The 57671-nt window shown below is 62.2% G+C and carries 43 protein-coding genes, 1 tRNA gene and 1 riboswitch (2 of these 45 only partly in view); of the genes, 17 read left to right on the forward strand and 27 right to left on the reverse strand.

Annotation, left to right across the window (positions count from 1 at the left end; translation table 11 throughout):
- Window positions 1-572 carry the end of a sensor histidine kinase gene (locus tag WD012_RS00905; RefSeq protein ID WP_339561929.1) on the forward strand. It extends 652 nt beyond the left edge of the window, so 572 of the gene's 1224 nt are visible here — the last part of the coding sequence; its start codon lies off the left edge, out of view; it ends in the stop codon at window positions 570-572.
- 156 nt (window positions 573-728) lie between these two features.
- Here WD012_RS00905 and WD012_RS00910 read toward each other — a convergent pair whose 3' ends face one another.
- The 3 genes from WD012_RS00910 to WD012_RS00920 all read right to left on the reverse strand — a co-directional run bounded on the left by WD012_RS00910 (window position 729) and on the right by WD012_RS00920 (window position 3345).
- Window positions 729-1556 carry an EcsC family protein gene (locus WD012_RS00910; RefSeq protein ID WP_339561930.1) on the reverse strand — a complete coding sequence of 276 codons (828 nt, stop codon included), beginning with the start codon at window positions 1554-1556 and terminating at the stop codon, window positions 729-731.
- A 509-nt stretch (window positions 1557-2065) separates the two neighbouring features.
- On the reverse strand, window positions 2066-3109 hold the full coding sequence (locus tag WD012_RS00915; RefSeq protein WP_339561931.1) for a bile acid:sodium symporter family protein: 1044 nt from the start codon (window positions 3107-3109) through the stop codon (window positions 2066-2068).
- A 163-nt stretch (window positions 3110-3272) separates the two neighbouring features.
- Window positions 3273-3345, reverse strand: a tRNA-Arg gene (locus tag WD012_RS00920).
- A gap of 577 nt (window positions 3346-3922) precedes the next feature.
- Between WD012_RS00920 and WD012_RS00925 the strand changes: the two genes are divergently transcribed.
- From WD012_RS00925 to WD012_RS00935, 3 genes are all read left to right on the forward strand, one after another.
- Window positions 3923-4321 carry a VOC family protein gene (locus WD012_RS00925; RefSeq protein WP_339561932.1) on the forward strand — a complete coding sequence of 133 codons (399 nt, stop codon included), beginning with the start codon at window positions 3923-3925 and terminating at the stop codon, window positions 4319-4321.
- A gap of 170 nt (window positions 4322-4491) precedes the next feature.
- Window positions 4492-5028 (forward strand): NAD(P)H-dependent oxidoreductase, encoded by a 537-nt coding sequence (locus WD012_RS00930; RefSeq protein WP_339561933.1) that lies wholly within the window; start codon window positions 4492-4494, stop codon window positions 5026-5028.
- A 53-nt stretch (window positions 5029-5081) separates the two neighbouring features.
- Complete coding sequence (locus WD012_RS00935) at window positions 5082-5651, forward strand: GNAT family N-acetyltransferase (RefSeq protein ID WP_339561934.1); 570 nt, start codon at window positions 5082-5084, stop codon at window positions 5649-5651.
- Window positions 5652-5753: 102 nt separating this feature from the next.
- Here WD012_RS00935 and WD012_RS00940 read toward each other — a convergent pair whose 3' ends face one another.
- Window positions 5754-6980, reverse strand: a complete 1227-nt coding sequence (locus WD012_RS00940; protein ID WP_339561935.1) for an aminotransferase class I/II-fold pyridoxal phosphate-dependent enzyme — start codon at window positions 6978-6980, stop codon at window positions 5754-5756.
- Window positions 6981-7595: 615 nt separating this feature from the next.
- On the reverse strand, window positions 7596-8030 hold the full coding sequence (locus WD012_RS00945) for a very short patch repair endonuclease (protein WP_422614327.1): 435 nt from the start codon (window positions 8028-8030) through the stop codon (window positions 7596-7598).
- A gap of 785 nt (window positions 8031-8815) precedes the next feature.
- Here WD012_RS00945 and WD012_RS00950 point away from each other — a divergent pair.
- The 5 genes from WD012_RS00950 to WD012_RS00970 all read left to right on the forward strand — a co-directional run bounded on the left by WD012_RS00950 (window position 8816) and on the right by WD012_RS00970 (window position 15301).
- Window positions 8816-9634, forward strand: a complete 819-nt coding sequence (locus WD012_RS00950; protein WP_422614328.1) for an NUDIX hydrolase — start codon at window positions 8816-8818, stop codon at window positions 9632-9634.
- 108 nt (window positions 9635-9742) lie between these two features.
- Complete coding sequence (nadA, locus tag WD012_RS00955; RefSeq protein ID WP_339561937.1) at window positions 9743-11002, forward strand: quinolinate synthase NadA; 1260 nt, start codon at window positions 9743-9745, stop codon at window positions 11000-11002.
- A gap of 147 nt (window positions 11003-11149) precedes the next feature.
- Window positions 11150-13012: an L-aspartate oxidase gene (gene nadB, locus WD012_RS00960; RefSeq protein ID WP_339561938.1), complete on the forward strand. Its 1863-nt coding sequence runs from the start codon at window positions 11150-11152 to the stop codon at window positions 13010-13012.
- 142 nt (window positions 13013-13154) lie between these two features.
- The gene (gene nadC / locus WD012_RS00965; RefSeq protein WP_339561939.1) at window positions 13155-14009 is read left to right on the forward strand and encodes a carboxylating nicotinate-nucleotide diphosphorylase; all 855 of its coding nucleotides are present in this window, start codon (window positions 13155-13157) and stop codon (window positions 14007-14009) included.
- A gap of 32 nt (window positions 14010-14041) precedes the next feature.
- Window positions 14042-15301: a cysteine desulfurase family protein gene (locus WD012_RS00970; RefSeq protein WP_422614329.1), complete on the forward strand. Its 1260-nt coding sequence runs from the start codon at window positions 14042-14044 to the stop codon at window positions 15299-15301.
- Window positions 15302-15410: 109 nt separating this feature from the next.
- Here the strand turns inward: WD012_RS00970 and WD012_RS00975 are convergent, their stop codons facing one another.
- From WD012_RS00975 to WD012_RS01000, 6 genes are all read right to left on the reverse strand, one after another.
- Complete coding sequence (locus tag WD012_RS00975) at window positions 15411-16787, reverse strand: replication-associated recombination protein A (RefSeq protein ID WP_339561941.1); 1377 nt, start codon at window positions 16785-16787, stop codon at window positions 15411-15413.
- A 323-nt stretch (window positions 16788-17110) separates the two neighbouring features.
- Window positions 17111-17770 carry a methionine ABC transporter permease gene (locus tag WD012_RS00980; RefSeq protein WP_339561942.1) on the reverse strand — a complete coding sequence of 220 codons (660 nt, stop codon included), beginning with the start codon at window positions 17768-17770 and terminating at the stop codon, window positions 17111-17113.
- Between the two features lie 2 nt (window positions 17771-17772).
- A complete protein-coding gene (locus tag WD012_RS00985; RefSeq protein ID WP_339561943.1) occupies window positions 17773-18837 on the reverse strand; it encodes a methionine ABC transporter ATP-binding protein in 1065 nt (354 codons plus the stop codon).
- A gap of 6 nt (window positions 18838-18843) precedes the next feature.
- The gene (locus WD012_RS00990; RefSeq protein ID WP_339561944.1) at window positions 18844-19716 is read right to left on the reverse strand and encodes a MetQ/NlpA family ABC transporter substrate-binding protein; all 873 of its coding nucleotides are present in this window, start codon (window positions 19714-19716) and stop codon (window positions 18844-18846) included.
- 477 nt (window positions 19717-20193) lie between these two features.
- A complete protein-coding gene (locus WD012_RS00995) occupies window positions 20194-21192 on the reverse strand; it encodes a ketopantoate reductase family protein (protein WP_339561945.1) in 999 nt (332 codons plus the stop codon).
- Between the two features lie 100 nt (window positions 21193-21292).
- Complete coding sequence (locus WD012_RS01000; protein WP_339561946.1) at window positions 21293-22498, reverse strand: pyridoxal phosphate-dependent aminotransferase; 1206 nt, start codon at window positions 22496-22498, stop codon at window positions 21293-21295.
- A 734-nt stretch (window positions 22499-23232) separates the two neighbouring features.
- Between WD012_RS01000 and WD012_RS01005 the strand changes: the two genes are divergently transcribed.
- The 3 genes from WD012_RS01005 (at window position 23233) to WD012_RS01015 (ending at window position 28188) form a co-directional block, all read left to right on the forward strand.
- The gene (locus WD012_RS01005) at window positions 23233-24324 is read left to right on the forward strand and encodes a Gfo/Idh/MocA family protein (RefSeq protein WP_339561947.1); all 1092 of its coding nucleotides are present in this window, start codon (window positions 23233-23235) and stop codon (window positions 24322-24324) included.
- A 175-nt stretch (window positions 24325-24499) separates the two neighbouring features.
- Window positions 24500-24928: a (deoxy)nucleoside triphosphate pyrophosphohydrolase gene (locus WD012_RS01010; RefSeq protein WP_339562095.1), complete on the forward strand. Its 429-nt coding sequence runs from the start codon at window positions 24500-24502 to the stop codon at window positions 24926-24928.
- The gene (locus tag WD012_RS01015; RefSeq protein ID WP_339561948.1) at window positions 24925-28188 is read left to right on the forward strand and encodes a DEAD/DEAH box helicase; all 3264 of its coding nucleotides are present in this window, start codon (window positions 24925-24927) and stop codon (window positions 28186-28188) included. Before WD012_RS01010 ends, WD012_RS01015 begins: the two co-directional genes overlap by 4 nt.
- 44 nt (window positions 28189-28232) lie before the next feature.
- Here the strand turns inward: WD012_RS01015 and WD012_RS01020 are convergent, their stop codons facing one another.
- Both WD012_RS01020 and WD012_RS01025 read right to left on the reverse strand, forming a co-directional pair.
- Window positions 28233-29021 (reverse strand): TenA family protein, encoded by a 789-nt coding sequence (locus WD012_RS01020; protein ID WP_339561949.1) that lies wholly within the window; start codon window positions 29019-29021, stop codon window positions 28233-28235.
- 38 nt (window positions 29022-29059) lie between these two features.
- Window positions 29060-29170, reverse strand: a riboswitch (TPP riboswitch).
- Between the two features lie 86 nt (window positions 29171-29256).
- Entirely contained in the window at window positions 29257-30567 is a 1311-nt protein-coding gene (locus tag WD012_RS01025; RefSeq protein ID WP_339561950.1) for an ATP-binding protein, read from the reverse strand.
- Window positions 30568-30922: 355 nt separating this feature from the next.
- Here WD012_RS01025 and WD012_RS01030 point away from each other — a divergent pair, with 355 nt between their 5' ends.
- Window positions 30923-31501 (forward strand): pyridoxamine 5'-phosphate oxidase family protein, encoded by a 579-nt coding sequence (locus WD012_RS01030; protein ID WP_339561951.1) that lies wholly within the window; start codon window positions 30923-30925, stop codon window positions 31499-31501.
- A gap of 650 nt (window positions 31502-32151) precedes the next feature.
- Here WD012_RS01030 and WD012_RS01035 read toward each other — a convergent pair.
- The 4 genes from WD012_RS01035 to WD012_RS01050 form a co-directional block, all read right to left on the reverse strand.
- The gene (locus WD012_RS01035) at window positions 32152-32511 is read right to left on the reverse strand and encodes a VOC family protein (protein ID WP_339561952.1); all 360 of its coding nucleotides are present in this window, start codon (window positions 32509-32511) and stop codon (window positions 32152-32154) included.
- A gap of 390 nt (window positions 32512-32901) precedes the next feature.
- Window positions 32902-36525, reverse strand: coding sequence for an SNF2-related protein (locus WD012_RS01040; protein ID WP_339561953.1), 3624 nt, complete (start codon window positions 36523-36525; stop codon window positions 32902-32904).
- A gap of 85 nt (window positions 36526-36610) precedes the next feature.
- A complete protein-coding gene (locus WD012_RS01045; RefSeq protein ID WP_339562096.1) occupies window positions 36611-38548 on the reverse strand; it encodes a DEAD/DEAH box helicase in 1938 nt (645 codons plus the stop codon).
- A gap of 333 nt (window positions 38549-38881) precedes the next feature.
- Window positions 38882-39760 carry a sulfite exporter TauE/SafE family protein gene (locus WD012_RS01050; protein WP_339561954.1) on the reverse strand — a complete coding sequence of 293 codons (879 nt, stop codon included), beginning with the start codon at window positions 39758-39760 and terminating at the stop codon, window positions 38882-38884.
- A gap of 800 nt (window positions 39761-40560) precedes the next feature.
- Here WD012_RS01050 and ettA point away from each other — a divergent pair.
- A complete protein-coding gene (gene ettA / locus WD012_RS01055; RefSeq protein WP_339561955.1) occupies window positions 40561-42237 on the forward strand; it encodes an energy-dependent translational throttle protein EttA in 1677 nt (558 codons plus the stop codon).
- Window positions 42238-42608: 371 nt separating this feature from the next.
- A complete protein-coding gene (locus tag WD012_RS01060; protein WP_339561956.1) occupies window positions 42609-43559 on the forward strand; it encodes an acyl-CoA thioesterase in 951 nt (316 codons plus the stop codon).
- A gap of 159 nt (window positions 43560-43718) precedes the next feature.
- Here the strand turns inward: WD012_RS01060 and WD012_RS01065 are convergent, their stop codons facing one another.
- From WD012_RS01065 to WD012_RS01100, 8 genes are all read right to left on the reverse strand, one after another.
- Window positions 43719-44255: a DUF3180 domain-containing protein gene (locus WD012_RS01065; RefSeq protein WP_339562097.1), complete on the reverse strand. Its 537-nt coding sequence runs from the start codon at window positions 44253-44255 to the stop codon at window positions 43719-43721.
- 25 nt (window positions 44256-44280) lie between these two features.
- The gene (locus WD012_RS01070; protein WP_339561957.1) at window positions 44281-45267 is read right to left on the reverse strand and encodes a dihydroneopterin aldolase; all 987 of its coding nucleotides are present in this window, start codon (window positions 45265-45267) and stop codon (window positions 44281-44283) included.
- A gap of 4 nt (window positions 45268-45271) precedes the next feature.
- Window positions 45272-47326, reverse strand: coding sequence for an ATP-dependent zinc metalloprotease FtsH (gene ftsH, locus WD012_RS01075; RefSeq protein ID WP_339561958.1), 2055 nt, complete (start codon window positions 47324-47326; stop codon window positions 45272-45274).
- Window positions 47323-47886, reverse strand: a complete 564-nt coding sequence (gene hpt, locus WD012_RS01080; RefSeq protein ID WP_339561959.1) for a hypoxanthine phosphoribosyltransferase — start codon at window positions 47884-47886, stop codon at window positions 47323-47325. The genes ftsH and hpt overlap by 4 nt, the downstream gene beginning before the upstream one ends.
- Window positions 47873-48970, reverse strand: coding sequence for a tRNA lysidine(34) synthetase TilS (tilS, locus tag WD012_RS01085; protein WP_339561960.1), 1098 nt, complete (start codon window positions 48968-48970; stop codon window positions 47873-47875). The genes hpt and tilS overlap by 14 nt, the downstream gene beginning before the upstream one ends.
- A gap of 32 nt (window positions 48971-49002) precedes the next feature.
- Window positions 49003-50454 (reverse strand): D-alanyl-D-alanine carboxypeptidase/D-alanyl-D-alanine endopeptidase, encoded by a 1452-nt coding sequence (gene dacB / locus WD012_RS01090; protein WP_339561961.1) that lies wholly within the window; start codon window positions 50452-50454, stop codon window positions 49003-49005.
- Between the two features lie 127 nt (window positions 50455-50581).
- A complete protein-coding gene (locus WD012_RS01095; RefSeq protein WP_339561962.1) occupies window positions 50582-51808 on the reverse strand; it encodes a glycosyltransferase family 2 protein in 1227 nt (408 codons plus the stop codon).
- Window positions 51808-53292 carry an AI-2E family transporter gene (locus tag WD012_RS01100; RefSeq protein ID WP_339561963.1) on the reverse strand — a complete coding sequence of 495 codons (1485 nt, stop codon included), beginning with the start codon at window positions 53290-53292 and terminating at the stop codon, window positions 51808-51810. Before WD012_RS01100 ends, WD012_RS01095 begins: the two co-directional genes overlap by 1 nt.
- A gap of 104 nt (window positions 53293-53396) precedes the next feature.
- Here WD012_RS01100 and WD012_RS01105 point away from each other — a divergent pair, with 104 nt between their 5' ends.
- Window positions 53397-54383, forward strand: a complete 987-nt coding sequence (locus WD012_RS01105; RefSeq protein ID WP_339561964.1) for a glycosyltransferase family 2 protein — start codon at window positions 53397-53399, stop codon at window positions 54381-54383.
- Window positions 54384-54568: 185 nt separating this feature from the next.
- On the opposite strand, the gene fucO is transcribed toward WD012_RS01105, so the two are convergent.
- Window positions 54569-55720 (reverse strand): lactaldehyde reductase, encoded by a 1152-nt coding sequence (fucO, locus tag WD012_RS01110; protein ID WP_339561965.1) that lies wholly within the window; start codon window positions 55718-55720, stop codon window positions 54569-54571.
- Window positions 55721-56002: 282 nt separating this feature from the next.
- Between fucO and WD012_RS01115 the strand changes: the two genes are divergently transcribed.
- Window positions 56003-57220: a helix-turn-helix transcriptional regulator gene (locus WD012_RS01115; RefSeq protein ID WP_339561966.1), complete on the forward strand. Its 1218-nt coding sequence runs from the start codon at window positions 56003-56005 to the stop codon at window positions 57218-57220.
- Between the two features lie 118 nt (window positions 57221-57338).
- On the opposite strand, the gene WD012_RS01120 is transcribed toward WD012_RS01115, so the two are convergent.
- Window positions 57339-57671 carry the 3' portion of a hypothetical protein gene (locus tag WD012_RS01120; RefSeq protein ID WP_339561967.1) on the reverse strand. It continues 21 nt past the right edge of the window, so the window shows 333 of its 354 coding nt (coding positions 22-354); its start codon lies beyond the right edge, outside the window; it ends in the stop codon at window positions 57339-57341.

The following is a 57671-nucleotide window of genomic DNA, read 5'->3' on the forward strand; positions in this document are numbered from 1 at the left end:
TGCTCGAGGCAGTCAACGGCGAAAACGAGTGGACCGAAAGCATCTTCAACCAGTCGCGCAGGCTCAACGAGCTGATCTCCGCGCTCGTGCAGCTCACGAAAGCCAGCGAAGATGAGCGGTTTGCTTTACGCGACGTGGACTGCTCGTCGATCGCGAAAGAGGCAGCGGATTCCTACCGGCCGGTGATCGAACGCCGGGGCAAGCACCTGCTCGACGACATCGAGCCGGACATCCATGCGCAAGCCGAACCGAAAGCGCTGCTGGAAGTCGTGAACATCCTGCTGGACAACGCCTCGAAATACTGCGATGACGACGGGGTTGTCACCATCGGGCTGCACCGGCAGGGGCGGCGCGTCCAACTGGTTGTCGCCAATGATTACGCGGCCGGAGAGCACGTCGATTACACGAGGTTCTTCGAACGCTTCTACCGGGCGGACGAATCGCATAACTCCAGCAAGGAGGGATTCGGCATCGGCCTGGCCATGGCGCGCGAACTGACCCGGCGTATGCACGGCGATATCAGTGCATCCTGGGAGCAGGGGCGTATCGAGTTCATCGTCACCGTGCGGTAGGCGCGCTGTTGCTTGTCGTTGACCGGGTTGCCGCAATGGGTGCCTCAATCAGGCCGATGAACTCGCCTCAATCTGGCTTTCGGCGTTCTCTGCGAGCTTGTCGAAGGTCTCAATCAGGCGGTCTCGATGAGCTCGCCTCATTAATCCCGGTTACTGCTACTCGTTGATGAACATCTTCATCGCGTTATCCGCGATGACCTTGGTGGCGACCAGATCGAAACCGCCGCCGATCACCCCGCCGACGACCGGGATGAGTTCTCCTACGTTGATAACACCCTTTTGCCCGAATTTGGTGACCAGGCGGAAGCCAACTGCCTGATTGATTTTCGTCAACGCTTTGCCCGGAATTTTCTTCACGGCACTTGTAGCAAGCTTGCTGCCGAGCTGAATGCCAACATCTTTCAGCACGTCGCTCATGGCTTGTCCCGTCATGCAGACGTACGTCATGGTCTGTACTTGATCTGTTCGCGGATCAAAGCCACCAATCTGCGCGACAGCAGCAATCATGCGAAGTTGGCAGTACCAGACTGTACCCACGTTTGCCGGCACAGCCACAGGAAGGGTAATCAAACCACCCAGGCTCGTCAGAAACCCGGAGGTGGTGCACTTCACAATCTGCGTATTAATCAGGGCCTCCGCGGCCTTGCGCGGAGTTGAGTAACGGGATGTGTAATCCTTTACCATGTCTTCCACTGATTCGCTCACATGGGGAATACCATCCATCGCTTTTCCATAGCACGTGTCGAGAATCTCCACTACCTGGTCGGAGGACAACGCTTCTTGGGTCTTCCCGATTGCTTTCTTTCCAGTATCAACTACACTGGCTGCCCCATTGCCGACATTGCGCGCGACTTCCTGCCCCGCTCGGGCAACTGCGGCGGCACCGTCACCGATGCCACGCGACACTTGCTTCCCCGCCCCCGCGGCGGCAGACATACCGGATTCGAATGCCCGCTGCACACCAGAAAAATCAAAATCTACCATCGGAAGTCTCCCTCTCTCAGCGTCCCGCCCGTACCCTGCATGCGGAACGCGTGACGATGATTAGTCACACAATATCAGCCGCACAATCCAACTCTGGCCGAAACACGCCGAAAAACCGCCCCGCGACACCCCCGCGATACCCCGCGGGAAGCCCCGGAATTGGCGATTTATGCATAGGAATTTCGGTGTATGGGAATATCGCGGTGCTTATTATGCAGCTAGTTGCCACTCAGGCGTGAATGTCTCGTGGGGTGATCAATCGGTACGGTCATTGGTCTCAATCCGACGGGTCGGCAAACCGTGACACAACCATCAGTTTTGGTGCTTATGGTACCAAGCCAGACTATGTATTCTCGGGCGTACACAACCCGACAGATACCACCAGATATAACCGCCATCCGAAGTATTCTCTCTAGCCACGCATGCCCAAACATACGCAACCTGCCACATCAACAATGAAGCCCCGCCTGCTTTGTGCACAGGCGGGGCCAAAACGAAAAGGTAGCGGCTCAATCAGTCGCTGCAGTAACGGGAGCGGCGGTTGCGGCAGCAGGCTGCTTGACCGGCCTGCCGTCGATGGAATCGCGCGGAATACCGTACTTGTCATCATGACGACGCCACCAGGCGGACAGCACCGAACCGGAGATGTTGTGCCACACGCTGAAGAACGTGGACGGAATCGCAGTAATCGGCGTTGCGGCGAACGAAGTCAACGCAAGTGTGGCGCCAAGGCCGGAATCCTGCATGCCGACCTCGAAGGTGATGGCCTTCTGCTGCGCATAGCGGAAGCCCTTCGGATACACCTTGTACATGAGCTTCGAGAAGCCGAAACCAAGCGCATAGCCGCACAGGTTATGCAGAATCACCACTGGAATCGCCAGCAGCGTTTCGGAGCTGAACAGCTTGGCGGCGTTCGCGGACACGACGATACCGATGATCAGCAGGATCGCGACCTGCGAGATGATCGGCAGGACAGGCGTCACCTTCTCGATCTTCTCCTTGAAAATCATGTGGCAGGTGACACCGAGCGCAACCGGCACGAGCACGATAGTCAGTGCGCTCAAGAACAGCGACTGCCACGGGATCGCTACGTAGCGGGAGGCGAGCAGCTGCATGAGCAGCGGAATCATGAATGGGGCGAGCAACGTGGATAGCAGGCCGATCGACACGTCGAGCGCGACATCGCCACGCGACAGGAAGCTCATCACATTCGACGACGTACCGGACGGGCAGCAGCCCACCAGGATTACGCCGACAGCGATCGCACCATCAAGGTGGAAGATCCAGCACAGCAAGACGGCGACCAGCGGCATGATCACGTAGTGGGCGACAGTACCGACAATGACCATCAACGGCTGCTTGATAATCCGCGCAAAATCATCGACCGACAGCGTCAGGCCCATACCGAACAGGACAATACCGAGCAGATAGCCCGTATATCCTTTCGCCCATACGCTAATCGCAGGCACGAAATAGTTGATGGCAGCCCACACGATAACAATCAGTGTGAACCATTTGGTCAGCCAGGAGGCGGCTTGCTTTACTTTCTCCATGTGGATTTACCCCTTTTCCGCCGAATAACAGGCGTACTGGGCATCTTAAACGGGAACGAGGCAATTGGACGATGATGGTCAGGATGTGGAATTTCGTCTGGCGGGTACGTCGAATGACAACAACCGGCACCACAAGAGCAGCGCCGAACAAGGGAAACAAACGTGCCCGGAACGCGATTCGAACGCGCGACACCCGCTTTAGGAGAGCGGTGCTCTATCCACTGAGCTACCCGGGCAACAGATGATATTGTACACACATCCGTCCACCAGTCGCGCACAAGGCCGTCATCCGATGGTCACTGTTCCACACCATGGGACTCTGTGGGCTATTGCGCAGGCGTGGAGGGATTCCGGCGGAATCCGGCGCGGGCGGGATGCCGACGCGTACCATGAAGACATGAGACCTTGGAATTTCAAGGGTTTTCGGAACGCCTCCCCTGAGCCGACAATCGCGGATGCCGTGATGCCGGTCCGCACCATCACAGTCCCGGAGCAAAATCCATTGTGAGGAAAAGATACCGAAGGATATGGGGCCGGATGAGCCATCGGAACATAATCGGAACATTGAAATTCCGCCGTTTTCCGTCCAGGGCAGTCCCAGCGCGGCCCGATTCGTCCATGCCGCAGGTCCGCACCGGCGGAATCCGGCGCCGATGCCTATCGTATGGAAACGATACCGAAGACCTGTGGGAGGCATAAGCCGGAGCGCCGATTGCAGAACGCCGGCATCGCGCCAATCGGCACGTCGCACACCATCGGCGCGTCCAGCGCGAGCGTCGGCGCAACCCACCCTCCCCACCTATAGTGGGAATCATGATCGACCATATGACCCTGCATGTAAGCGACGCCAACCGTTCCATCGAGTTCTACACGAAAGCGCTCGCACCGCTCGGATACATTCCCAAAGCCCACCACGAGCCGACCATCGGCTTCGGGGTGGATGACGGCACGCCGCGCAGCGACTTCTACGTCTCCCCCGCCCAGCCCGGCACCACCCCCGCGCCCACGCATATCGCGTTCCGCGCCGACAGCGAGGAGAGTGTCAAGGCGTTCTACGACGCGGCACTTGCCGCCGGCGGACGCGACAACGGCGCCCCCGGTCCGCGGGCCTATCACCCCGGGTATTACGCCGCGTTTGTGCTGGATCCGGACGGCAACAACATCGAGGCGGTGGTCGACTGGTCGCATCCACAAACCGCCAGGCAGGCGTAACGGACCGCCAGCGCATCGGAGCGTGCAGATCGCGCCCGCTACACCGCGGCGTCTCGGCAGAGCACGGCGTAAGATACGCAACTACACGACCGGCTCGCAGCCATACGCGCGTATCGCGCTGACACAATCGCGAAGCCGGCCAACCTGTCCCATGTGGTAAGGAAGTTGGTATGAAAACCGCAGTATTGGTGTTCCACCCGAATCTTGAAGCTTCACGCGTCAACAAGGAGCTCGTGCAGGCAGTACTCAACGACCCTGCACACGATGTGACCGTGCGCGACGAATACGCCGCATACCCCGACGGACGCATCGACGTCGCCACCGAGCAGCGGCTGGTCGAGGACGCGGACCGCATCGTGCTGCAATTCCCGTTCTACTGGTACAGCTCCCCCGCGCTGCTCAAGCTGTGGGAGGACAAGGTGCTCGAATACGGCTGGGCGTATGGCTCGACCGGGCATGCGTTCGAAGGTAAGGAGATCATGCTCGCCGTTTCCGCCGGCAGCGGCGAAGCGGATTACCGGCATGACGGCTCGCACCACGCCACCATGGACGAGCTGCTCAAGCCGTTCGAGACGATGGCCGACTACGTGGGCGCTCGCTATCTGCCGCCGTTCGTGGTGTACGGCGTTGGCGCCGGCATTGACGACGACACCCTTGCCGCCACCGCACGGCGTTACGCGCAAATCATCAACGAGCCCGCCAAGTAGAACGCCTCCGAGCCCGCCGATGAATCCCGAATCCATTCCATGATGGACGAGCTATGAACATCCGCATCGACAGTCTTTCCGGCCCGAGCGAGTCCGAACGGCAACGCATCCGCCGCATCCTGCAACGGTACAATCTCGCGCATTTCGAGACGACAGACGAGCGCGACCTCACCATCGTCGCGCGGGATGATGCCCTGCCTGCCGGCGGACCGCTGCCGCTCGAGCCCGAGACCGCGGAGGATGGGCTTGCCGGCCATGCCGGCGATAGCGACCGTGACGGCGATAGCGACCGTGCCGATGACGACGGCGACGGTGAGACACCGGATGCGGACGACTCCGGGCTTGGCCGGATAATCGGCGGCATCTACGGCACGATGTTCGGGCAATGGCTGGAAATCGACGCGCTCGCCATCGACCCGGCACACCGCCGTCAGCATCTCGGCGAACAGCTGCTCAAGCAGGCCGAAGACACCGCCAGAGCCCACGGGTGCCGCCACTGCCTGCTGTACACCTTCGGATTCCAAGGCAAGGATTATTACCCGCGTTTCGGCTACCGCGAGGTCTTCCACATCGAGGGGTACCCGATTACGGGGACCGAACACTGGTTCGTCAAGGACCTGTGATCGGAACCATGCATGTTCCCGGGTTGCCGGGTTGCCGCCCGGCCGGGCAGCGTGGCGGCATCTCGGGAATGTCAATGTCACGCCAATGTCAGCCGTGATGGTTCACAGTGTCTTGAGGAACCGGCCGACGCGTGCGATGCCTTCGCTGATCGCCTCGCGGGAGGCCGCATACGACAGGCGCACGTGGGTGTGTGCCGTCGCCGGGCCGAAATCGGCGCCCGGAGTCAACGCGACATGCGCCTCACGCAACGCGCGCTCACAGAAGGTCCACGCATCCAGTCCCGTGGACGACACGTTGAAATACGCGTAGAACGCGCCATTCGGCTCAACCTCGACCGGCAGGCCGATACCGGCGAGTCCGTCAAGCGCCAGGCCGCGGCGCACCAGCAATTCCTGACGACGGCGCTCGCATTCCTCAAGCGTCTGCGGTGTAAAACAGGCGAGCGCGGCGTGCTGGGTCGGGGTGTGTGCGCACAGGAAATAATTCGTGGCGAGATTGTCCGCCTCATGCAGGATTGCTTCCGGCAGCACGGCCCAGCCGAGACGCCAGCCGGTCATACCCCAGTATTTCGAGAAACTGCTGACCACGATGGCGTCCGGATCGGCGGACAGGACGCTGCGCACATCGCTGCCGTCGGGTTCCACATCAGCCAGATCGAGGTAGGTTTCGTCCACGATCCGCCAGGCGTTGCGTTCCCGTGCGGTGTCGCACACCCCTTTGAGCGCGTCGAAGGCGATACTCGTGCCGGCCGGGTTCGACGGCGAGGTGACCATGACCGCGCGGGTGCGTGGCGTCCAATGCGCGTTGAGCAGGTCGGCGTTGAGGTGGAATCGGGTGGCGGCGCTCGTCGGCACGTCGATGATGGTGCCGCCGAACGTGCGCACCAGCTCGCGGTTGCACGGGTAGGACGGGTCGGCGCAGATCACGTCGTCGCCCTCGTTGACGGTCATGGCCAGGGCGAGCAGGAGGGCCGCGGAGCCGCCTTCGGTGATGACCACGCGCTTGGGGTCGAGCTGGACGTGGTGGCGCTGCTCGTAGAACCGAGCGATAGCCTCGCGCAGCTCGGGGATGCCGAGTGCCGCCGTGTACGGGAGCGGACGGCCGTCGCACTGCTCGCGCATGGCATCGCGGACGGCTTGTGGAGCGCCGAAATCCGGTTCGCCGAGGCTGAGTTTGACGACATCGACGCCTTGGGCGATCATCCGGTCGGCTTCCTCGCCAATGGCCATCGCCCTGAACGGGTTGGATTCCCGGGCGCGCTTGGACAACGGCGGTAGGGCGTGTGCCGGTCGGGTCGCGGCGGCGTGCTGTGCTGAGTTTTCCTGCATGATTCGGTTCTATCGGCGCATTGCGACAAATGCGGGGCGCGCGGCGGCTGGTGGGTGACGACGATTCTGTGGGCGGGAAGGCAGTTCGCAATCCGGGAGCCCGTCGGGAACCGCCCGCCGGGTGATTATGCGAGCCAATCCTCGCACAATGGGCGCTCCGGCCAGCCAACCGTCCAAGTCCAGTCACCCCAACCGGCGGTGTGTGAGCCAATCCTCGCACCACGGCCACTCCCGTCTGCCAACCAGACAATTCCAGCCACCCAACCAGCCGGTATGTGAGCCAATCCTCACACAGCGACCAACCCAGCCTGCCCATCAGACGAATCCAGCCACCCAACCAGCCGGTATGTGAGCCATCCCTCACACAACCACGGGCTACCCGGCCAAATCACCGACTCAGAGCGACCAAAACCGTCCCCGTGTGAGCCAATCCTCACACCACGGCCACTCCCGCCAGTCAGATAGACGAATCCAGCCACCCAACCAGCCAGTATGTGAGCCGCCCCTCACACCACCACGGGCTACCCAGTCAAATCACCGCCCGAAGCCATCCAGACCGCCGCCGTGCGAGCCAATCCTCACACGGGGACGTCCTATCGCCTGCAGCTGGCCAGGTCACCCCTGCTCCTCGGCGGGAACCGTGTCGTCAATGATGTCGGGCTCCCCGGCCGGTGTCGCCGTGATCTGGTCGACCAGCTTGGCTAGGCGCGCCGCGCGCACCGGTTTGGCCAGTTCGCACTCCCACACCACGATCACCCGCCAGCCGGCGGCGACCAGTTGGGCGTGTTGGCGTTCGTCGCGCTCACGGTTGCGTAGCAGCTTCGCCGACCAAAATTCGACGTTGGATTTGGGTCGGGAGAAGACTTTGCAGCCTTGGTGGGCGTGCCAGAAGCAGCCGTTGACGAACACGATGGTGTGCCATTTGGGCAGGACCACATCCGGGTGCCCCGGGTAGCGTCTGTCGTTCTTGCGGAAGCGCAGCCCACGCCCGAACAGGTAACTGCGGACGAGCACCTCGATTGTGGTGTCTTTGCCGCGGATATGGGACATCGTATAGCTTCTGGTGCCGCGTTCGTACCGTTCCGGTCGGGCGGAGCGGCGTGTAGCGGTGTGCTTGGTGCCGCCGGTGGTGTCTGCCTGATGATTCATGGTGTATCGCCCGCCTCCGTGATATCGCGTCGCACCGCACCATTATGCCCTGGCCCGTGTTCGATCCGCTCGACGGGATGCGTCCGACCGGTTCCATAGCAGCGATTCCAGCCACCGATCCCGATTGTGCGGAAAAGATACCAAGGGATATGGGACGGGCCGAAACGCCCGACCGCCAATGGAGTGTTGACATTCCGCGGTTTTCCGAGACAACCATGGTTGAGAGGGCCCGATCGGACTACCCGGACAGCCCACACCAGCGCAATCAGCGCCCGAAACCCATCGTATGGAAAGGGTACCAAGGACAACGGGATGAGCCAGTCCAATGGAACACAATCGAAACGTTGATATTCCGCCAATCTCGTCGATGCGCACCATCGAAGTCGCCCACGCAGCGGCAGGAGACGCTCCACGCCGGCGATATCAACACTTGAAATCCGCGGTATGGAGCATCAGCACGGATGATGCACCGCGGGAACAGCGCCCAGAGACCACCGCATCGCGAACACCGCACATCCCCCACAGGTCACTTATGGTCAAGATGACTTATTGTCATGGCGTTTCCCCTGAAACGGCGGCATCACGCAAACGCCACACCCCCTTATAGTCATGTTGACCATAAGTCGTATGGTGATGGCAGCCAACGGAAACGGCATGAAATCAAGGGAAAGGAGCCGATGATGCGCATGTCAGCGAATGTCAGCGAGCGCGCCAAGGAGCCGCCGAATATCGGCGTGTCCGTCGTCATTCTCGCACTCGGCCCCTCCGATCTGGATGGTCGCACAGACGGTGATACAGACGAGTCGGCGGCGACCGACACCGTCCCGACGCTGCGTATCCCGCTGGTCCGACGCATCCGCCAGCCGTTCCTCGGCGACTGGGCGCTTCCCGGCGGCGATCTGCAAGGCGGGCGGTCCCTAGAATTCGCCGCCGAACAGGCCTTGCGTTCCACCACCAGCCTGCACCCGCAGTACCTTGAGCAGCTGTATACCTTCGGCGACCCGAGCCGTTCGCACGGGGGCCTGCCGATGGTGTCCATCGTGTACTGGGCGCTGATCGGCGAAACCGAGGCGAAAGATTTCCACGAAGCCCAGAACGTGCGCTGGTTCCCGGTCAACCAACTGCCGCCACTCGCATTCGACCACAAGGACATCATCGAATACGCCCTGACCCGGGTACGCAACAAAATCGAGTATTCGGATATCGCGACCCGCCTGGTCGGCAGTGAGTTCACGCTCAGTCAGCTGCGCAAGGTGTACGAGGCGATTTATGGCAGGAAGCTCGACGCACCGAATTTCCGCCGCCGGATGCTCTCGACCGGCATGGTCGAGCCGACCGGGGAGAAACTCGCCCGCGGCGCACACCGCCCAGCCTGCCTGTACCGGTACGCCGCGCACGCGGGAACCGGAAAGCCCGGAAAAACCGGAAAACCCGCGAAACACGGCGGTCCAGGACACAGCAGCGATACCGGCACGGCCCAAGGCACGGCGGCAGATTCCCGGTAACCCGCCGGTCAAGCAAGTTTCGCGAGCATCTCAATTACATTTCAACCAACCTGTTTCGTCGCGCGCGACAGCACAACCACCGCCCGCGACACCATCGAAAGGAACACCATGACATCCGTAGACGCGATCATCGAACGGCTCGGCGCAACCCGCACCTGCGACGCAGGCCTGACCAAGGACCCGTGGGCCTTCGACGCCACCAAGCCGTCGTACGGCCCGGGCGCCAGCGCGCTCGACATGATCCCGCGCAACGCCCCGCGCCAGCAGCCGCTCGGCAAGGAGTACACGGAGGCGAGCGACGAAGAGCTCCAGGAGCGCATCATCGACGCGAAACACAAGCTGGGCGGCAAGCTGCTGATCCTCGGCCACTTCTACCAGCGCGACGAGATCATCGTGCACGCCGACTATGTGGGCGATTCGTTCCAGCTGTCCAAGAACGCCGCCACCCGCCCGGAGGCCGACAACATCGTCTTCTGCGGCGTGCATTTCATGGCCGAGACCGCGGATATCCTCTCAACCCCGCGCCAGAACGTGATTCTGCCGAATATGTCCGCAGGCTGCTCGATGGCCGACATGGCCAACATCGACCAGGTGACCGACTGCTGGGAACAGCTGACCGACATCTGCGGAAGCGCCCCGGACACTAATGGCAAACAGCAGATCATCCCGGTCACCTATATGAACTCCTCGGCAGCGCTCAAGGCGTTCTGCGGGCGCAACGGCGGCATCGTGTGCACGAGCTCGAATGCGCGCGCGGTGCTTGAATGGGCGTTCGAACGCGGCAAGCGCGTGCTGTTCTTCCCAGACCAGCATCTGGGCCGCAACACGGCGCTGGCCATGGGCATGAGCCTCGACCAGATGCCGCTGTGGGACCCGTTCAAGGCGAACGGCGGAGCCACACCCGAGCAGTACGCGAACGCGAAGATGATCCTGTGGAAGGGCTTCTGCTCCGTGCACCAGCGCTTCACCGTCGAGCAGATCGAACGCGCCCGCAAGGCCTACCCCGGCGTCAAGGTGATCGTGCACCCCGAATGCTCGATGGACGTGGTCAACGCCGCCGACGGCACCGGTTCGACCGCCTACATTGTCAAGGAGATCGAGAATGCGCCCGCCGGCAGCGCCATCGCCGTGGGCACCGAAATCAACCTCGTCAACCGGCTCGCCGCCCAGCATCCGGACAAAACCGTGTTCTGCCTCGATCCGGTCGTCTGCCCGTGCTCCACCATGTACCGCATCCACCCCGCATACCTCGCGTGGGCGCTGGAGAACCTGGTGGACGGCAAGGTCGTCAACAAGATCGTCGTGGACCCGCAGACCGCGAGCGAAGCGAAAATCGCGCTCGACCGCATGCTGCGCGTCCACCCGTGACCCTGCGGCGGCACAGCTGATTTCATGTTCCGGTCTCGGCCGTCGGGCGGCGGGATCGCACGTATTGCACGCATGCGGTCCCATACCCTTGCCGGCTGGGCCGATGACGCCCGAAATCGAACGGGAATACACGAATCGTAGGCAATCATGACCTCATTGACCCAAGACAACACCAAAACCACGCCTTTCGGGGAGACGCCCGACACGTCCATCACACCGGACACCCCGACCATCGCCGTCATCGGCGCGGGTATCGCCGGACTGAGCGCCGCGCTCGCCGTCGCGAACGGCGACCCGGATTCCGGCCTGCCCGGTCAGGACGTGACACTCATCACGAAAACCGATCTGGTCGAATCGAACACATACCACGCGCAAGGCGGTATCGCCGCAGCCATCTTCCCTGACGACGACCCGAAACTGCACGCGAAGGACACGCTCGCCGCAGGTGCGGGCCTGTGCGAACCGAAAGCGGTGGATATTCTCACCCGCGAAGGCGCCGAACAGGTGCGCAGGCTCATCGCCGCCGGCGTGCGCTTCGACAAGCACCCGGACGGCACGTTGCTGCGCGGATTGGAAGCCGCGCACAGCCGCAGCCGCGTCGTACACGCGGGCGGGGATGCGACCGGCAAGATCGTCGAGCTTGATGTCAGTGCCATCGCACGCAACACGCCGCATATCCACATCATTGAGCACGCTTTCGTCGTGGATTTAGTCACTGAACCGGTTGATACGCACTCCCCGGCTGTGTCTGAGGTACAGGCGGCAGGCGTCGCCCGCGTGATCCGCGGTATTCGGCTTCTTGACACCACCACGGGCGAGCAGCGCACCCTGACCGCCGACCGGGTGATTCTGGCAACTGGCGGGGCCGGACGACTCTACCCGTACACCACGAATCCGCAGGTCGCCACCGGTGACGGGCTGGCTGCGGCCTGGCGCGCCGGCGCCCAAGTCGCCGACCTCGAGTTCTACCAGTTCCACCCCACCGCGCTCGGCGTGGGCGAGCACTTCCTGATTTCCGAAGCGGTCCGCGGCGAAGGGGCGATCCTGCTCAACGAACGCGGCGAACGGTACATGACCGCGATCGACCCGCGTGCCGAACTCGCGCCGCGTGACGTGGTCGCTCGCGAGAACTTCCGCCAGATGATGGCCCAAGGCGGGCGACCGGTGCTGCTGGATGCCACGGCCATCGGGCGCAAGAGGGGCCTGGACCAGGCCGGACTCGCCGCATTCCTCGCCCGCCGCTTCCCCACCATCGACGCCTACACCCGTTCGATGGGCTTTGATTGGAGCCGCGAACCGATTCCCGTCACCCCGGCGGCCCACTACTGGATGGGCGGCATCCGCACCGATCTGTGGGCGCGTACCAGCATCCGCGGTCTGTACGCGGCCGGCGAATGCGCGAGAACGGGCGTGCAAGGCGCGAACCGTCTGGCCTCGAACTCGCTGCTCGAAGGGTTGGCGTATGGCCGTCGTGCAGGTCTAGCCGCGTTGCGCGACAGTAAAGACACCGTCTGGAACCCCCAGCCGTTGCTAGGCAGCGCGGCGAACGCGCAAACCCGCGAGATCACCGAACCGCAGACGCTTGCCATGCCAAACCCCGGCACCCGAGCCGAACCCGACGTCAAAGCCGCCGATGTGCGCGACACCATCGAGCAGACCATGTGGCGCGGTGTCGGCGTGCTTCGCGATGCCGACGGCCTGCGCCACGCCCAAAACCGTCTGACCGGCCTTGTCGAGCAGACGCAGGCACAGGCGCAAGCGGCACTGTCGAAGACATCCATGACGGTCAAGAAGCCCGAGACCGATGCGACCGCCACCGCGACCGCACTCGCAACCGACGATATTGCGCACACCGTGACCACATTGGAAAACCGCAATCTCGCCACCATCGGCCTGGTCGCCGCCACTGCGGCCCTGGCCCGCACCGAATCGCGCGGCGCCCATGCCCGCACCGATTTTCCGGATACCGACAGCGTCCAGGCGTGCTCGCGGCCGTTCATCCGCGGCTGACGCCTGATACCGGTACCGCCGCGCCGGGACGCCATGGGTGAAGGTGATTGCCGCGCCTGCAACCGCTTTCACTCATGGTGTCCCGGGCGGCAACCACCCTCGACACACAGTTGCACACGTTTGCAAGAATGGAGCACGATCTATGCTTACCCGTCTGGTCATTGAAGAGGCGGTCCGCCGCGCGCTGATGGAGGACGCGCCGACCGGGGACATCACCGCCGCGACGACCATCCCCGCCGACGAAACGGCCACCGCCGTGCTCGACGCCCGTGAAAACGGCGTATTCAGCGGTGCGGACGTATTCACCGCCGCCTTCCACGAGGTAGACCCCGGCATCCAAGTCACCATGCGCATCAAGGACGGCGAGCGCTTCACCGCCGGCGACACGCTCGCCACCATCCACGGCAACGCACGCGGCATGCTGACCGCCGAACGCGTCGCCTTGAACTTCACCCAGCGCATGAGCGGCATCGCCACGATGACCCGTGCATTCGTCGACGCCGTGGATGCGGCACCCGGCTCACACGCCCGGATCGCGGACACGCGCAAAACCGTGCCCGGCCTGAGGCCCTTCGACAAGTACGCGGTCGTCTGCGGCGGCGGGCGCAACCACCGCTACGGCCTGTCTGACGCGGTGATGGTCAAGGACAATCACATTGCAGCCATGCAGGCCGCCGGCCTTGATCTTGCCGCCGGAATCAGGCATATCCGCGAACAAGTCGGCCACACCACGCATATCGAGGTGGAAGTCGACCGGCTTGACCAGATTCCGGCAGCGCTCGAAGGCGGCGCGGACACCATCATGCTGGACAATTTCTCGCTCGAGGACACGCGCAAAGGCGTCGCCATGATTGCAGGTCGGGCAATCGTGGAGGCCTCCGGCACCATGACTTTGGAGCGCGTCCCGCAAGTCGCCTCGACTGGCGTGGATGTGATTTCCGTCGGTGCGCTCACCCATTCCGTGCGCGCGATTGATCTTGGATTGGATTGGGCATGACCGGGCAGAAGGCACACATGCAGGACACTGACATGCAGGGTGCAGGCAAACAGAGTGCAGACGGCCGGAACGCGCAAACCGTCCAGCCGGACAGCCCGGAACGCGAGCTGTATCTTGACGCCGCCGCCTCCGACGCGGTGCCCGCCAGCGTGATCGAGGCGATGACCCCTTTCCTGACCGAGGGGTACGGCAATCCGTCAAGCGTCCATGCGAGCGGTAAAACGGCGGCCCGCGCGCTTGAGGCCGCGCGAGCATCCTTCGCCGCCGATCTGGGCGCGTACGCCGGCGATGTGATCTTCACCTCAGGCGGCACCGAGGCGGATAATCTCGCGGTCAAAGGCATCGCGCTCGCCCAGATCAGGCGCGAACGGGAGGCGGGCCAGGCGCCGGCCCACGTCCACCGCATCCTCATCTCGACCGTGGAACACCCGGCCGTCGCGCAATCCGCCCAATGGCTGCATGATTTCTTCGATTTCGATGTGGTGCGCATTCCCGTCGACGCTCAGGCCCATATCGATCTCGATGTGCTCTCCCGCGAGGCCGGGCGGGGCGCCACCCTCGCATGCATCATGATGGCGAACAACGAGGTGGGCACGATCGAGCCGGTGAGCCGCGCGGTGCGCATCTGCCATGCCGCCGGCGTGCCCGCCCACGTGGACGCCGTACAGGCGGCGGGCATGATTCCCGTGGATTTCCGCGGCCTTGACGCCGATACACTCGCGGTTTCCGGGCACAAGTTCGGCGCGCCGAAAGGCCTGGGCGCCCTGCTCGCCCGCAGCCGCACGGCCATCGAACCGATTGTCAGCGGCGGCGGCCAGGAACGTGGCCTGCGCTCCGGCACACCGAATGTCGCCGGAGCGGTCGCCCTGGCGGTCGCGCTTCATGAGGCCTGCGCGGACATGGAGGAGCGTAACGCCCGTCTGGCCGCGTCGCGTGACGATCTGATCAAGGCTATCCACGAGGCGATTCCGGGCGCGACCCTCACCGGCGACCCGGTCAATCGCCTGCCCGGCCATGCGTCGTTCACCTTCCCGAACGTCAACGGCGAGGCGCTGCTCGTCGATCTGGACGCGCGCGGCATCGAAGTATCCTCAGGCTCGGCGTGCGCCATCGGCCGGCATGAGGCCCCCGGCACGCTGCTGGCCATGGGATTGAGCGAAACGGCAGCGAAATCAGCGCTGCGGTTTTCCTTCCGGGAACCTTTGCATGATGCGGATATCCGGCGCATCGCACAGGCCTTGCGCGCATCCATGGCCGCCCTGCACGTGCCGGGGTTCGCGTCGTTGGACTGAGCGATACCGGGCGATACCGCGGCTCGCACGGCAAGCAGCCAGACGGTAAGCCGGCCATCGGGGGCAGCAGACAAGCGCCCTGCCGACTGCCTCGTTCAACCTGCCGCGTTCAGTCCGCCGTGGTCTGTCCGCTTTGACTCGCCTCGCGGTACTGTTCCAGCCACGGTACGATCTTCGCTTCCATGCCGGAACGCTTGGGATGGTAGTACTGCGCGTCCTCGATGCCGTACGGCAGGTACTGCTGGCGCACGAACCCGCCGAAATCATGCGGGTTACGATACCCGGTATCCGCGCTGGCGCTGCTGTCGCCGAATCCCTTGGTGCTGCGCAAGTGCATGGGCACGATGCCGAGTTTGCCGCCGGCGACATCGGCTTTGGCGGCACGCGCAGCTTGAAGCACCGCGTCGGATTTCGGAGCGATGGCGACGGCGATCACCGCCTCGAGCAGCGGGATGCGGGCATCCGGCATGCCGACCAGCGCGACCGCTTGCGCCGCCGACACCGCGGTCTGCAAGGCCTGCGGCTGTGCCATGCCGATGTCTTCGGCCGCACACACAATGACACGCCGGGCGATGAACTGCGGGTCCTCCCCCGCCTCAAGCATGCGGGTCGCCCAATAGATCGCGGCATCCACATCGGAGCCGCGCATCGACTTGACCAGGGCGCTGGCCATGTCGTAATGGTCCTCGACACTGCATGACGGCAGGTTGTCGACCACGGTCCGCACGTCATCGGAGGTCAGCAGCGCTTCTGTCCCCTCATCCTGCGCGCGGTGCGAAGCCCGGGAGGCGGCGGCTTCCAGCGTGGTCAAGGCGTGTCGGGCATCGCCGCCGCTGCTCAGGATGATCAGCTTGCGCGCATCCGGTTCAAGGCTGATTCTGCCGTCAAGCCCGTCCGGCGAGGCGACGGCACGGTCGATGATCTGCTCCAGCCCGCTGATGCCCAGCTGATGCAGATGCACGATGATGCAACGGCTGAGCAGTGCCGGCGCCAGCGTGCTTGACGGGGCCTCGGTGGTCGCGGCGATGAACGTGACCAGGCGTTTTTCCACCGCCGGCAGCAGCATGTCCTGTTCCTCGCGTGAATACCGGTGGATCTCATCGATGAACAGGACGGTTTCCTCGCCGCGGCGCTTGAGGCGTTCCGCCGCGGACAAGGCGCTGCGCAGCTCATCGACCTGGGAATCGACGGCGGACAGCTCGATCATGCGCCGGTGTGACTGCGAGGCCACCAGATGCGCGATCGTGGTCTTGCCGGTTCCCGGAGGGCCATACAGCAGGGCGGCGCCGGGGACGACCACTTGCGAGGTCCCCGGCATCTGCGCCATGATCCGCAGCGGCGAACTTGGCTCCAACACTTCATCCTGGCCGATGACATCGTCAAGGTTCTTCGGCCGCATGCGGTCCGCCAACGGCTTGAGTATGACGTTCTGTCCTGTTTCTGACACGTTCGCCGCGTCATCCGCATACCGCGCTTCTATGCTCATGGTCTCTCCCGACTCGTCTTCCCGCGGTCCGGCTGCTGTGCCGCCATGAGTGGATGACACCGGTATCGTCCGCCGCATGGTATGACCGCCCGGTTCGCTTTTCCGAACCTTACGTCATTGTAATGCGTGCGCGGGGTCGGGACATGCGATATCGACACGGTTCAGCACGTAAAACGTTCTACTTTATTCCGACGGACACGATTACGATATGCGTATGCCCGTCGTGCGAGCGGATGCCCACACGACGGGCATGGCCGATGCGACGCATGGACCGCGGACGCCTCAGCGCCCCGCGTTCAGTGCGCTCAGCATCTTCAGTGCGTTCAGTGCGTCAGATGGCGGGCACGCCGGTCACCGATCCACTGGATGATCTGCACCAGCACGATCAGGATGACCACGATGACCAGCAGCACGCCGGTCTCATACCGGTTGTAGCCATACTGGATGGCCATGTCGCCGATGCCGCCCGCGCCGATGGTGCCGACCATCGCCGAAGCACCGATCAGCGAGATGATCATGAGCACCACGCCGCGCACGAAACTCGGTCGCGCCTGCGGCAGCACCGCACCCGTGAGCACTTGCCTTGTGGTAGCCCCGGTGGACAGGCACGCCTCGATGATGCCGTCGTCGACTTCCGAGAACGCGCTCTCACTGATGCGTGCAAAATACGGGACCGCGGACACAGACAGCGCGATCGCGCCGCCCGTCGGCGTATACGGGTCGCCGATCAGGGCCTGGACGACCGGAATCAGCACGACCAGCAGGATCAGGAATGGCAGGGAACGGATTGCGTTCACGATGAAGCCGACCACGCTGTTGAGCACATGATTGGGGTGGAACAGGCGGTTCTCCGTCAGGTACAGCAGCAGGCCGACCAACGAGCCGAGCACCACGCCGACCACGCCGGAAACCACCACCATGTACGCCGTGTCGATGAGCGCCTGCGGCAGGTGCTCCTGCAGAATCTGCCATGTGGAATCCATGCTCACTCCTTCCCTTGCTGCCCGTCGCCACGCACCGGCCGGGCGAGCTGCCTGCGATCGAGCTCACGATAGCTGTACACGTGCGTTTTCAGCGTGCCCAGCGCGGCGGCGAGCGCTTCAGCCGGCCCGTCGACCAGCACGATGAGCGTGCCGATCGGCTTGGACCCGAAGTATTCGACGTCGCCGTGCAGCACGTTGATGCTTACCCCATACTGGCGGGTGACGTCCGAGATCAGCGGCTCCAATGCGCCGTCGCCCCGGTAGCGCAGTTCCACTATCGTGCCAGCCGGCAGCGAAGGCACCAGTTGCGGCGGAATCGCGATGCCGAGATAGCGGTCGACCAAAGACTTGGTGGTCGGGTGTTTCGGCGCGCTGAACACGTCGAAGGTCTCGCCCTGCTCGACAATCACGCCGTTTTCCATGACTGCCACATGGTCGAAGATCTGCTTGGCGACATCAAGCTGGTGGGTGATGAACACGATGGTGATGCCGAGCTGCGTGTTGATGCGTTTGAGCAGCGCGAGGATCTCCTCGGTGGTTTCAAGGTCGAGCGCGCTGGTCGCCTCGTCGCACAGCAGGATCTCCGGGTTGTTGGCGAGCGCCCGGGCGATGGCGACGCGCTGTTTCTGCCCGCCGGACAGGCTTGAGGGGTAGCTGTCAATCTTGCTGTCAAGGCCGACGAGTCTGAGCAGTTCGATTGTCCGGTCGTGCCATGCGGCCTTGTCGACGCCGCCGGCTTTCAATGCGAAGGTGATGTTCGCGCCGACGGTGATGTTGTCGATCAGGTTGAAGCTCTGGAAGACGAAGCCGATCTTGCGTCGCAGTTCCCGCAGCTGCTCGCCGGTGGCGCCGGTGATGTCCGAGCCGTCGATGAGCACGTGGCCCTGCGTGGGGCGTTCGAGCAGGTTGATGGTGCGTACGAGGGTGCTTTTGCCTGCTCCGGAGAATCCGACGATGCCGAAGATCTCGCCTTGTTCGATCTTGAGACTGACTCCACGCACCGCTTCCACGGTTTTCTTCCGTTCATGGAAAGTGACGTGGACGTCTTGCAGTTCGATGATGCTCACGGGGTCTCACGCCTTCCAGCTTGCCGGCTTGCCGAAGTCCTTGAACTCGCTCTTGGCGATGGCGTCCTTGTACTCCTGGCTGGTGAGCAGCGCCTTGACCTTCTTCGCGAAGTCGCTGTTCTTGTCCTTGGTGCGCACGACGAAGACCTCCATCACGCCGCTGGTCTGCTTTTCGAGGGCGAGCGCGCTGGACGGCTTGAGATTCGCAGCCCACGAGTAGTTGCCGGGCACGAGCGCGAAGTCGACATTGTCGAGGGAGCGCACGAGCTGGGCGGCGTCGAGGGTCTTGAACTTGAGGTTCTTCGGGTTGCTCTTCACATCGTCGACGGTCGCCTTGGTCGCGTCGACGTCACCGTCCAGGGTGACGAGCTTGTTCTGTTCGAGTACGCCGAGCGAGCGGGCGAGGTTGCTGGCGTCGTTCGCGATGGCGACCGTGGCGCCGTCCGGAATGTCGCTGAGCTTCTTGTACTTGTTCGAGTAGATGCCCAGGCCGAGGGTCGGGGTCTGGCCGAGCGAGGTGAGGTCGAGGTGGTTGTCGGCGGTGAACTTCTTCAGGTAGTTGCCGTGCTGGAACAGGTTCGCCTGGATGCTGCCGGAGGCGAGCGCCTTGTTGGGCTGTACGTAGTCGGTGAATTCCTTGGTGGTCAGTTCGTAGCCATCATCCTTGAGCAGCGGCGCGAACACGTTCTTGACCATGTCGCCGTACGGGCCGGGGCAGACGCCGACGACGATCTTCGTGGTCTTGCCCTTGGTGGAGTCGAGGCTGGCGGACGAGGCGTTGCTCGAGCCGCATGCGCCGAGGCCTGCGGCCAGCATGATGCCGGCGGCCGCCGCCGCGATGATTTTCCTGCTGGTGTTCCATACGGTGCGTACTGACATTGCTCTCTCTCCTTGAATCACCCGAGCTGCGCCCGGACGGTTTGCTGTCGGTTCGTCGCGCTTCTCTGCCGGCGGTGTTCCGGCTGGTTGAACGGCGTTGGTTGTAATGTACGACCGCATTGGACGGGATGTGCCGGCGTGGCTATCAGCTGTGATTATGGCGCACGCCCCAAGCGCGTTCGAGGAGTTGAAATCCTTGATATTTCGCGGTTTTCCAAGATTGTCTGCCGGATATTGATTCTCTTTTGACATCGTTATCGACATCGGCGATCCTCATGGCGCCTTGCACTGGTATTGCGCGAAAATCTGCCGGAAATACCACGGCGCGGCCGGGTTGTCCGGTCGCACCGTGGTTGGGTTTGTCGGTTTTCTGTCGGTTTCGCCAGGTTCGCTAGGTTTGCCAGGTTCGTCGGATTGTTTTGTGACGAACATACCGGCGATATCGGGACGCGCGGCGATATCGGGACGTGACGCCTGTTACTTGAGGCTCGCCTCCTCGGCGGCGATGACATCGGGATGGTGGATGGCAAACGCGCGTTCCGCCAGATGCAGCTCGTCGGTGACGAACTCGTGCAGCTTGCACACATACCCGTGCTCGCGTCCGATACGCGCGATATAGCCGTTGATGTAGTCGACCTCGGTCGGTCGGCCTTGGGTCAGGTCCTGGTACATGGACGGGAAGTGCAGCGGATGGGCCACGCCGGCGGTGTGCAGAATCGTCCTGACTTCCGATTCGCGGGTCCCCAGCAGTGCGATGCCCGCGTGTTCGGCCGCGCTGTAGGCCTCGTCCACGAGCTCTTCGGTCATGCGTTTGGCCACGTCAGAGCCTTCGAATTCACCGAAGCGGATGAGGAACATGGTGCACAGGGTGTTGAGCACCGAGTTGAACACGATTTTCGCCATGCACATGCCCAGGAAGTTGTCCACGATCGTCGGGTTGAGGGTCGCGGCCTTGAAATCGTCGAATATCTGCTGTTCCTCAGGGCTGATGGTCGTCTGGCTTTCGTCGTAGCAGCACATGTTCATCGCTTTCGCGTGGGCGCCGCCCGTGAAGTTCACATCGCCCGGACCGTAGACGACCGCTCCGATCAACGCGGTTCCTCCGATGATATGGTCCTTGGGGAAGTATTCGGCGAGCTTTTCGAAATGCCCGTACCCGTTCATCGCGGAGAACACATACTGCCGGTCGTTGAACAGGTGGGCGCAACGCTTGAGCACGCCGTCGAGCTGCATCTGCTTGACGAACACGATCCACACGTCCGGATCGCCGTGGTACTCCTCCGGGTAGTAGACGCTGATCGGCACGAGATGGCGGTCCTGCTCGTCCTGCGAGCAGTAGACGCCGCCCTGTTCACGGATTTTCTCGACATTCGGACGCCACGTGTCAATGAAGTCGACATCCTTGCCTGCGAACTCCTGGAGCAGCACGCCGTACTGCGTGCCCATGCCGCCGGTGCCGATCACTGCGTATTTCATTGGGTTCCCTCCCTCACTGCTGGTTGTTGTTCATAGGATTATTGTTCATTGGATTGCCTGATGCAGGCGCAGGCCACAGCGTGCCCGCGAATGCCGGAAATCACCAGGCGTCCCCGCGCGCGTCACGGATACGGCGTGCGGCAGCCGCAAGCGTCTCCTGCGGCATCAGCAGGCTGAACCGCACGTATCCGGCGCCGGTCGGGCCGAAATCGGAGCCGGCGATCACCGCCACGCCGGCCTTGTCGATCAGCCATCGGGCGAAAGCCTGGTCGTCGCCGCCGGGAACCGGCAGCCATGCGAACAGGCCGCCGTGTGAATCAGCCAAATGCAGGCCCGCTTCGGCAAGACCATCACGCAAGGCGAGATACCGGTAGTGGTACCGGTCGGCGAGTACGCGCACCGTCGACTGGTCGCTGTTCAGGCCCGCCGCACCGGCGTCCTGCACGATCGAGGACACCAGCAAGCTGGTCTGCGCGTGCACGGATTTGACGGCCGCCATGAGCCGCGCATTGCCGGCCACAAAACCGCCACGCCACCCGGCGATCATGTACATCTTCGACAGCGAGCACAGTTCCAGCGACACGTCGAGCGCGCCCGGCGTGCCCAGCAGGCTGATCGGCGGCTGCTCGTCATAGCCGATGCCGGCATAGGCGAAATCGTTGACGATCACCACATGGTGTTCCCTGCCGATGCGCACCGCCGTCTCGAAGAGTTCCGGGGTTGCCACGGCACCGGTCGGATTGTTCGGATAGTTGAGGATCAGCAGTTTCGCCTCGTCCCAGATTTCGTCCGGCACGGCGTCGAGATCCGGCAGAAAACCGCGTTCCGGGCTTGTGGGAACCGTATAGACGCGCCCCTGCACCACGGCGGTCGAGCCTTCATATTGCGGGTAATACGGGCCGACCAGCACAACCAGATCACCAGCGTTGACCAGGGTCTGGATGACGGCGCTGATGCCGACGGACGCGCCCGCGGTCGCCAGCAGCTGGGTGGCCGGGTCGAGGGTGACGCCGAATTCCCGCTGGTACCAGCCGGCGGCCGCTTGGAGGAAGGCCGGCTTGCCGTTGAACGACGGGTATTTGAAGTCCGCGGGATCGCGGGCGGCCTGGGCGACCGCATCGATCATGAACTGCGGCGGCCGCCCGTCGGGGTTGCCTTGGCTCAGGTCGATGATGTCATGGCCTGCCGCCTGATACTTGGCGACCCGTGCATTGGCCGCAGCGAACGGGTTTGCGGGGATGGACAGCACCCGGTCGGCGATATTCGCGGTGATACCCGATGCCGTCACGGCTGTTGCCTGTGTCATGGTTCCCACTCCTCTCATGCGGCTGTCCCGGGTGACGCCCGGCCTGTGCCGCTTGCCGTCCTACTGTCTGGTATGCAATCACGATTGCCGCGCGGAAACGCCACGCGGGCTATCGCCGTTATCTATGCCGCACTATCAGATGCCGCGACCGAGGCGGGCGGCGGAGACTCGCGGGACGCACGATCGGCTGCCGATGCGGCTTACGCCCGTACCGGCAACCGGCCGGCGTGTAAGCCAATCCTCACACAACTCCGCCCGGCGGCGACGAACCAGCCGAATCCAGCCTCCCCCGCCCCCGCCGTGCGAATCAATCCTCACACAACGACCGCCGGGGCCGCCGAACCAGCCATCCCTCGCCATCAAACCGGCCGGCGTGTGAGCGGATTGTCACACCATGACCGCCGGCTGGCGTATCGCGCCCCATATGCAGTGTTGCTCCGGCCGGGAACGCTGCAGCGCCGTATGCCGGCGCATACGCAAGTCGGTACATCACACGGGGCGTCACCTCCCGGGCCGGCATCCGCCTGCGCGCGTATACCAGGACATATGCAACACCCCATACCACTCTTTCTGCCGCCGGTAATCAGTCGCGACAACCTGTCCGCGTATGTCTCGGCATACGTAATCCATCAACCATCCGCACCGCCCCGGGCCATCCTGCCAATCGCGCGGCATCATCGTTCGTTCAGGTGGTGCTCGTAGTGTTAGGAGACGACCGGATTAGAGGAGTACCTATGGCAGAGAGCACCACCACACCAGCACCCGCCGCATCGAGCACGGCCGGCACGGCAACAGCACCATACGCGCCGCCGGAGCGTCCGATCAACGTGGCGATCCTCGGCGCCGGGCGGATCGCGCAGAAAATGGCGGCCACGCTCACCCTCATGGCGCAGGACCCGACGTACCGGGCATATGCCAAACCGTACGCCGTCGCCTCCCGCGACCAGGCGCGCGCAGACGAATTCGCCCGGCAGTACGGCATTGCGGTGGCGTATGGGTCGTACGCGCAGATGCTGGACGACCCGGAAGTCGACCTTGTGTACATCGCCACCCCACATTCGCTGCACGCCGGGCAGGCGATCGCGTGCATGGAGGCCGGCAAGCATGTGCTGGTGGAGAAGGCGTTCACGGTGAACGCCGAGCAGGCGCAACGCGTGATCGACGTGTCCCGGCAGACCGGGCGGCTGTGCGCCGAGGCGATCTGGACGCGATACATGCCGTCGCGCGCGATGATTCGCCAGCTGGTTGATGACGGCACCATCGGTGACGTGTGCGCAATCAGCGCGAATCTGAGCTACCCGACCACGCACAAGCAGCGAATCGTCGACCCGAAGCTTGCGGGCGGCGCGTTGCTTGATGTCGGCGTATATCCGTTGAATTTCATTGACATGGCGATTGGCGGTGACGACGGCGGACGCGACATCGCCCGCATGGAAACCGCGATGATCCCGTACAAAACCGGCGTGGACGCGCAAAGCACGACCACACTGTTCTACGATGACGGCGTGATGGCGGTGAGCACCTGCTCGCTGCTTGCCGTATCCGACCGCGATGGGGCGATTTGGGGCACGGACGGGTACCTCATGTGCCGCAACGTGAACAATGTGGAGCGCATCGACGTGTATGACAGGGATCACGCGCTGATTCGCAGCATCCCCGTACCCGCACAGCTGACCGGCTACGAGTACGAGGTAGCCGCCTGCGCCAGTGCCATCGCCGCCGGATCGACCGAATGCCCGGACATGCCGCACGCCGACACCCTGCGGATGATGCGGCTGCTCGACCAAATCCGCGAGCGCTGGGGGCTGCGGTACCCGTGCGAGTGAGGTGGGGTGCTGAACGGAGTGGCACACGCAACGACACGCGCTCCATCTGATTGCAGGCCGTTGTATCCTGGGCCCTGACTGTGATCATCATGGGAGGAGCAGCAGCGTGGAGCACAACGAACCGTCAGCACCGCATGCGGCACCGCAATCGTCGCAACCAGAAGCATCAGGTCGTCTGATCCGGGTCGTCGGCGCGGCAATCATGCGCGATGGCGCCATCCTGTGCGCCCAACGCGGCGACGGCAGATCCTTGGCAGGATACTGGGAGTTCCCCGGCGGCAAGATCGAAGCGTACGAAACCCCTCAACAGGCGCTTGAACGTGAGATCGAGGAAGAGCTGCGCTGCGGGATCACAGTCGGGCGTAAGCTGTGCACCACGCAGTACACTTACGATTTCGGCACCATCGAGTTGACGACATTCCTGTGCCATCTTGTGCACGACGAGCCGCACCTGACTGAACATCGCGAGGTTCGCTGGCTTTCCCCTGACCATCTGCACGAGCTTGACTGGGCGCCTGCCGACAGGGAGGCCGTCGGATTGTTGGACAGCATGGCGTCGATGGCCGATACAGCCTATGATTCCCCGGAGTCACGGCGATCATGACCACCATGCCCACGCCGAACATGTCCGAACGCTTCCCGGCGGAACCCACAGACTCCAGCATTATCACCGATATCACACAAGGGCTTATCGCCGGATCGCTGCGCTCGGGATTCATCACCGCAGACACCCGCGCAGACGAACGATATGTTCCCCAGCTGATCGCCAACCAAGGCGGCAGAACTATGGAGGATGCGCTGATCCACGAGCTGGACAACAGCAACGGCTTCTCCATGTCCGTCGCTTTCGTCACGCAATCGGTGATCCAGATGCTCAAACAGCATTTCCTGAATTTCCACGATCACAATCATGCCCACGCCGGCAGTATCATCACCTCGACCTACAACTATTTCAATTCGCCGCAAGCGTTCCGTGAGCTCAACGAACTCCAGCAGACGGCAGGCATCGATGTACGCGTTTGGGAGCGTCCCGATACTGGCGGGCGACCCAACCCCGATCCGTCTCGTAACAATTACCATCCCAAAGGCTACGTGTTCCGCCATACCGTGAACGGCAAGGACGCATACACCGTGTATATCGGCAGCTCGAACCTGACCGAGAATGCCTTGAGAAACAACCGCGAGTGGAATCTTCGTGTCCCTTCCTTACAGGATGGCCGGTTCGCGCAGGAACTCCGCCAGGAAATCGAACTGCAGCGGGAACAATCCGTGCCACTTGACGACACGTGGATCGAAGCGTACGAGAAGGAATTCGAGCACAACGCCCCGCCGCTTGCGCCCTCACGCAGATCGCCAGAGCCGGATCCAACAGGCAAGTCGGTCGAACCGAACGCGATGCAGCGAGAAGCGCTGGCCAGTCTCCGCCATCTGCGAGCGCGGGGCGAAACCCGCGCGATTGTGATTTCCGCGACCGGCACCGGTAAGACCTACCTGTCAGCGTTTGACGTGAAACAATGCCATCCCAAGCGGATGCTGTACCTGGTACACCGTCAGGAAATCCTCACCAAAGCGATGGAATCATATCAGCGCGTGCTGGGTTGTCCGGATGACGAACTCGGCCTGTATACCGGCACCGACAAGGCCGGTGCTGATCGAAAGTATGTATTCTCCACCGTGCAGACCATGGCCCAGCAGTCCGTGCTTGGCACCTTCCCTTCGGATGCGTTCGACTATATCCTCATCGATGAGGCGCACCATGCCGCGGCCGACACGTACAAACGCATCATCGACCATTTCACGCCGAAATTCCTGCTCGGCATGACCGCGACCCCGGAACGCAACGACAGCGGGAATATCTTCGATCTGTTCGGCAATAACATCGCCTATGAGATCCGTCTCCAACGGGCGCTTGAAGAAGACATGCTCTGCCCATTCCACTATTACGGGGTCAGCGAGTTCATCACCGAGACCGCGGAAGGACTGCCCGACACCGGTGTGAGTATGGAACACACGAACGACAAGGATCGAGCGGCACTACGCAGGTGGGTCAACGAACTGACCGCCGATAACCGCGTCAGCTACATCATCGACAAGCTGCGTATCTACGGGCAGGCAGGCGAACCGGTCAAAGGCATCGTATTCTGCAGCCGGGTCGAGGAAGCCGAGATCCTCGCAGAGAAATTCACCCACATCATCAACGAACAGGCTGAACGCCCATACCGGACCGCATGTCTGACGGGAGCCAGCAAACCGAAAGAACGCGAGCAGGTGGAACAGGCGCTGCAAAACGGCGAGCTTGATTACATTTTCACCGTTGACCTGTTCAACGAAGGCATCGATATCCCCGCGACCAATCAGATCGTGATGCTGCGACAAACACAATCCAGCATCATATTCACCCAGCAGCTCGGCCGAGGCCTACGCAAATACCTAGGGAAATCATCAGTAGTCGTTATTGATTTCATCGGTAATTACGCCAACAACTATCTCATTCCGATCGCCCTGTACGGCAACAGCGGCGACCGCGACCGCGTACGCAAGAACCTCAACAACCAAGCGCCGGGCTTATGCTCGATCAGCTTCGACCCCATCGCCCGCAAGCGTGTGCTTGATGCGATCGACCATGCCGACCTGTCCGACATGAGAAAACTCAGCGAGCAATACCGGGAACTGCGCCGCGAACTGAACCGCATCCCGATGCTTATGGATATCACGGCACGCGACACATCACTTGTGTACACGATGGCCAGCAAATCGAAGAACTACCTGGCTTTCGTCCGTTCACGCGAACGCAGTCTCAACACCAAGAACGATGATCCAGATAAACGATTCAGGCTCGAAGCAACAACCTCAATCGAAGACGGAATGCTGACCATGCTGACCGATACACAGCTGCGCGGCTTGCGGCCACACGAGCTGGTGGCGTTGGCGGCGCTCGCCGGAATCGAAATGCCGTATGCCGTACGGGATATGGTTGGCGACCAAACCGACGTTCTCTCGCAGGCAGACGGCGTGGATGCCTTGGATACCTTGGATGCCACAACTTTGCAGCATTTAGTCACCAGTCTGTTCCCTGATTGCAACGGCGATATCGCGCAATGCGAATCGGCGTTGCGGGTACTCGACTATTCGTATTTCACCAGCGCGAACCGGGAACGTTTCGGCGGCGTGCCGATGGTTGAACTATCCGGGGATGGTGGGGCACGTTTGTCGTCCCAGCTGCGGGCATCCTTGCAAGAAAACACGACATTCCGCCAGTTCTTTACGGACACCGTGCAGGCAGGACTGGCACAATGCGTCGGACGGTATGAAGAAACCCGTGTCACCGCAAGCAAACAGGGCCTGCCACTGTCCGCCGTGTTCGACCACGGGTTCATTGTCGGGGAGAAGTATTCGCTGTTTGATGTGATGCGGATGTGCGGCTGGAGCAACGAACAGGTCCCACAGAATGTGGGCGGCTACCGTTACGACGCGAGCACTGGGACCATGCCGATTTTCATCAAGTACGAGTCAAGCCAGTATCAGGACCGGTTCATTGATGACCAGGACATCGAATGGTTCAGCAAGAACAACCGTTCCCTGCAATCGCCAGAGTTCCAATGGATTCGGAAGACCGACGGCGAACCCTGGCAGGAGTCGCACTTCGTGCCGGTGTTCATCCGCAGGAAAGTGGAGACAAAGGAGACGACGTACTACTATGTCGGCCGCGCCGCGTCAATCGAGGATTCGCACGAGGAAACCAATCGCGGTGTGAACAAGGACGGCGAAGAAATCCAGCAGCGCGTAGTGGTCTCCAGTCTGCATCTGGCCCACCCCGTGCCACCGGATCTGCTACGCCATCTCACCGGTGACTCGGAGCAGTGAGTGCTACCGGTTCGCCGCCCGAATCTTTTTCAAGCGGCGGACTGTCACTCCCCCACCGCATACGCATACGAATCCTCGAAGAACGCGCGCTCGAGCCGTGCGACTTCGGGGAATACGGCGGCTTCCGGGCCGTCGACGCTCGCATACCGGTTCACCAGCTCGATGAGATTGCCCACCCAGCGGCGGAACAGATCGCCTTCGTGCAGCTCCACCCAGCCGCGGTGCGCCGGCACCTGCTGGACGACACCTGCATCCACCGTGCGCTTGGCCCAGGCCAGGTACAGCCATTCCATCGCGCACATCAGGCACAAGAGTTGAGCGAAACTGCCGGTCGCGGCAATCTGGTCGAGATACGCGCAATATTCGCGGTTCGCCGGGGTTTGCGGCACACTCGCCTGCAGCCGCTCATCCACCCCATAAAGGAACCGCAGGAAATACGGCTTCTCCCGGTCGGCGAAGAACTCGGCCTGCCGGTTGAGCATGTCACGAATCTCCTGCGTCGGCGCCTGCGCGGTCAGACGTTCCAGCGTCGGCTGCATGAAGAACGTGAAATCCTGGACCAGATAGCTGATTAGCACACTGTCAGGCAGGGTGTCGTCCAGTAGTTCGTTGACGAACCGCGAATTGATCGCCGCCTGCCAATCCTCCGCGGCAGCCATGTAGAACGCGTCGGCCACACTGCCGGGCGTCGCCCCGAGAAACGCGTAATCGCCGCTTTTGCTTGCCGGCGCGAGCGGGACGTGCTTGGTCGCCGGTTTACGAGATGCGGCCTGCCCCACGGATTGCGCGGACGTGCCGGACTCGCCGGTTGGAGAAATGTTAGGTGCGGCCACCGCTTGAGAACCATGATTTGATTGAGCAGATGATGATGCCGTCATGGCAGTTCCTTTCCTTCGCCGGTATTGCCCGGACAGGTTCACAGGGTCAGCGCCTTGCGCGCACTCTCAGCCGCGGACCCGCCGCAGCTCCCCTAGGTTGCCCAGCCACCCTACCTCAGCCACCCGGACATGCGCCGGAAGCAGCGCTTTCCGCCGCCGCCACACGCAGCATCATCGCGCACATACCACATCACATTCCGGATGGCAGCGAATTGAGCCAATCCAGCGCATTCACTATCTCAATCCCGTCAACTGTTTCCAGCCCCACATGATCCAGCGTAATCACCATCCGCCGCGCAGACACGTCCTGCACGGCATGCAAAGGTTCAAGCCCCCGTTTCCGTGTCGAAGCATCAAGCATGCTGGCCGTCACCTGAATCATGATCGGACGAGCTCCAAGCGCGCCGTATCCGGAACCGGGGTGTGAATCATCCTGCCCCCGCGAAGAGCCATCGCCGGTGGCGTCAGAATTCCCAGACGCATCATCACGCCATGCGACAAAGTCGATTTCCAATCGGTCGGCCCGCCCGACACGCACATGATACCCGGCAGCCAACAGCTCGTTGCACACCACGTTCTCAAGCACAAAGCCAAAATCGTACGGCTTGCTCCCAAGCAGCACGCCACCGATGCCCGTATCGGACGGGTAGCATTTCGACAAGCCTTGCAAAATCCTTCCCCCATGTGCATCAACCCGTGGAATCCGGTTCAACAGATAGGCTTCCTCCATGCCTTTGATATACCGTTCAATGGTGACCGCCGTCGTTTTCCTGTGCGCCGAGGCGAGACGCCTCTCAATTTTCGCAACCGACACCGGCGATCCAGCAGTATCGAAGACATACCGTGCCACATCATCGAACACCGCGGAATTGCGAATCTCCATATGAGACGCCACATCGCGCACGACAACCGTGTTGTAGATACCGGCAAGCACCGTACGGGCCAAGGCGGGATTATCACCCTGGTCAACCACGGGCGGCAGTGCGCCGAATCTGCAGAATCGTTCAAAGCTGGCGTCTGAAGATCCGAGTTCCGCGTATTCAAGGAATTCACGGTACGACAGGGGGAATACCCTGATCTCCATGAATCTGCCTGACAATAACGTCGACAGTTCGCTGGACAGCATATGTGCATTCGACCCTGTAATGACGAGATCGATGTCCAAATCGACCCTCATGGCGTTCACCGCTTTTTGCCATTGCCCAATCAGCTGCACTTCATCAAGGAATACATAGCAGTGCCCTTTATCGCGGACAGCATGCTCGACCTCGTGATATAACTGGCGGAAATCATAATCGACGAATTCGAATGATTCGAGATTCAGAAATACGATGCGATCCGCGGGCACACCCTGGGCGAGCAAATCATCGCGGCCGAGCGCCATAAGCGATGACTTGCCGCTCCGGCGCATGCCCGTCACGACTTTGATCAAACCGTTGTCGCGCGCCTCGGCCAGCATCCGCTGATATCTCGGACGAGGCTTCAATGATGACTGGAACATCAACGATCTCACCATCCTTCCAGACCACGGCATAGACGCTTGATACTGTCCATTGACAGAGCTTCGGCAGGGCACACATCTGCGACTGCAACTTTCTATAGTATACTATAGAAAGTTGTTTCTCCGACGTACCACCACACTACATTCCCATCACACCACCGAGGACACCATGACCGATACCGCTTCCGAACTTCCGCAGCACACGCCAGCCTCGCCGTCAACGCCGGCACAAACGCCAACTCAAGCGCCGGCACCCACAGCAGCCGCAGTCGCAAGGGTTTCACTGCCGCCTTCCGGTTCTCTACGCCGCGCGCCGCATGTGCACGCTTCCACGACCCCCGGAGCACACCGTCCAATGCGTCGCGCCGACCGCGAAGTCCGTTCCCCGCAGCAGATCAAGGATATCCTCGACTCGTGCGAAGTCGTGCGCGTCTCCTACCTAGACGCCGAAGGATTGACCATCGTGCCGATGAATTTCGGATATCAATTCACTCTGGAGCGATTCCCCCAACCCGAAAACGACCTTCCGGTCAGCCTGTCGGCGAACGGGACACCACTGCCGCCGGATTTCGGCGAGCTGCGGATTTTCCTGCATTCGGCGCATGAGGGACGCAAAATCGACGCGATTCGCACTGCGGGCAACGCACTTCCGGTCGCCTTTGAGCTTGACTGCAATCATCAGGTGCACGAAGGCCGCACACCCTGCAACTGGTCGGCGTCCTTCCGCTCGATCGTCGGCACGGGCACGGCATCGGTGGTCACAGATCTTGACGAGAAAATCGCCGCCATGCAAGCCCTGATGAGCAAGCAGGCCGGCATGGATCACGTGCAGTTCACCGCGCAGCAGATGGCAAGCGTCACGGTCTGGAAAATCGTGTCCACTAGTTTTACCGGCAAGATCCACACCGTTCCACGCCCGCACGGCGGCAAGTGACGTTCCTTACGTTCCGGCTGCCGCGAGCAGATTAGTATATCGTAAACCAGTAATTTTACGTTATACGTATTTGACTTGCTGGGATGCGCGGTTGGGTTGAAGACGGCCACGCTGTAGATGACCGCGTTATCGACAGTATCTGCAGATCTACCGGAAAATTGCCTACTCACAGCTTTCAAGTGAGGGGGAATTAGCCGATGGACAACCATGGCAGATCCAAAGGAACTGGGAAGGCAAAGGACTCTTCCGGGACTTTTGCCAGACTCTTTCGCTACTTAAAGCCTAATTACTGATCCCTGCTCGCTGTAATCATATTCGCGATTACTTCGACCGTCTTCTCCATTATTGGACCAAAATTTCATCCAAGGCAACCGACAAGCTGATCACAGGGATTCGCGCCAAGATCTAGAATACCGGTGAATTGATTTTATTTACATCAACAACATTATCCCGTTGCGCCTGGCCTTTATCACCTGTCCATGATTTTCAACCATGCACAAAGACGGATTACTTCAGATATTTCCCAGAAGGTTGCCTTTTCGATAAGAAAAGATATCGCGGAAAAAATCGACCGCCTGGCGCTCAGTTTTTCAAGCACACCAGCGGTCGATTGTTTCAGCGGTTATATCTTGGTAGCTCATACCTGTCTTTTACGCCTTGACACTCTTAAAGGCAAAGAAGTGGCCTTCTGGGTCCGCAAAGTTGCAAGTTTCGGCACTGCCCATATCAACGACTTCGCCAACAGTGACGCCCTTGTCAAGCAACTTTTGGAGGGTTTCCTTCACGTCTTCGCAGCTGAAAAGCAGTGACGGGGTAGCCAGGTCAAGTTCTGGCGAGTACTCGGCGATCACCTCACGATCAAACAGTCGCAGGCTGTATTCCGCGTTTTCGCAAGCTACCAGCAAGTAGGTCTTGCTTTGGTCGGGGCCTTCGCCTTCTTCTTTCACGATAAAGCCAACTTGTTCACTCCAGAACTTGGCACATTTTTCTGGATCATGTACATAAAGCATGATTTCAACTTGGTGAAACATATTTGCAAACCCTCGATTTTGAGCTATTTCTTTTACTGGATATTTATCAAATGGCGACAACTACAACGGGTTTAAGAATTAGCGGAAAAATTCTCGTTTTCAAAGTGCATGTGAAGGACCTTTCTGGGGGCTGGCTATTATTCCTTTCAACTCACAACCCTAGCCGAGGTGCTGCACATGCACGTTGAAAACGGGGAGCGACAACACGCTTTCACCACTGGTCAAGCACCGGCCAATCGCGCCAAGCAAACCGCAGATGCACGCATATCCGCCGCACACCGGAACGTAAGCCACCCAGGAACCCGCAAATACGCTCGCAACAGGCGGTACCGGCCCGCAACAAGCCGCGCACACAACCAGCGCGGCGATTCACCCGAGCAGCGCGAGCAGGTCGTCCTTGGTAAGTCGGCTGATGGCGCTGCCGCCGGTCGTCGAAGCGTCATCCACGAACTTCGCCGCAAGATCGGACTTCGTACGCTGCAGGTTGATGATGCGCTCCTCAATCGTGTCCTTCGCCACAATCTGGTACACGTTCACATCCTGCGTCTGCCCGATGCGATGCGCACGGTCGGTCGCCTGGTTCTGCGCCGCGGCATTCCACCACGGGTCGGCATGCACAACCACGCAGGCACCGGTCAGGTTAAGGCCTGTATTGCCGGCCTTGAGCGAAATGAGGAACACCGGGGTGTCGTCCTTGTTGAACTGGTTGACCAGCTCAAGCCGCTTCTTCTTCGGGGTTCCGCCGGTGATCACGTCATAGTCGATGCCGTTCTTGTGCAACCGCTTGCCGATCAGATGCAGATAACTGGTGAACTGCGAGAAAATCAGCATCTTGCGGCCCGCATCGCGGCAGGATTCCACCAGCTCCTCGATGGCATCAAGCTTGGCGGATTTCTTCCCGGCGTTCTCGTACACCAACCGCGGATCGCAGCAAATCTGCCGCAACCTGGTCAGCTGGGCGAGCACCTTGATCTTCTCGGCGCCGGAATCGAAGTTCGTATCCCTGTTGATGGAAGCACGCAACCGCTGCTCGAGCGCCGCATACAGTTTGCGCTGCTCGCCCTCCAGCTGGACGGTGATGACGTTCTCGATCTTGTCGGGCAGGTCGCCGAGTACGTCCTTCTTGAGACGGCGCAGAATGAACGGACCGACAAACACCTGCAATCTGCGCTGCGCGATGGCGTCACCGCTGAGAATCGGCATTTCGAACCGACCGCGGAAATGCTTATAGCTGCCGAGCATCCCGGGCATGAGGAAATCAAAAATGCTCCACAATTCGGACAATCGGTTCTCAATCGGCGTGCCGGTGAGCGCGAACCGATGCTTGGCCTGGATCGAACGCACCGCCTGCGAGGATTTCGTCGCGTGGTTCTTCACATATTGCGCCTCGTCCAACGCCATGCACGTGAAGTTGATATCACGATAATCATCGATATCGCGGCGCAACAAATCATACGAAGTGACAAGCAGATCATAATCGCGCGCACTGGCAAGAATCGCCCGACGCTCGTCCTTGCTTCCCGCGAGCGCGGCGACGTGCAGTTCCGGCGTGAATTTCTCCGCCTCAGCGACCCAGTTATAGACCAGGGAGGCTGGGCAGACAATCAGGTTCGGCCCGTTCTTACGCGATTCGTCCAGCCGGCTGAGCAGCATGGCGAGCATCTGCACGGTTTTACCCAGACCCATCTCGTCGGCGAGAATGCCGCCGAAGCCCTTGTCGCACACCGCGTTCAGCCAGCGGAACCCTTCCGCCTGATACGGGCGGAGCACGGATCTGAGGCTGTCGGGCACTCGGTAACGGCCCGAATCGATGACCTTGAGATTCTCGACATACCGGTAGAACCCGTCGTCCTTGTCCTCATCGTCAACCTGCCCGTCCAGGTAGAACGCCTGGAATGCCGGCACATCGACGGCACCGTCGTCGAACGCGTCCTTGCCGATGCCCAGGTCGCCGGCAATCGTGTCGATCCTGCTGGTGTCCATGGCGGCGAGATCGACGAATCGTCCGTCACGCAGACGATGGAACCGTTTGCGCTGGTGGTAGCTTTGCAGCAGCAACGGTACCTCGCTCGGGTCGACTTCGTCGGCGATCGGCGAGATTTCCACCAGGTCCGACCGCATGGATAGGCCGATTTTGATGGTCGGCGACGGCATGGAGGTCAGCCCGTCGAACGCGGGGGTGGAGAACACGGCGCCCAGGCCGCGCAGCACCGGCAATCCTTCGGTCAGCAGACGGTAAATCGCCTTGTCATCGTCTTCGGACAGCCGGGCGATCGGGCCATCGGGCCGCGGGAAGTAATGCAGGAGCGCCTCGACGGCGAGCCGCTCGGTCGCCGTATCCCGCACCACGCCGTCATGCAGACCGTTGCCGTTGAAGATGTGGAAACGTTTGCTGCCGTATCGTGCTTGCGCATCGCAGGTGATGCCGTCACGGTCGCGGTCGAAATACAGTTCGATTCTGCATGGCTGCTGCACTGTTGCCAGCAGTTTCGCGGGGATATCGGCGATCAGGCCGCGTAATGGTTCGTGCCCGTCTTGTTCCGCCGGTCCGGCGGTCCCGTCCGGCACCGCACCGGCAGCACCGTCAACGGCATCGCCTGATTCCTGGACCGGTACCCCGTCGATTGCGCCAACCGTCAATTGCGGCAGCACCGTGCGGCTGAACATGCCCAGGTCACGCGGACTCACATACTGTTCGGTTTCACGGTCCTCCCCACACAAGGCGAGCGCAAGCTGCTTCTGTTTGGCCAGTTCGCGTGAACAGCGGAAGATCAGGGACAGGCCGGCCGTGTCGCCGGACATCCAGTCCCGGTCCGATGCCACGGCGGAGCCGACGACCGCGTATGGGCGAGGACGCCCGTCGATGATGGCCAGGACGCGAGCCGCGTGCATGATGGTGTACCCGCCATCCGGCTCGGGGTTGATGCGCAGCCCGAAGTCGGGGTCCCCGTCCACCACGCGCATGTCGCGCGCGTTGACGAATGCCTGGCTGTACCCTGCGAATCCCACGGTCTCCTTGCCGCCGACGAACAGGTCAAGCAGCTCGGCCATCTCGTCATCGGCGAGGAGATACCCGTCCCCCGGCGTCTGGCGGATGGACGACGGGTACATGGCGTCGCCCAGGCTTTGCCTGACCTGTTCGGCACGGTCGAGGATGTCAAGCATCTTGCGCGATTGCTCGTCGAACGTGTCGCGGGTATGGACGAACGCGAGTTTCTGCCCGTATTGGAAGTATTCCTGGTCGCGTACGACGCGAAGCAAGCCGGGTATGCTTTTGACCACGTAACTGAGTTTGAGTGACGGGACCGCGATTTTCAGGCGGATCGTACACCCGGAGGACAGGTTTTTCGCGAACGCGAGCTCCAGATGCACGCTGCCGATCGGCAGGTGGCGGCTGCCTTGGACGGCGGTCGGCACCCCGCCGTTGCGTTCCGCAGCGCTGACCTGCTTGAGCAGGTCGAGCTGTCTGCTTTTCGCCTGGTCGGTCCGGCGTTGTTCCTCGTCGAACATGAACCGTTCCAGCATCGGTGACGTGCCGCGCCGGCGGCGTACCCCCTGCGCCCCCTCTTCACCGTGCACGGCGAAGGAAGACGGGTCTTCGTTGTAGGCGATGATGAGCGCGAGCACGTGTTTGCACATGCCGCCGAACCGGCTGAACGCCGGGCATGTGCATGAGGAATCGGTAAAATCGGAACGGTTTTCGTCGATATGGGTGCTGACGTCATAATCGCTCAGGAAGTTCTCTGTGCTGTGGACGGTGGCGTGGAGCGTTTCGCCGTCATCCGTGTATGTGCAGGTGAAATCGCGCATCCGGTTGCTGGACAGCACGTCGAACGCACGGAAATACGCGGCGCCGCCCCGACGCTTCAACCTGCTTTCGGGTATGACCTCGTTGCGTGCACCGTACGACGCCCCGGAATCCTCCTCATAGTCCCGGTAGCCGTGGTACCCGCCATTGCCTCGCCCCCCATATACCGACGCATGCCAGTCCATAACCACCATCCTTCGTCAAGCGCTCATTCCATCGTAACGCAGGACGGGCGGGAACACGATTACGCGTTCCCGCCCGTCCTACAACTCAGTGGCGCTTCTTGCCGCCGGCATGCTTGTGGCCTGATTTCGCCTTCTTGCCGGCTTTGGTTTTCTTCGAAGCCTTGGACTTCCTGCCGGAGGTGGTGACGAACCGGACCTCGTCGTGACGATGATGCCCGCCCTTCTTGAATCCGTTCGCACGGTGGCCGAACTCGCGTTCGCGACGCTGCTTGCGGTTGCGCGGCCCCTCGTCATACGAGGAGATGCGGCGGCCGGCATGGCGTTGCGGCATGTCGTCCCCGTAGGCTTCGCGGTCGAATCGCGACTGACGGTCGGTGCGACCGGAACCGCCGGCACGGTCAAAGCGGTCAGCACGGTCGAAACGGTCGGCATGGTCAACACGCTTCTTGCCGTGCTTGTCGCCCTTGGCGTCCTTGTGGCCGTGATGCTTGACATCCCTGAAATCGTTGGATTCCTTGGCATCGTGGGATGCGGCGAAGTCCGCGGATTGCGGCTGATCGAAACGGTCGAACGCTTCACGGGAGGCATCGGCCTTGCCGCCTTCGCGGCCGCGACGGCCGGCATGGTCGCGACGGCCCTTGCGGTCCTTGCGGTCCTTATTGTCTTTGCGCTTGCGGCCGCCGTCCTTCTTCTTGCCGTGCTTGTCGCCGAAATCGACCTGGCCCAGGCTCCAGCCCTCCACGGCGGGCGCAACGTCGCCCACCAGCTCAAGCAATTCCGGAGAGTCCGGGGTGACTTCCACCGGCTTGGCGTCGATGCCCGCATTGCGGAACAGGCGGTGCGAGGAACGGCGCTGGTTCGGCAGCACGAGCGTGACCACGTCACCATGCTCGCCGGCGCGTGCGGTACGGCCGGAACGGTGGAGGAACGACTTCGGGTCGGCCGGCGGTTCCGTCTGGATCACCAGGGCGACATCGCTGACGTCGATGCCTCGCGCGGCGACATCCGTGGCGACCAGGACACGCACAAAACCACGCTCGAACGCGGCGAGATGATGGTCGCGCTGCTTCTGCGACAGGTTGCCCTGCAGATCGACCGCAGGAATGCCGTGCTTGACGAGCTTTTCGGCGAGTTCCTTGGCCTGGTACTTGGTGCGGGTGAAGATGATGCGCTTGTCCTTGCCGCTGGCGAGCGCGCGGATCACCTCAGGCTTGTCGTCCCTGGTGACCTTGAACACATGCTGGGTGAGGGTGTCGACCTGGGCGTCGGCGGCGTCGACCGCATGGACCTTCGGCTCGTGCAGGAATTCGTCGACAAGCTTGTCGACACCATGGTCGAGGGTCGCGGAGAACAGCATGCGCTGTCCGTCCGGGGCGACCTGCGCGAGCAGTTTCTCGACCGAGGGCAGGAAGCCCATATCGGCCATCTCGTCGGCTTCGTCAAGCACCGCGACACGCACGGATTCAAGGCTGAGCAGCTTCTGGTTGAGCAGGTCCTCGAGACGCCCCGGGCAGGCGACCACGATTTGGGCGCCGCGACGCAGGCCATCGACCTGACGGCCCTGGCGCACGCCGCCGTAGATGGTAACGGTGCGCATGCCGTACACTTCGGCGAGCGGCCTGATGACCTCGTCGATCTGATTGACCAGCTCGCGGGTGGGGGCGAGGACCAGCGCGCGTGGATGCGGCAGCATGGCCTTCTTGCGCGCGTCCTTGTCGTCACTGTTCTTGATGGCGTTGAAATCGCGGATCGTGGCATCGGTGTCGCTGGATTGTGCGAGCCGGGCGATCAGCGGAATGGAGAATGCGAGGGTCTTGCCGGAACCGGTCTGGCCTCGGCCGAGGATGTCGCGCCCGGCGAGGGAATCGGGCAGCGTGTCCGCCTGGATGGGGAACGCCGTGGTTTTGCCGTCGCGTTCCAGCGCATCGACCAGTTCGCGCGGCACGCCCAGTTCGGCGAAGGTGCGCGGCGGCTCGTCGCGGTGTGCGGCGGAATCGGCAGCCGCTGCCTCGGCTGCGGCCACGTACTTGCTCTCGTGAAGCTCTTCCTCGATGTTCTGGTTCTTGAAGGAGGAATTCTTGCCATCACGACGGTCGAAGCGCTTGCCGCCCTTATGCCCGCCCTTGCCGTGATGCTTGAAGGAATCGCCATGCCGCTTGCTGTCGTGCTTGTGGGCATGCTTGGAGGATGTGGAATCAGTCACTGTGTTCTTTCGATCGTAAGTCGGCCGCCAACGCGGCCCAGCCGCACTCCCGCGGCATTATTCAGACACTTCAGCTTATCGCGAGGTATCGAATTCGACGCGCGGCACGGGCGTCATAGCCGCGACGGCGGCATACGACGGCAAACAGCAGCGTCAGTATGTCTTGACGGCCAGGTCGATAGTCAAGGCGATGCCGGCGATGACCGCCGCGATACGCATGATGCGGGCGGGAACCTTTCTGGTGACCGGCGGGGCGATATAGCTGCCGGCGAAGCATCCCACGCACATCGCGATCGCCAGGGGCCAATCCACGACCCCGCGCACGATGAAGACCACGGACGCGCTCATATTCGCGCCCCAGCCGATGAGGGTCTTGAGCGCGTTGACCTGATGGAACGGGCCGATGTCTGCGGCGTCAAGCACCGCAAGGACCAATGTGCCGGCGCCGGCGCCGAAATACCCGCTGTAGACCGCACAGCACGACACACCGAGCCAGACCCACCATGGGTCTTCGGAGAGCGGTTCGGTCTGCGTGCGGACAAGCGGGCGGGGACGCCGCTGTTTCTTCGGGCCGGCCACGGCTTGCCCCGACCCTTCGAGTCCCAGCTGGGCCGCCTGGGCCTGTGCATCCGCGGCGGCCTGCCTGGCTTCGGCGCGTCCACGGGGATTCAGCGCGATGGCCGCACTGCCGAGCGCGATCAGCGGAGGAACGACGAATTCGAAGACCTTCGGATCAAGTCCGAGCAGCAGCAACGCACCCAGAATGCCGCCGACCACGCCGATCGTCACGTAAATCGCAGCCCGTAGATGCTGCCCGTGCAATTCTTTTCGGGCACCGAGCGCCCCGCCGAATCCCGTGCCCAGCACACCGACCGTGTTCGACGCGTTCGCGATGACAGGCGGCACGCCCAACGCCAGCAATGCAGGATAGGAAATCAGCGATGACGCGCCCACGGCATAGCCGACGAAGCCGGCTCCTACGCCGGTGAGCACCACCACAAGCAGGGTGAGTACCGAGTATCCTGCAATCATTGTCTCTCCTTACGCGCGTGTTACGCCCGCCCGCTTGCCATGCCGGTTGCCCCGCCGATTGCCGTGCGACCGATGGTATGAGGAATCACCAGTATGTCCATATTTGTGTTCATATAGTGAGCATCGGGGATTGTCTTGACCGCACAATCTCGTCGGCATGACCGCCTACTACGACCCGGTACCCGTCCGCCGTGCGACACGTCAGTCGCACAAGCAGCCGAAACCAACCCACCGCCCCACCACACCCATAGGTATCCGTCCGCAATGCGACCAGCCAGCCCCACAGCAGCCAGATAGCAACCCACCACAACATCCCGGCCACGATACCCGACCGCGGTGCGACCAACCAATCCCATTACAGACGGGTACCGGACCATCACACAGCCCCAGCCGCCATATCAACCCGCGGTGCGACCAACCAATCACACGGCGACGCGATACCGCCACACCGCCGCACCACAGCCAAGGTATCCGCACACCGTGCGACAAGCCGATCACACCGCGGGCAGATACCGGCTACCCGTCGGCCATAGCCGGAGGTATCCGTCTGCAATGCGACCAGCTGATCACACCGCGGGCAGATACCACCACAATCGCCACGAGAACCAGCCCAATCGGCCCGCCGTGCGACACGTCAGTCGCACAAGCAGCCGAAACCAACCCACCGTCACATGCCAAGACCCGACGACTCCCGTCACCCCCACCCGCTGTAGACCGCATACGCCATAATGGAAGGGTTATTGTGACCGATTACATTCCATATGCACCCGCGTGGTGCACATCAGGAGAACGGAACAACTTTGGCTGAGTTTATTTATCAAATGATCAAGGCGCGCAAGGCCTACGGCGACCGGGTCATTCTCGACGACGTGACCCTGAGCTTCCTGCCGGGCGCGAAGATCGGCGTGGTGGGCCCCAACGGCATGGGCAAGTCCACGCTGCTGCGCATCATGGCGGGCCTCGACACCGTCTCGAACGGCGAAGCAACCCTCACCCCTGGCTACACGGTCGGCATCCTCCAGCAGGACCCGCCGCTTGACGACGACAAGACCGTCGGCGAGAACATCAAGATGGCGTTCGGCCCGATCGCCCAGAAGGTCGAACGGTTCAACCAGATCGGCGAGGAAATGGCCAATCCGGACGCCGACTTCGACGCCCTCATGGAGGAAATGGGCAAGCTGCAGACCGAGATCGACGCCGCCAACGGCTGGGATCTCGACTCCCAGCTCGAACAGGCCATGGACGCGCTGCAGTGCCCCGACCCCGACACCCCGGTCAGCGTGTGCTCCGGCGGCGAGCGCCGCCGTGTCGCCCTATGCCGCCTGCTGCTTGAGGCCCCCGACCTGCTGCTGCTCGACGAGCCCACCAACCACTTGGACGCCGAATCGATCCTGTGGCTCGAACAGTTCCTGCACCAGTACAAGGGCGCCGTCATCGCCGTCACCCACGACCGCTACTTCATGGACAACGTGGCCGAATGGATCTGCGAGGTCGACCGCGGCCACCTGTACCCGTACAAGGGCAACTACTCCACGTATCTGGAGACGAAGGCCAAGCGTATGGAAATCCAGGGCGCCAAGGACGCCAAGCTCGCCAAGCGTCTGAAGAACGAGCTCGACTGGGTGCGTTCCTCGCCGAAGGCCCGTCAGGCCAAGAACAAGGCACGTCTGGAACGCTACGACCAGATGGAGGAGCAGGCGCGCAACTCCAAGAAGCTTGACTTCTCCGAGATCCAGATCCCGCCGGGGCCACGTCTGGGTTCGCAGGTGCTGGAAGCCGAACATATCCACAAGGCGTTCGGCGACCGCGTGCTCATCGACGACCTCTCGTTCACCCTGCCGCGCAACGGCATCGTCGGCGTAATCGGCCCGAACGGCGTGGGCAAGTCCACCCTGTTCAAGACGATTGTCGGTCTGGAGCCGCTCACCTCGGGCAAGCTCACCATCGGCGACACCGTCAAGATCTCCTACGTCGACCAGAACCGTGCGGGCCTCGACCCGAACAAGAACCTGTGGGAGGCTGTCTCCGGCGGGCTTGACTTCATCGAGGTCGGCGGCGTGGAAGTGCCCACCCGCGCCTACGTGGCGAGCTTCGGGTTCAAGGGCTCCGACCAGCAGAAGCTCGTGAGCATGCTCTCCGGCGGCGAGCGCAACCGCCTGAATCTGGCGCTGACGCTCAAGCAGGGCGGCAACCTGCTGCTGCTGGACGAGCCGACCAACGACCTTGATGTCGAGACACTGGAAAGCCTGGAGAACGCGCTGCTCGAATTCCCCGGCTGCGCCGTGGTCATCTCCCACGACCGCTGGTTCCTCGACCGCATCGCCACGCATATCCTCGCGTGGGAGGGCACGGACGAGAATCCTGCACACTGGTACTGGTTCGAAGGCAACTTCCAGGCGTATGAGGAGAACAAGGTCGCACGCCTCGGCGAGGACGCGGCACGGCCCCATCGTCTGCATCGCAAGCTCACGCGCTGATACGCCACGGGCGCTAGCGCGCCAACGACCACCGGGAAGCCTCCCGTCGGCACCGCCGGCAGGGAGGCTTCCTTGCGCCTGGACATGCGTCTGGATATCCCGGTTCGTCTCGCGGTCATCGGGCGTTCATCCGATGCCATACCACGTTTACACGCATGAGGACAAATTGAATCGCGCAGGAAATACGCGGCTGCTGTACTGGGGTCAACACGGCAGCATGTACGGCATGCGGATTTCGTGGCAGCGCGCTGTTTCCTCTGCGAAATCCGGAGATATTCCGGCAAACGGATTAGACTACAGCATGCGGCGCACGACGCCGATCGGATCCGTGCCCGCCGCGCTGGCAGTCGGGCAGGCAGAAAAGAGCGATTATGACGCAGAACGAACCGATGACACCATTGAAACATCTGGTGAAAGTACTGAAACTAGGGACCCCCTCGCCGCATCGTGACCATACGTACATCAACGGGGAAAGCCTGTATTTCCCCACGGGGCGCGTCTACGGCGGCCAGGTGATCGCGCAGTCGGTCGTCGCCGCGGCGAAAACCGTGCCGAACGGCCGGCTTCCCCATTCCATCCACGGGTATTTCATCGCCGCCGGAGACATCCGCCAGGACGTGCTGTTCGACGTGGAAACGCTGCGCGACGGGCATTCCTTCTCATCGCGGCGCGTGAACGTCACGCAGGCGCAGGGGCCGATCCTCACCGCCATCGCCAGCTTCCAGGAGACCGGGCAGCGTGGCGTCGAATTCGCCGACCCGATGCCGTCCGACGTGCCCGGACCGGAAGGGCTCACCAGCGCCAAGCAGCTGATGGAGCCGTATGCCGACCGTTCTCCCTTCGCTGATTTCTACGCCAGCAAATCCCCGTTTGACATCCGCCATGTGACGCCGACCATCATGCTGGGTGCCGACCACAAGTCGGCGGACCGGGACAGCGGCCGTCAGATGGTGTGGATGAAAGCCGACGGGACCGCCGACGTGCCGCAGGTGATGCACCGGGCGATGCTTGCGCTCGGCTGCGACCAGATCATGATGGAGCCGGTGCTGCGCCGGGCGGGTCTGAGCATCGCCACGCCGGGTATTTCCTACGCTTCCATCGACCATTCGATGTGGTGGTACCGCGATATCGACATCAACCAGTGGCACCTGTACGTGCAGGACACCCCGACCGCCGCCCACGGACGTGGGTTGGCGCTGGCGAAAGTGTATTCCCGCGAGGGCGAGCTCGTCGCGGTGATGGCGCAGGAAGCCATGATCCGCGTCCCCGACGAGACGCTCGACAAGATGCAGTCCGCGGACGCGGCCGGCAGCGCCCACTGACCGAGCGCACCATACCGTCCGCGCCGCCTGCGGGCTCTCTTCCCTATCAACCTTCTGCCGACGCTGACAGCGCCCTCACCATCGGCAAATGCAGAACCATAACCCTCTGCCGACGCCTAGCAGCAGCCCAGCACCGGCAGAAGCGGAATGTGAGCGATGCTAGCTGCGTCTGGCGACACCGCTGCGGACAAGCTGGCGCCGCTTACGCTGGCGCTCCTTCATCTTCGGGTTCTCCGGGCCCTCATCCGGCGGCAGCTGGCAGAACCATTCGCTGATGATGCCGATAATCATGTCGATCAGGCTGACCGACGCGGCGATGGCACATTCGCGGATGGCGCTCGCATAGTAGGGTGCCTCGCCGTGCGGTAACGCGACCACAAGCTGCACGCCATACCAGCCCAGCAGAAACGCCGCGGCCAGCCCAAGCGCCTTCGACAGGATCAGCGTGTTGACGGCCCGCTCCGGGTCCAACCGCCGCGTGCGTTTCTTCGGATCGGTCCGCGCATAGGTACGCACCTGGATTGCCAGTGCCAGTACCACCAGTCCCATGACCAGCATGACGACGGATACCGCGACCGGCGCACCGAGCATGTCGAATTGCAGGCTGTCCGAGAGTTTCGCCACACCCACACCGAGCAGACAGCCCGCCAGCGCTGCGATCACGTACTGCCACCATGGGGTTCTGCGCATGGTTATCGGTCTCCTTTCATATTTGCCGTGCTCATTGCATGCCTCCCAGGATCCAACGGTCCGACAGCAGTCCCACCTGTGTCGCGTCGGGGGCGAGCGCCAGCAGGTACGACAGCGGGTCGCCGTCAAAGCTGGCGTCAGGCTCGATATCCATCCACGGGGCAAGGACAGCCGCACTGGTTTTTGCGTCCCGCCAGCCGACCTCTTCACGCGGGCTGTCCCCGGTCTCGGAACGCATCATGACCGCATGCAAGGCGAGCGAATCCTGATGCCGGGCGCTGATGGAGCCGAGCATGTGGCTGAGTGCGGGCAAATCAAGACGCGTATCCACCAGGACGACGGCGGACATGGACTCCGGCCCGTCGATGGCGCTGACATGGTAAAGCGGCGAGATGCCGGTCACCTGGTTGCCCGGGACGCTGTCCAAGGCCACGACGGCGGCACGCATAAGCTGTTCCCCGTCGCTGTCGCCGCCTCGCATGGCGATCACGGCGTGGGATGGCTGCTGTGCCTGTGCTGCGGTATCGGCGTGCTCGCCGTCGCCACCATGCTGGCCACCGTCGCACTGGCCGCAGGACTCGTGCCTCGGCATCGATCCGCTGGCCTGCGCCGCCGGCGTGGTATCGGCATGATCGCCGTCATCGGCCAGACGGTGGATATGCACCGTGATGTCATCGATATCCGCCCCACGAGGATGGCCGGCATGAAGCATGACATCAACGCCGCGGGCACGATGTGACAGCAGCACCGCCTGCGCGATGCGCCCGGCGATGGCTTCCAGCAGCGTACAGTCATGCGCGCCCGTAGCCATGACCTGCCGCACCCGGTCGACCAGCTGGGCGTAATCCACGGTTTCGGTGATGTCGTCGTCGGCGATGGCTTCGCGCAGATCAAGCTCGACGGCGACATCCGCGCATAGATCGCGCCAGTATGGGGCCTGACCATGACCAGAACAAGCGGACGGGGATCCGCCCTGCCCTGCGGCGGCGCGAATCCCCGTCAAACGTATGGAATCCATGCGGTCACTCGCCCGACTTCATGCCGACACCGCGCTTGAGCGAATCCGGAATCTCTACCGGAGGCTTGTCGGAGTCCGGCCGACGTTCGTCGGACAGCCACACCTCACGCTTCGGGGCCTTCTTCACGTTCGCGAAGATCTCGGCGAGCTCCTTCTCGTTGAGGGTCTCCTTGACCAGCAGCTGCCGGACCAGCTCGTCGAGGATGTCGCGGTTGTCGTTGATCGCGTTCCACGCCTCGGTGTGCGCGTTCTCGATCAGCTTGTCCACCTCCTCGTCGATGATCTGCGCGGTGCGTTCCGAGTACGGGCGGGGCTTCAGCCCGTCGTAGTCGTCCTGGGCGTCCGCGTTATCCCATTTGATGGCCCCGAGCTTCGAGGAGAAGCCGTATTCGAGCACCATCTTGCGGGCAATCTGCGTCGCCTTCTCGATATCGTTCGACGCACCCGTGGTCGGGTCATGGAACACGACCTCCTCGGCGGTGCGCCCGCCCATCGCGTACGCCATCTGGTCGAGCAGCTGGTTGCGCGTCTCGGAATAGCGGTCCGAGGTCGGCATGACGGCCGTATAGCCCAGGGCCCGGCCTCGCGGCAGGATCGTCACCTTGGTGACCGGGTCGGTGTCGTGCATGCACGCGGCGACCAGAGCGTGGCCACCCTCATGGTAGGCGGTGTTGCGTAGCTCGTTGAGCGCCATACCCTTTGACTGGCGCTTCGGGCCGGCCTGCACGCGGTCGATGGCCTCGTCGATGGCACGGTTGTCGATCAGCTGGGCGCCGGCACGGGCGCACAGCAGCGCGGCCTCGTTGAGCACGTTCGCCAAATCGGCGCCGGTGAAGCCGGGCGTACGCACGGCGACCATATGCAGGTCGACGTCCGGCACGAAGGGCTTGCCCTTGGCGTGGACCTTCAAAATCGCCTCGCGGCCTTCCAGATCCGGGGCCTCGACGGCGACCTGGCGGTCGAAACGGCCCGGGCGCAGGAGGGCCGGGTCAAGCACGTCAGGGCGGTTGGTCGCGGCGATGATGATCAGGTTCGTATCGTTGTCGAAGCCGTCCATTTCGACGAGCAGCTGGTTGAGCGTCTGCTCGCGTTCGTCATGCCCGCCGCTCATGCCGGAGCCGCGCTTGCGGCCGACGGCATCGATCTCGTCGATGAAGATGATGGCCGGGGCGTTCTTCTTCGCCTCATCGAACAGTTCACGCACGCGGGAGGCGCCCAGGCCGACGAACATCTCGACGAAGTCGGAACCCGAAGTCGCGTAGAACGGCACGCCCGCCTCGCCGGCGATGGCGCGCGCGAGCAGGGTCTTGCCGGTTCCAGGAGGGCCGTACAGCAGCACGCCACGCGGGATGCGGGCGCCCAGCGCCTTGTACTTGGACGGGTCCTTGAGGAAGTCCTTGATCTCCTCGACCTCCTGCAGCGCGGCATCCTCGCCCTTGACGTCGGCGAACCGGGTGCTCGGGGTCTGGCCTTCAAGCAGCTTGCTGCTGTTCTTGCGCCCGCCCATGCCGAGCATGCCGTTGCTCATGCGGCTCATCATGAACCACAGGAGCCCCAGGAAGATGACCAGCGGCAGGATGGAGGTGATGAGGTAGGACATCGTGCTGGTCTGCTGCATGCTGGATGTCCAGCCGTTGCTCGGCTCGTCCGCCTTCACCGCCTTGATGATATCGGCGCCTTGGGCGAAGGTGTAGTAGAACTGCACGTTCTTGCCGTAGTTGTGCGTCTTGCCTTGCGCGTCGGTCTTCGTGTAGTCGTTCTTGAGTTCGAGCTTGACCAGCTGGCGGTTGTCGATGACCTCGGCATACGTGGCCTGGCCGTTGTCGAGCAGCTTCAGGCCGTCTTCCGTATTGATGGTCTGCGTGCCGCTGGAGGCGAACATCTGGAACGCACCGATGGTGAGCAGTACCAGTACGACCACCCACAGCCATGGGGACTGCCACCACGGACGGTTGCCGTTGCCTCCCTTCGGCGAGTTATCGGAATCGCCGCGGCGGAACGGGTTGCCGTTGTTCCCACCCATTGGAGGCCGCTGTTGCGGGCCCTGCGGATAGCTCATGCCTGTTCTCCTTGATATACTTCCGGCTTCAGCACCGCGATCGAATCGAGGTTGCGGAACCGCTCGTCGTAGTCGAGGCCGAATCCGACGACGAACTCGTCGGGGACCTCATACCCCTTGTACTTTACCTGCACGTCCACTTCCCGCCGGGACGGCTTCTCCAAGAGCGCGAAGACCTCCACGGATTGTGCACCTCGGCGCTTGAGCTCCTCGACCAGCCATGCGAGCGTACGGCCGGAATCCACGATGTCCTCGACGATGAGCACATTGCGCCCGCGCACGTCCGTAGACAGGTCCTGGCGGACGGTGACCGTCCCGCTGCTCGACGTTCCCGACCCGTAGCTGGACAGGCTCATGAAATCCATCTGCACCGGGATGCTCATCGCCTGCGAGAAGGCGACCATGGTGTTGACCGCGCCCTTGAGCACCGCTACGAGCAGCGGGTCCTTGCCGCGGTAGTCCTCACTCACCTGCGCCGCGACCTCATCGATTTTCTTGTGGATATCGGCCTTGCTGATCAACTCGTGGTCGATCTGGTCCTGAACATCAGCGATTTTCATGCCCACTATCTTGGCACACGCGAATGACGTGTTTCTGGCGAAAAGCTTGGTACCCGCTGGGAAGATTCACAGCCTGCTGGCCATGCCAGTCGACGATAAGCTGCTCGATGGCTTCGACATGCCGCGCCGAAACCGGCACGTCCAACGATGCGCACGCCCGGGCGATCACCCGCCGCCTGATCGCCGCCGGCTGAACCGCGAGCGCCCGGGCGTCAAGCCAGACGCCGGGTACGGCAGTCGCCGCAATCTGCACACTCGTCCGATATACCGCCGCAGCCTGCCCGTCAAGGTATTCGCGGTCGCTGGCCGCCCCCTCGGCGTACCGGGCGAGATGCCGGGCGATATCGCCGCCGGCGATATCCTCGAGCACCGGCATCAGGTCATGGCGGATGCGCGAGCGGAGCGGATAGTCGCGCGACAACCGCTCCCCCGGTGCAATACCGTCGCCATTGGTCGGGTCGTCCCACCACGTGATGGCCAGATCACGGCAGATGCCGGTCGTCTGCGCGCGGGTCAGTCCGAGGAACGGGCGGAGCAGTGTCACGCCGTCGCGCCTGCCGGCCCTGGGCATGCCGCACAGCGCGTCCACACCGCCGGAACGCAGCAGGCCCATGATGATGGTTTCCGCCTGGTCGTCGCAGGTGTGGGCGAGCAGGATCGCCTGCGCGCCGCAGGCTTTCGCCTCGTCGACCAACGCCTCGTATCGTGCGTCACGCGCGGCGGCCTCCTGACCCTTGCCGTCGGGTTCGACATGCACGAAACGCACGGACACCGGGTCGAGTCCCAGCAGCGAGCAGCGAGCGGCGGCGTCCAGCGCCGCCTCGGTCGATCCGGCCTGGACGCGATGGTCGACGACGATGGCACCGCAGCGTAGCCCCAGCATGCCGCACACGATGTGCGCGACCGCGGCGAGCGCCATGGAGTCGCGTCCCCCTGAACAGGCGACCAGTACAAGCGGGGCATCGGGAAGCGGCGTGTGGGTGCCGTGACGGGTGAAACGCCGGTCACGCAAGCCCAGGCCCGCATCCTCCAGACTCGCACGGACCTGCCCGATCGCCGCCCTGAGACCTGCCGTGTACGCCATATGCCGCTCCTTTGCTGCTCCCTGATCGCTTCCTAGAGCCCTGCCAGCGCGCTCATGAACTTGTTGATCGCGATGCGCGCCGAATACAGGTTTGCCGGATTGTTGACGATCACCGCGAAGGACAACAGCCCGCCGTTGGTGCGGGACACATTGCCCGCCATGGACGTGACGTTCTCGAGGCTGCCGGTTTTCACGCGTAATTGCCCGGCGACCGTCTGGTCGGTGAGACGGGATTTCGCCGTGCCCACCAGTCCGGGAATCGACAGTCCTTCCGCTGCAGCGACCGCCCCGCCGACCCGGAGATTGCGCTCCTGGACTTGCACGAGCGTGGTGGCGGTCAGGCGCGAGCCGTCAGACAGGCCAGAACAGTCGGCCATTACGAGGCCGGACGTGGAAACGCCGAGCTTGTCAAGCTCCTGTCTGACCGCGGTGGTCGCCCCGGTCGGGCTGTTCTCGTTACCGGTCGCGTTGGCGAGCAGCCTTCCGAACTCCTCGGCGAGCGTGTTGTCGGAGTGGCGCAGAGTGAACGCCATGATTTCGGCAAGTGTCGCGGACTGCACGGTTGCCAGTGCGCCCAGTCCGGAGGGCATGCTCGCGGCCGCCGGCGAACCGCTGACGGTGATGCCTTGTTCTGCCAAGCGCTGCGCGAATGTCGTGGCGGCGTCCGCCGCCGGGGTCGTGGACAGCAAGGGATAGCTGGTGAACAGGTCCGGGTCATGCTGCTGGCCTGCCGTCCACTGGCGTCCACCATCCACCGCCATCGAGGAAACGGCGGTGTAGTACATATTGTCCGGATTATTCTGTGCGATGGTCGCCGGGTATCTCGGATCGGCGAAGAGGGTGTCGTCGTAGCGCAAGGCGACCGATGTTATCCCACGCTGCCTGAGCGCCGTCGCCGTGGATTTCGCCAGGGTCCCGAGCCCTGCCCGGCCGTTGACATGATTCGGATCGCTGTCCCCGGAGCCCAGCAGCATATCGCCGCTGCCTTTGAGGTACAGGGTTGCCGTCTGCCCGTCCGCCTGTGCCAGGTATGTGCCGGTTGCGAGCGTGGAGCCCATGTCCAGCACGGATGCGGCGGCGAGCGAGGTCAGGGTTTTCATGGTCGAGGCCGGCTCACGCTGGGTGTCAGGCTCGTGGCTGGCGGCGACCTCACCGTCGGCCGTGGCGATGACGATGGAGAAGTCGGTTCCCACGCTGGGGTCTGCCGCAAACGTATCGATGAGCTGTTGGGCGGCAGCGGCGTCGATGCTCTTCGACCGGTCAGCGGTGCCGGCAATCGTCGTCGCAGAGCGGGCGGCCAGGGGCGCCGCGTACGCCGGGTTGCTCACGTTGCGCAAGGTCAGTACCCCCGGGGAGACGTCCGTGATGTCGCCTACGGCATAGCCGACAACCAGCAGGACGGTCAGCGCCGACGATACGGCGACGCGGATTGCGCGACCCGTACTGGTCCGTCGTTGCCTGCTCAGCTCCACCCGAGCCCCCACGGCATGCTCCTTCCGTCAAACGAAACGGCTACGCACGCCGGTCGGGGCCGGCATGCGGTACTTGTCCAACAGCTTAGCGCCGGACGGGGAACGATACGTCAAACGTTTGCATGACGCGCCCGAACCGCTATTTCCCATGGTGCTCGATCGGCTTCCATTCGGCTTTCGAGAACACCGCCTGGAAGGAGATCGGCACGTAGCTGAGCATGTAGATCGGGAAGCTCAGCACATAGGCGAACAGCTCCTTGTTGGTGGCGCCGATCTGGTCGCGTTCGGCCACACAGGTCAGTGCGGCGAGCCCCATCATGGCCAGCACGCCGAGCACGATGCCGTAGGTCCATCCGCCGACCGCGTTCAACTGGCTCTGCCATGTGACAAAGCCACAGGCCGCGAACAGGCAGCCCAGCAGGAACCTGGCGATGCCGAGCACCATGAACGGGCAGAGCACCAGCGTGAAATCGATGCAGGAGAAATCGCGTTCTCGCACCGCGCGTTTGATGAGCGCCGGGCCGTAATAGCGGAACACCTGCAGGAACCCCTTGCTCCAGCGCAGGCGCTGACGCCAGCTCTGGCCGAAGGTGACCGGCTGCTCATCGTAGAGGATCGCGGTGCCGCAGTACCCGATCCGGTCGCCGTGCAGCACTGAGTCCATGCTGAATTCAAGATCCTCGGTGAGCAGGTGGAACTTCCAGCCGCGGTTGCGGCGCATGATCTCCTGGGAGAACATGAATCCCGTGCCGCCCACATGGCAGCTCGAGCCGAACAGCATACGCGAGTTGTTGAGGAACCGCGATTCGCGGATGAACCACAGGGCGGATCCCGAAGAAACCCAGTTATCGGCAAGGTTGACGGAATTGCGGTAGCTGGTGAGGATCTTGAAGCCGGCGTGGAACGCCTTGTTCATCTCCTCGATGTAATGCTTGTCGAGCCGGTTGTCCGCGTCGAACACGAAGAACGCGTCATACTGGTCGGTGACACCCTCGTTGATCATATGGTCCAGCAGATAACTCAACGCGTAGCCCTTGCCGACCTGTTCCGTATTGAACCGCTCGACCACATGGCATCCCATGCCGCGGACCAGCCCGGCGGTGTTGTCGGTGCAATTGTCGGCCACCAGCCAGATGTCCACCAGCTGTGACGGGTAGGTCTGCGAGCGGATCGAATTGATGAGGTTGCCGATGACGGCTTCCTCGTTGCGGGCGGAGATCAGCACCGCGTACCGCTTGTCCATCGGCGCGTCCGGGAAGGTGATCTGCTTGGCGAACAGTGAGGCGACCACGCAGATCGCCTGATACACCAGCCCGGCGCCGCCGATGATCATGAGCAGGATATCGAGGACGGACAGCAGGACCATCAGTGCCACCTCTTTCTCGGATTGTCGTCAGCCGGAGCATGTTCTTGCACACGGCGCGATGTCTCGTGAGCCTGGGTACCGCCGGTCTCGCCTTCACGGTTCGCGGCTTCGTCAGTGCCTTTGAGCGGTTTGGCCTCGGATGGGATAACGCCCTTGGGTATCGCTACGGTCGGGACATCATCGCCGCCGCTTTCCGTGGTCTGACGGTATATCTGTTCCTGGAGTTCACGCAATTCCTCGCCCACCGGGACATGCGAGCCGGAGCTTTGTGTCACACGGGGCATACGCTGGCTCATCGGCTTGATGACATGCTCGTTGAACGCTTCGGCCCCCTCGACCACCTTGGACTTCCGTTTCGGTTCCGGATCGTTCATCAGCGGTGAATCAATCAAATCGTACCGCTTGGTATACGCACGGAAGATCGCTTGCAGGCTGGCGGTGATCGGCAAGGCGAGGAACGCGCCGAGAGCGCCGAACAGCGAACCGAAGATCAGCACGCACAGGAAGGCGATCGCCGGGTTCAGGTCCATGGTGCGCTGCGAAATCTTCGGGGAGAGAATCAGATTCTCGATCTGCTGGTAGATGACGATGAATACGACCACAATCACCGCATAGGTGGGCCCGCGCGACGCCCATGCGAAGATCACCGGCAGGGCGCCGCCCAGATACGTACCGATCGTGGGCACGAATTGCGCGGTCAATCCGCAGAACAGCGCCAGCGGCAGCCAGTATGGCACGTGAATGACATCAAGGAAAATCGCTGTGCATGTGGCGTTGATGGCTGCAAGGATCGTGCGGGAGAACAGGAATCCGGAAATCTGGTCCTGCACTACCGTCCACGCGAACAGGAAACGACGCTGGGTGGACGGTCCGAGCCACTGGCACATGCTGCGTCGGACACGAGGCCCCGCGGCCGAAACGTAGTAGGTCACCATAAGCACGGTCAGCAGGTTGAACAGGAAACCGAACACGCCGACGGTCGTGTTATAGGCCTGCCCGGCGACGTCCGTGAGCCATGACGTCTTGAGGTTCTTCATCACTTCGCTGCCGAGATTCTCCATCTGCGGCAGCTCGAAATCGAACTGCTTGGACACGAAATCGGCGATCTGCTCGTAATAGGCGGGCACGCTTTGCACCATGGAGATGACTTGCTGGACGAACATATTGCCGAACAACACCATCAACGCAATCACAATGACGGATACCCCGATAAGGCTGACGGCGGACGCCGCCCCACGCTTCCAGCCATGGCGAATGAGCTTGATCACCAGCGGTTCGATGGCGAGCGCGATGAACACCGACACCACGATGTCAAGGACGATGGTGTCGACCTTGCCCCACGACTTCCAGACGAACACCGCAAGAAACACGGCGATCGCGGCATAGAAGAGCCCACGCCCCCACCATTCCGGCGGGCGCCGGGGGTCGCCTTTCTGCGGGAAGACCGAGGCGAGATCGATTTGCGGTTCCTCTTGTTGGCTCATGGCTCCCCATTCTACATAGGCGACACGAAGCGCCGACAGTTGCCGGCATGCGTGGCACCCGCACTGCGAGGGCACTGTAGACGTCCTTGCCTATCCTAGGAAGCATGCTATCCGTATCGATTGTCATTCCCGCGTGGAACGAAGAGGAGCGCATCGCCGACTGTCTGACGAACGCAACCCGTCAAACGGTGATGCCCCATGAGGTGATTGTGGTGGACAACCGGTCCACCGATGCGACCGTCGACATTGTCAAGCAGTTCATGGAAGAACATCCTGACGCCCCGGTCCGTCTGCTGCACCAGGACGAGGAGCAGGGGCTCATCCCGACACGCAACTACGGGCTGAACCACGCCACCGGCGACGTACTGGGCCGCGTGGACGCCGACTGCATGCTCAAGCCCGACTGGGTCGAAGTGGTCTCGGGTATTTTCACCGAGGACCCCGAGGCGATGGGCGCGACCGGTCCGGTCGTCTACTACGATATGCCCGCCAAGCGCGTGGGTTTGCGCGGCGATGATAGCGTCCGCCGGCACATGTACCGCGCGGACGGCGACCAGGTGCTGCTGTTCGGGTCGAATATGGCGTTGCGCGCGAGCGCATGGCGCCAGATCGCGAACGAGGTGTGCCGCGACCGCGAGGACGTGATGCACGAGGATATCGACGTTTCCCTGCATCTGCTTGGCCGCTCGATGAAAACCGTGTACTGCCAGCGCATGATCTGCGGCATTTCCGCGCGGCGCATGGACACGTCGTTCACGTCGTTCCGCAATTATATGAACCGTTTCCGCAACACGTTCGCCGCCCATCCGGATCATTGGCGCAAGCGCAAGCCGGAACATACGCTGTACGCGCTCTACCCGTGGATGCATACCCTGTACCCGATGTACCAGCGGTATCTGGACCGCATGGATATCAACCCGGCGGAACGGCTGTGGCTCAAGGAGCAGTTCGATGTCGCCAGACGTGACGAGCAGGATGAAACCGACGTGGATGCGGCAGATGCCGGCGATATGAGCGCTGCGGACGACGAGGCCGGCATCGGCAAGCAGGCTGCATCCGAGACGCTGACTGCTGCTGGGCCGGACCGGTAGCGTCTCGGGCATGATCACGGCGGGTAGCCATGCCGGCACCCCCGGTTCCGCAGCCCATATATGCAAACTGGTTACGCTGGGATTGTGCCCAGCGTAACCAGTTTGTATATCAGCCACAATCAGTCACACGATGATTCTCGTTGCGGCCTCGTCTGGCGCGGCGCGTGCCGACGTGCTGATTTGCGTTACATCAAGGACGTGTAAATCGCGAGGATATCCTCTTCGGTCGCCTTGCGCGGGTTGCCCGGCGTGCACACGTCGTGGAACGCATCATGAGCGAGCGGCTTGAGATCGGCTTCGGTCGCCCCGACCTGCGAGATCCTGGTCGGGTTGCCCAGGTCCACGGTCAACTGGTGCACCGCCTGGACCGCTTCCTCACGTACGGTCTCCAGATCGCCGGTCATCGCGTCCGCGACGCCGAAGGCCTGCGCGATATCACGGTACTTTTCGCCCGTATAGTCCTTGTTGTATTCCATGACCGGTGCGAGCAGAATGCCGTTGGCCACGCCATGGGCGACCCCGAGCCGCCCGCCGAGCGGATGCGCCATGCCGTGCACGAGACCGAGCCCGACATTGGAGTAGGCCATGCCGGTGATATAGCTGGCGTACGCCATCTGCTCGCCCGCCGCCTTGTCGCCGTCGGCGCTCTTGGCGAGGTTCTGCGCGACCATACGGATGGTCTGCATGGACAGACAATCAGACAGCGACCATGCGCCGGGCGTGATGAATCCTTCAATCGCGTGAGTCAACGCGTCCAGGCCGGTGGCGACTTTCAGCCCGCGCGGCATGGAGTCGGTCAGATTGGGGTCGACGAAGGCGACGACAGGGATGTCATGCGGGTCGACCGCCACAAACTTGCGCTTGTTCGCCGTATCGGTAATCACATAGTTGATGGTCGTTTCCGACGCGGTGCCGGCGGTGGTGGGCACGCCGAAAATCGGGACGGACGGGTTCTTCGTATCCGCCACGCCTTCCAGGGACAATACGTCGGCGAACTCCGGATTCGCGGTGACGATGCCGATGCCCTTGCACGTGTCCTGCGGCGAGCCACCGCCGAGACCGATGAGGAAATCGGCTCCGGCGGAAGCGAATTTCCTCACGCCGTCCTGGATGCATTCGACCGGAGGATTCGGCTTGACGTTGTCGAAGATCTCATACGGCATGCCGGCCTCGTCAAGCACCGCGGTCACTTTCGCCACGGTGCCGGTTTCCAGCAGCACCGGATCGGTGACGATGAACGCCTTCTTGAACCCACGCGCCTTCGCGGCGACAGGTATCTCACGAATCGCGCCACGGCCAAAATATGCGGTCTGATTGAAAATCATACGGTATACCATGTGTGTTCTCCTTCGAACAGTTCCCGTCGTGCGGGATCGCCATTGACGAGGCCCATTGTACTCAATCCAGAAGTGGACACACGAATGGCGGCTCAGCGTGCTGCGCTGCAGGTCGCCGGCATACGGCTGCCGACATACAACTGCCGGCTTCGAATGCCGACAGCTTCATGCTGGGTGTCATGGTGCCGTAGCGGGCTGGGTGTCATGGTGCCGTAGCGGCGTCATGGCATACTGAGGAGGGGCATCAACGAGGAGAAACACCATCATGAGAAGGGACAAACAATGACGACATCTGATGACATCTTCAGAAGCACTGACGACTGGCAATCCTCACTGGAAGTACGTGATACCCATGCCACGAATCCACTGATGGACATATTCGCGACACTGTGGAAGCACAGCAGCGACGACCACGCCCTGACGCCTGACGACATCATCGATCTGCTCCAGGCGGATAACCGCCAGAACTCGTTCTATAAGGCTCCTTCCAGGGACACCGTGGTCAACCAGCTGCAATACCTTGAATACTCGCGCATCCTCGGCCGTGAGGTCCGACGTACGGACGACGGCGAGACGCCAGACGGCGAAGAGAACGACAGCAGCCGTTGGTATATGGCACCGGTACTCTCCCCTTCCGAAGTGCGTCTGCTCGAAGACAGCCTGATGCTCTCGCGGATTGATCCGGAGGAACTCCAAGGAGTCATCTCCGGCCTGTATCAGCTTGCCGGCGGTAGTACCCCGTCCAAGGATCTGCCTGACATCTCCATTGATGGCTACGAGCACATCAACGGGGAATTCCTCACCACGGTCGAGAAGATCACCGAAGCCATGAACAGCCAGCTGGCCGTCGATTTCTCATACTGCGACTATGACGAGCACGGCACACTGGTCAAGCGGCTGGACCACCGGACCGGCAAGCCGAGACGCTATGTGTTCGACCCGTACAACATGGTGTACAAGAAGGGCGGATACTATCTGCTCGGGCACTTCCACAACCAGCCGATTCCCCAAGACACCGACCAGAATGAGAATCACACCAACCTGTTCTGTTTCGCGGTCGACCGCATCCGTAACCTGCGAGTCACCGGTACGCGGATCACCGTGCCTGCCGGCACTTGGGACGAAAACGGATTGCCCCGGGCACTGACCGGTGCGCCCCGATTCGATGCGGTCGCATTCGCCAGGCAACGTCCCCACATGACCATGGGCACGCTGGTCGACGTGGTCATGAGCGTCGGGCCGGGCATGCTCACCAATGTGTACGAATGGTTCGATGATCCCAAGGTCGAACGTGTCAACGGGCCCTTTGACCCCGATGACAGCCAAGAGGGAATCGAGACATTCCACTACCGGGTCAGCGTGCGCAGTCCCAAACTGGGTATTATCTGGTGGGCGTTGCAGTACGCACTCTCCGATGTCCGGGTCGAATCCCCGCAATCGGTGCGTGATGAACTCCTGCGAGCCGGCTTGCTGCTGACACGGCGTTACAGCGACGAGTGACGTCGTCTTCCATTCCAGCTGGTTTCCGGTGCTTCCTCAATCAGCAGAACGCATCGGAAACCGGCTTTCCCGTTTCGCCCCTGTCGGCACCGCACCGAGGCTCGAGGCACGCCCACTTTCAGACGGTCAGCGGACCGAAATCGGAGATGTGCATGAGCGTGACCACGCGATTGTCCTCGCATGGCTCGTCATGTTCATACCCTTCGCATTCACGCAGATGATCCAGCTTGATCGCAAGCGTCAAAGCGTAATGACGGTCACAGTAATACTGGATGTGGTCCGACTCGCAATCCGGATCGCCGCATATGCAGTGCGTGTAGTGCGTAGCCGTCTCATCGCAGATCGACTCATCCCAGTCGCATCCGTGCCGGTCACCGCCAGCCCCGAAATCAAAGAAATCCGGTTCAGCTGGAAGCACAGTCGGCTCGGCGAAAGCTTCCTGCTTTGCATC

It is taken from the genome of Bifidobacterium thermophilum (assembly GCF_037482445.1).
GTDB classification, from domain to species: domain Bacteria; phylum Actinomycetota; class Actinomycetes; order Actinomycetales; family Bifidobacteriaceae; genus Bifidobacterium; species Bifidobacterium thermophilum_B.

Coding starts and splice junctions, on each gene's coding strand:
- WD012_RS00910 (WP_339561930.1), bottom strand. CDS start 1,556: ATGGTAGATTTTGATTTTTCTGGTGTGCAGCGGGCATTCGAATCCGGT.
- WD012_RS00915 (WP_339561931.1), bottom strand. CDS start 3,109: ATGGAGAAAGTAAAGCAAGCCGCCTCCTGGCTGACCAAATGGTTCACA.
- WD012_RS00925 (WP_339561932.1), top strand. CDS start 3,923: ATGATCGACCATATGACCCTGCATGTAAGCGACGCCAACCGTTCCATC.
- WD012_RS00930 (WP_339561933.1), top strand. CDS start 4,492: ATGAAAACCGCAGTATTGGTGTTCCACCCGAATCTTGAAGCTTCACGC.
- WD012_RS00935 (WP_339561934.1), top strand. CDS start 5,082: ATGAACATCCGCATCGACAGTCTTTCCGGCCCGAGCGAGTCCGAACGG.
- WD012_RS00940 (WP_339561935.1), bottom strand. CDS start 6,980: ATGCAGGAAAACTCAGCACAGCACGCCGCCGCGACCCGACCGGCACAC.
- WD012_RS00945 (WP_422614327.1), bottom strand. CDS start 8,030: ATGTCCCATATCCGCGGCAAAGACACCACAATCGAGGTGCTCGTCCGC.
- WD012_RS00950 (WP_422614328.1), top strand. CDS start 8,816: ATGTCAGCGAATGTCAGCGAGCGCGCCAAGGAGCCGCCGAATATCGGC.
- nadA (WP_339561937.1), top strand. CDS start 9,743: ATGACATCCGTAGACGCGATCATCGAACGGCTCGGCGCAACCCGCACC.
- nadB (WP_339561938.1), top strand. CDS start 11,150: ATGACCTCATTGACCCAAGACAACACCAAAACCACGCCTTTCGGGGAG.
- nadC (WP_339561939.1), top strand. CDS start 13,155: ATGCTTACCCGTCTGGTCATTGAAGAGGCGGTCCGCCGCGCGCTGATG.
- WD012_RS00970 (WP_422614329.1), top strand. CDS start 14,042: ATGCAGGGTGCAGGCAAACAGAGTGCAGACGGCCGGAACGCGCAAACC.
- WD012_RS00975 (WP_339561941.1), bottom strand. CDS start 16,787: ATGAGCATAGAAGCGCGGTATGCGGATGACGCGGCGAACGTGTCAGAA.
- WD012_RS00980 (WP_339561942.1), bottom strand. CDS start 17,770: ATGGATTCCACATGGCAGATTCTGCAGGAGCACCTGCCGCAGGCGCTC.
- WD012_RS00990 (WP_339561944.1), bottom strand. CDS start 19,716: ATGTCAGTACGCACCGTATGGAACACCAGCAGGAAAATCATCGCGGCG.
- WD012_RS00995 (WP_339561945.1), bottom strand. CDS start 21,192: ATGAAATACGCAGTGATCGGCACCGGCGGCATGGGCACGCAGTACGGC.
- WD012_RS01000 (WP_339561946.1), bottom strand. CDS start 22,498: ATGACACAGGCAACAGCCGTGACGGCATCGGGTATCACCGCGAATATC.
- WD012_RS01005 (WP_339561947.1), top strand. CDS start 23,233: ATGGCAGAGAGCACCACCACACCAGCACCCGCCGCATCGAGCACGGCC.
- WD012_RS01015 (WP_339561948.1), top strand. CDS start 24,925: ATGACCACCATGCCCACGCCGAACATGTCCGAACGCTTCCCGGCGGAA.
- WD012_RS01025 (WP_339561950.1), bottom strand. CDS start 30,567: ATGTTCCAGTCATCATTGAAGCCTCGTCCGAGATATCAGCGGATGCTG.
- WD012_RS01030 (WP_339561951.1), top strand. CDS start 30,923: ATGCGTCGCGCCGACCGCGAAGTCCGTTCCCCGCAGCAGATCAAGGAT.
- WD012_RS01035 (WP_339561952.1), bottom strand. CDS start 32,511: ATGCTTTATGTACATGATCCAGAAAAATGTGCCAAGTTCTGGAGTGAA.
- WD012_RS01040 (WP_339561953.1), bottom strand. CDS start 36,525: ATGGACTGGCATGCGTCGGTATATGGGGGGCGAGGCAATGGCGGGTAC.
- WD012_RS01050 (WP_339561954.1), bottom strand. CDS start 39,760: ATGATTGCAGGATACTCGGTACTCACCCTGCTTGTGGTGGTGCTCACC.
- WD012_RS01060 (WP_339561956.1), top strand. CDS start 42,609: ATGACGCAGAACGAACCGATGACACCATTGAAACATCTGGTGAAAGTA.
- WD012_RS01070 (WP_339561957.1), bottom strand. CDS start 45,267: ATGGATTCCATACGTTTGACGGGGATTCGCGCCGCCGCAGGGCAGGGC.
- ftsH (WP_339561958.1), bottom strand. CDS start 47,326: ATGAGCTATCCGCAGGGCCCGCAACAGCGGCCTCCAATGGGTGGGAAC.
- hpt (WP_339561959.1), bottom strand. CDS start 47,886: ATGAAAATCGCTGATGTTCAGGACCAGATCGACCACGAGTTGATCAGC.
- tilS (WP_339561960.1), bottom strand. CDS start 48,970: ATGGCGTACACGGCAGGTCTCAGGGCGGCGATCGGGCAGGTCCGTGCG.
- WD012_RS01095 (WP_339561962.1), bottom strand. CDS start 51,808: ATGGTCCTGCTGTCCGTCCTCGATATCCTGCTCATGATCATCGGCGGC.
- WD012_RS01100 (WP_339561963.1), bottom strand. CDS start 53,292: ATGAGCCAACAAGAGGAACCGCAAATCGATCTCGCCTCGGTCTTCCCG.
- WD012_RS01105 (WP_339561964.1), top strand. CDS start 53,397: ATGCTATCCGTATCGATTGTCATTCCCGCGTGGAACGAAGAGGAGCGC.
- fucO (WP_339561965.1), bottom strand. CDS start 55,720: ATGGTATACCGTATGATTTTCAATCAGACCGCATATTTTGGCCGTGGC.
- WD012_RS01115 (WP_339561966.1), top strand. CDS start 56,003: ATGACGACATCTGATGACATCTTCAGAAGCACTGACGACTGGCAATCC.